A 56,152-nucleotide genomic window follows, 5' to 3' on the forward strand; every position below is an offset into this window, starting at 1 on the left:
GCACGATCGTGCCGGTCTCGACCACGGCCACCGCGGCCGCCGTGACCACGCCGTCGGCGGCGGAGATCTCGGCCGCGGACAGCTGATCATCGCGAGTCACCGGCACCTCGGGCGGGAGCCAGTCGGCGGGCAGGCCCGGCGGGACGACCAGCCGGCCGGCGCCGATGATCGTGCGGATCGTGTCCGGGACGTCCGGCACGCGGTGGACGACGGCTTTGTAGTCGGCAAGCCGCTCAACCAGCAGATCGAGATCAACGGGTGCGGCGCCACGCCGGTAGTCGCGCGGAACGCCGGGAGAAGCGGTCGAGGAGCCCAGCGCCTGCCGGATCCGGCCCAGGATCAGTTCCTTGCTGCTCATCGGCCTCGCCACCAATCCCGGAACGACTCCGGCGGCGGCGCGGGCAGGTCGCGACTGGCGGCCCACCCGTTCAGCGGCGGCGGCAGACCACGACCCCGCTTGCCGAGCAGCTTGGACAGCTTGGCCGCGCGTTGCGCACGCTCGTACAGCTTGGGCCGGTCCATCGTGTACGCCGCCGCGGCCATGGCCGCCTTCTCGGTGCGCGGGTGCGGCGCCTGGTTGCGCAGGTGCACGAGGATCGACGGGATGTCGATCTTCACCGGGCAGGCGTCGAAGCAGGCCCCGCAGAGCGACGACGCGTAGGGCAGCGACGCGTTGTCCTCGATCCCGGTGAGCTGCGGCGACAGGATCGCCCCGATCGGGCCGGGATAGACCGACCCGTACGCGTGCCCGCCCGTCCGCTCGTAGACCGGGCACACGTTGAGGCAGGCCGAGCAGCGGATGCAGTGCAGCGCCTGACGCCCCACCTCGTCGGCCAGCACAGCGGTGCGACCGTTGTCGAGCAGCACCAGGTGGAAGTTCTGCGGCCCGTCGCCGGGCGTCACCCCGGTCCACATCGACGTGTACGGGTTCATCCGCTCACCGGTCGACGCGCGCGGCAGCAACTGCAGGAAGACCTCGAGATCCTGCCACGACGGCACGACCTTCTCGATGCCCATGACTGTGATCAGCGTGTCCGGCAGGGTCAGGCACATCCGGCCGTTGCCCTCGGACTCGACCACGGCGAGCGTGCCGGTGTCGGCGATCCCGAAGTTCGCGCCCGAGACGGCGACCCGGGTGCTGAGGAACGTCTCGCGCAGATAGCGCCGGGCCGCCCCGGCCAGCTCGGGCGGGTCGTCGGTCAGCGCGGGGTCCACCCCCGGCATCTCGCGCAGGAAGATCTCCCGGATCTCCGAGCGGTTGCGATGGATGGCCGGCACCAGGATGTGCGACGGCTTGTCGTGCCCGAGCTGCACGATCAGTTCGGCCAGGTCGGTCTCGACCGGGGTGATCCCGGCGGCCTCGAGCGCCTCGTTGAGCGCGATCTCCTGGGTCGCCATCGACTTGATCTTGATGACCCGCTGCTCGCCGGTCTCCTTGATCAGGTCGGTGACGATCCGGTTGGCCTCGTTGGCGTCGGCCGCCCAGTGCACGACCCCGCCGGCCGCCGTGACCTTCTCCTCCAGCTGCTCCAGCAGCCGGGGCAGATTCGCCATCGTGTACGCCTTGAGCGCCGACCCGGCCGACCGGAGCTCCTCCCAGTCGGGCAGCTCGGCGATCACCCGTCCCGACTTGCCGCGGATCGTGGTCGTGGCGTGCTGCAGGTTGCGCCGCAGCTGAGGGTTGGCCAGGGCCGTCCGGGCGGCCGCCGGGAACGACTCGTCGCCGCGCAGATGTCCCACTCCGCGGGGGGCGTGGGCGGGCATCCCCAGAAAAGTCATGACGCCTCCGTCGACGCGAGGATCTCGGCCAGGTGCACGGTCCGCACGCCGGTGCGCAGCCGGGCCAGGCCACCGCCGATGTGCATCAGGCAGGACGCGTCGCCCGCCGTGCAGACGTCGGCCCCGGTGTCGAGCACGTGCCGCATCTTGTCGGCCAGCATCGCGGTCGAGGTGTCGGCGTTCTTCACCGCGAACGTGCCACCGAAACCGCAGCACTGCTCGGCGGCGGGCAGCTCGACCAGGTCGAGACCGCGTACCTGCCGCAGCAACCGCAACGGCTTGTCACCGACGCGCAGCACCCGCAGCGAGTGGCAGGTCGGGTGATAGGTGACGCGATGCGGATAGTAGGCCCCGACGTCCTCCACCTCGAGCACGTCGACCAGCAGCTCGGACAGCTCGTACGTCCGCCCGGCGACCGCCTCGGCCCGGGACGCCAGACCCACCTCGCCGGCCTGCCGGGCGACCATCGCGTGCTGGTGCCGGATCGAGCCGACGCAGCTGCCCGACGGTGCCACCACCACGTCGCAGGCCTCGAAGGTGCGCACGTAACGCCGTACGAGGGGAAGGGCTTGGTCTTGGTAGCCCGTGTTGACGTGCATCTGGCCGCAGCAGGTCTGCTCCAGGGGGAAGACCACCTCGTGACCGAGCCGTTCGAGCAACTGAACGGTCGCCTTGGCCGCCGCGGGAAACATCGTGTCGGCCAGGCAGGTGGCGAACAGAGCGATTCGCACCGGCTACCTCCTTACGGGGTCGTACCGGATTACCTGCTGAGTGTCGCGCAGAACCGACCGCAGCGCCGCCAGATCGCCGTCGATGACGCCGGCCGCCCGGGCCTGGACGAGCAGGTTGCCGAGCGCGGTGGCCTCGACCGGGCCGGCCAGCACGGGCAGCCCGCAGGCGTCCGCGGTGAGCTGGCAGAGCAGCTCGTTGCGGGCGCCGCCACCGACGATGTGGATGGCGTCGACGTGGCGCCCGGACAGCGCCTGGGCCTGCTCGATCGCCTTGCGGTGGGCCAGCGCCAGACTGTCCACAATGCATCGGGTCAGCAGCGCCGGGCTCGCGTCGGCCGGCAGGCCCGCCGCCGTGGCCACCCGCTCGGCCATGCCGCCGGGTGGCAGGAACCCCGGGTCGTCGATGTCGATGATCACCGGCTTCTCCCGCGAGGCCTGCCGCAGCAGCTCCCCGATGTCGGGCGAGCCCCACTCGCGCATGCACTCCTGCAGCGGCCACAACCCCATCACGTTGCGCAGGTATCGGATCGTGCCGTCGACCCCGCCCTCGTTGGTGAAGTTGGCCGCCCGCGACTCGGCGCTGAGCATCGGCCCGGGCAGCTCCAGACCGACCAGAGACCAGGTGCCACAAGAGATGTACGCGAAATGCTCGTCCGCCGCCGGCACGCCCACGACCGCGGACGCCGTGTCGTGCGACCCGACGGCTGTCACGGTCGTGCCGTCGTACTCGCCGATGACCGAGCCCGGCTGCCGGATGGGCGGCAGCAACGACGGTCGCAGTCCGAGTTCCGCCAGCACCGGCGCCGACCAGTCCCGGGTACGCACGTCGAGCAGCCCGGTCGTCGACGCGTTGGTGTACTCGGCACCGATCTCGCCGGTCAGCCAGTAGGCCAGCAGGTCGGGAATGAGCAGCACCTGCTGCGCCAGCTCGAACTGCGGCGTTCCCCGCGCGGCCGCCAGCTGATAGATCGTGTTGAACGGCAGCTTCTGCAGCCCGGTGATCTCGTAGAGCTTCTCGTCGCTCCCGTCCAGTCGCACCCCGTCGGTGCGCCCGTCGCGGTAGTGCACCGGATTGCCGAGCAGTGCGCCCGACGCGTCCAGCAAGCCGTAGTCGACCGCCCACGAGTCGATGCCGATGCTCGCGACCGGTCCGGCCTTCCGCAGGCCTTCGAGGACGCCCCGGTAGAGCCCGAGGATGTCCCAGTGCAGGGTGCCGCCGGCCCGCACCGGCTCGTTGGCGAACCGGTGCGTCTCGGTGAGCTCGATGCGGCCGTCTCCGAAGCGGCCGACCATGACGCGCCCACTGGACGCGCCGAGGTCGACCGCGGCGAAGGCGGTCATCTCAGGAAGGCCGCGGCCACGCCGGCGTCGACCGGGATGTGCAGGCCGGTCGTGTGGGTCAGGTCGCCGCCGGTCAGCGCGAACACCGCGTTGGCCACGTGCTCGGGCAGCACCTCACGCTTGAGCAGCGTGCGCTGGGCGTAGTACTCGCCCAGCTTCTCCTCCGGCACGCCGTAGACGGCGGCGCGCTTCGCACCCCAGCCACCCGCGAAGATGCCCGAGCCACGGACGACGCCGTCGGGGTTGATGCCGTTGACCCGTACGCCAAAACCGCCCAGCTCGGCGGCCAGCAGACGCACCTGGTGGGCCTGGTCGGCCTTGGTGGCGCCGTAGGCGACGTTGTTGGGCCCGGCGAAGATCGAGTTCTTGCTCGAGATGTAGATGATGTCGCCACCCATCCCCTGCGCGACCAGGACGCGGGCCGTCTCGCGGGACACCAGGAACGAGCCCTTGGCCATCACGTCGTGCTGCAGGTCCCAGTCCTGCTCGGTGGTCTCGAGCAGCGGCTTCGAGATGGACAGTCCGGCGTTGTTGACGACCAGGTCGACCCCGCCGAAGGCCAGGACCGCTTCCTGGACGGAGGCCGCGACGGCATCGGCACTGGTGACGTCGGCCTTTGTCGCCAGCGCGACGTCGCTGCCACCGATCTCGTTCGCGACATTCCGGGCGGCCTCCTCGTCGCGGTCGGCCACCACGACGCAGGCGCCCTCAGCGGCCAGCCGCAGGGCGATCGCGCGCCCGATGCCCGAGCCGCCACCGGTCACGTACGCGACGCGGGTGGCCAGCGGCTTCGGCTTGGGCATGCGCTGGAGCTTGGCCTCCTCGAGCGCCCAGTACTCGATGCGGAACTTCTCGGCCTCGTCGATCGGGGCGTACGTCGACACGGACTCGGCGCCGCGCATCACGTTGATGGCGTTGACATAGAACTCGCCGGCGACCCGGGCGGTCTGCTTGTTGGCGCCGAACGAGAACATGCCGACGCCGGGCACCAGCACGATCGCCGGGTCGGCGCCGCGGAGGGCCGGCGTGCCGGCGGTGGCGTGCCGGTCGTAGTAGGCGCGATAGTCCTGGCGGTAGGCCTCGTGCAGCTCCTTGGCCCGGGCGACGACCTCGTCGAGCGGGGCGTCGGGCGCGGTGTCGAGCACCATCGGCTTGACCTTGGTGCGCAGGAAGTGGTCGGGGCAGCTCGTGCCCTTCGCGGCCAGCTCACCGAGGCGCTCGCTGCCGACGAAGTCGAGGACGACGTCGCTGTCGGTGTAGTGGCCGACCTGCGCACGATCGGTGGAAGCGAGGCCCCGGAGGACCGGGAACAGTGCCGCCGCCCTTTTGTGCCGGTCACCGTCGCCGAGCTTCGCATGCTTCTGCGAGCCGAAGGGGTTCTTGCGGCCCTTCTCGGCCAGGTAAGCGGCGGCGGCTTCGATGATCTCGACCGAATTGCGCTCGCACTCCTGGCTGGTCGCGCCCCACGCGGTGATGCCGTGCCCGCCCAGGATGACGCCGATGGCCTGCGGGTTGGCCTTCTGCACGGCCGCGATGTCGAGGCCGAGCTGGAAACCGGGACGGCGCCACGGCACCCAGAGCACCCGGTCGCCGAAGATCTCCTTGGTCAGCGCCGGGCCGTCGGCCGCGGTGGCGATCGCGATGCCCGAGTCGGGGTGCAGGTGGTCGACGTGCGGCGCCTCGACGAGGCCGTGCATCGCGGTGTCGATCGACGGGGCCGCGCCGCCCCGGCCGTGCAGGCAGTAGTCGAACGCGGCGACCATCTCGTCCTCGCGCTCGACGCCCGGATAGGTGCCGGTCAATGCGCGGAGCCGGTCGAGGCGGAGCACGGCCAGACCCTTCTCGGTCAGGGTGCCGAGGTCGCCGCCGGAGCCCTTGACCCACAGCAAGTCGGCCGGCTCGCCGGTGACCGGGTCGGTCTCGGTGCCCTTGGCCGAGGTGTTCCCCCCGGCGTAGTTGGTGTTGCGCGGGTCGGCGCCGAGCCGATTGCTGCGCTCCAGAAGCTCACGCACTGCGGGGTTCGTCATGGTGTCCTTCGGCCAGGTGAAAACGTGCTCACGGCTAGGTGCACAAAATGGTGAAACGTTTCATACGTTGCCGACAGATTACGGGCCTGTGGCGCCCCCGGTCAAGAAGTCCTTGTCAATTGAAACGTTGCCTTGCGTCGCTTCGAAATCAGGCCCGTTGTGCGTGTCCATCGGACGAATCGACCGCTTCGCCGCCGTTCGGCCGACCCCAAAGGGGGTGAGTCGCTCAACGGCTCAAGATCTTTGGTCTGACCTGCAGTGATTCGCCCACGCTGCGGTGTGCAAGCAATCTTGGGCGTGCCAGTGTTGGCGCCGACATCAAGAACGACCCCGTTCCTCGTGACCGGCGGTGACGGCACGAGAAGGAGGAGTTAAGTGGCGAACATCGAGACTTCGCTCAAGGAAGCCATGACGATCGAGGGTGCCATCGGCGTGGCTCTCGTCGACTACACCAGCGGTCTGACCCTGGGCGTCATGGGCGGCGGCCTCAACATGGACATGAACATCGCCGCCGCCGGCAACACCGACGTGATCCGGGCCAAGGTGCGCACCCTCGAGATGCTCGGCCTGGCCGACAGCATCGAGGACGTGCTGATCACGCTCGACTCGCAGTACCACCTGATCCGGCTGCTCCAGGGCCGCGGCAACGAGGCGTTCTTCCTCTACCTGGCGCTGAACAAGAACCGGGCCAACCTCGGCCTCGCCCGTCACCAGCTGCGCAAGATCGAAGCGGAGCTCGACGTATGACGGCCGTCGACGAGACCGGGCTGGGCATCCGGAGCACCACCCAGCTGATCGGTGACGTCGTCAAGCAGTTCCGCGCCCAGGTGCCCGAGTGCATCGGCGCCGGCCTGGTCGACATGTCCACCGGCATGCTGCTCGCCGCGGATACCCTGGACGAGCACCCCAACGAGGTGCTCGACCTGATCGCGGCGGCCACGTTCGACCTGTTCCAGGGGCGCAACGTGACGATGATCGAAGAGATCTTCAAGGCCCGCTACGGCGTGCTCGACGACCGGCACTACTTCCAGGAGTTCCTGGCGCAGAGCGAGTCGTACGTGCACGTGTTCCTGCGCAGCACCAACCAGGACATCGTCGCCGTCGTGGTCGCCCGCAAGACCGCCAACACGGGCATGATCCTGACGCAGGCCCGCCTCGTCATGAAGCAGCTGGACGCCGGCCTCAGCTGATGTCCGTGCCACCGCTGACGGAGGCGCTGGGCATCCCCGGCGCCCACGCGGTGTCCCTGCTCGACCCGGACGGCTCCAAAGTGCTGTGGTGGGCGGGTGAGACCGCGCCGACCGAGCAGGAAGCAGCCGCCACCGTCACGCTCGCCGCGGCGTCGGCCGGTCTGGTGCTGCTCGGTGGGAACGGGGCCGACGAGCTCAGCGACATCCTCCTCACCAGTGCGGACGCCTTCCACGTCGTGCGCCTGGTGGGCGAAGAGGCGCCGCTCGTCGCCCACCTGACCCTGCGCCGGGCCGGCGCCAACCTGGCGATGGCCCGGCGGGAGTTCGGTTCGATCATCACGTCGTACGCCCGTCAGGTCGTCCGGCCCCAACCGTCGTCTACTTTCGACCCGACAGCCCGGGAGGTGGGCAACGGCACCGTCGACCTCAGCGCCTCGGTCACGCCCCCACCGGGTTTCCGGTCGGCGGGCTTCTCGCCGGGCTTCGCTCCCGCGGGTGCCGAACCGCTCGGCTCCGGCCCGGCGCACGGCTTCGGCCCGGCGGACGCCGATCGTCTCGGCTTCGGCGCGGCGGACACCGAATCGCTGGGCCTCGGCCCGGCGGAACCCGGTCCGGCCGGCTCGCCCGCCGGCCTGCCGCGGCGCAACCGTCTCGACCCGCCCGAGCCGGAAGAGGGCTCCGACCTGCTCAGCCTGCTGGGCCGGCCGTATGTGACCGACGACCACGTCCTCGACCGCGTCCTGGTCGGCCTCCGCCAACTCTGACCCCCTTGTGTGCCCGGCCTCCCACCCCCTGGAGAAAGCGTGCAACCCTCCGACCCCTATCAGGCTGTTCGAGCTGAGCTGGCCGCGCTGCGGCATCAGGTGACCGGGGTGCGCGGCTGCGTCGTCGCCGGCGTCGACGGCCTGCTGATCCTGCACGACACCGTGGCCGGCCCCGAGCCGCACGACATCGCGGCGCTGGCCGCGGGTGCCCACGGCATCAGCCGCACCTGCGGAGCGGCCCTGCAGCAGGGCGGCTTCCAAGAGGTGACGATCCGCAACCAGGGTGGCTACCTCGCGGTGTACGCGGTCGGCGATCTGGCGCTGCTCGCGGTGATCGGCGACAGCGGCCTCAACATCGCCCGCTTGCACTTGGAGGCGCGCCCGGTGACCGCCCGGCTGGCCGGCCTTCTGCGCATCCAGACCGTGGAGTCCTCCGGCTACTTCGGCTGAGACCCCGCACCACTCGTATTCGACCGGGCCGCTCGCTGGGGCCCGGTCTTATTCGTTGTCCACAGCGGGTCAGAGGGCGCGGGCGCGCTTCACGGTGGAGGCGCGCGCGACCAGCTCGGGCGTGAACTGCAGCTGGCGGTGGCGGTGGTCCGGGTTGGTGGCCTCGTCGAGGACCAGCTGGGCGGCGGCCCGGCCCAGCTCCTGACGGGGCTGGCGCACCGAGGTCAGCGGCACCGCGGCGGCCGCCGCGAACTCGATGTCGTCGAAACCGACGATGGCCAGGTCCTCGGGGACGCGCAGGCCGGCCCCGATGATTTGTTGCAGCAGGCCCAGGGCCAGCAGGTCGTTGGCGCAGAAGGCGGCGGTCGGGCGCCGCCGCGCGGGCAGGCCAGCCAGGCGCTCGCCGGCCGAGCGACCCTCGGCCACCGACAGCGTCTCGGTCGGCAGATAGATCAGGTCGTCCGGGTCGCGGCCGAGCGACTCCCAGATCTCGCGGGCCCCGACCAGGCGCTCGTGCACCTGGCCGAGCGACTCGGGACCGCCGATGAACGCAACCCGGGTGTGCCCCTGCTCGGCGAGGTGCTCGACGGCGATGCGGCCGCCCAGCACGTCGTCCACGGCCACCGAGCAACAGCTGTCGGCGTTGCGGATGCGGTCGACGATCACCATCGGGACACCGCGGCGGATCAGCTCGTCGAGGTGGGGGGCGGCCGGGTCGACCGGGGTGATCAGGATGCCCTGGACGCGTTGCTGCAACAGGCGGTCGAGGTGCACCTCTTCGCGGGCCAGGCGGCTGTTGCTGTTGCAGATGAACAGCGACAGGTCGGCGTCCTCGGCGGCCAGCTCGATGCCCTGCGCCACGTCGTGGAAGAACGGGTTGGTGCCGTCGAGCATCACGTAGGCCAGGGTGCGGCTCGTGCCGGCGCGCAGCTGGCGGGCCGACTCGTTGCGCACGAAGCCGAGCTCGGACATGGCCCGCTCGACCCGCTCGCGGGTGCGGGCACTGACCACTTCGGGCCGGTTCATCACGTTGGAGACGGTGCCCAGCGAGACGCCTGCGGCGGCCGCGACGTCCTTGACGGACGGCGTCCTGCCGTTCAGCACAGCAGCCTCCTCGAAGCGGTCGTTGAAACGTTGAAGCCGCATCCTACGGCACTCGACAGCCAAGCAACGGCAGTGTTTCCACAACGTTTCGGAGCAACGTCCAAGCAACGCTTGACAGGTGTGATCGGGGCCACCTACGTTGCTCGTACCTGAACTGAAACATTTCAAACTTACCCGACGGAGGTGGCCCGTGGCGGAGGCAAACGCCCGGCCCGAGGACCAGCCGCCCAGGCTAGAGGTCCACGACGTCTCGAAGTCGTTCGGCGCGGTCGCCGCCGTGCAGGGGGTCAGCTTCCCGCTCTTCGGCGGTGAGGCGCACGCGCTCGTCGGCGAGAACGGGGCGGGCAAGTCCACCATCGTCAAGATGCTGGCCGGTGTGCACCGTCCGGACACCGGCACACTGCGGGTCGACGGCGTCGACGTGGATTTCGCCGGACCGGCCGACGCCAAGGCGGCCGGCATCGCGGTCATCTATCAGGAGCCGACGCTCTTCCCCGATCTGTCGGTGGCCGAGAACATCGCGATCGGCAACCAGCCGCTGACCAAGCTGCGCCAGATCGACCGTAAGCAGATGTCCGCGAACGCCGAGCGGCTCTTCCGGCGGCTCGGCGTCCCGCTCGACCCGGACCGGCCGGCGAGGGGCCTGTCGATCGCCGATCAGCAACTGGTCGAGATCGCCAAGGCGCTGTCGTCCGAGGCCCGGGTGCTGATCATGGATGAGCCGACGGCGGCGTTGTCCGCGGTCGAGGTGGAGCGTTTGTTCGCGGTGGTGCGGTCGCTGCGCGACGAGGGCGCCGCGATCATGTTCATCTCGCACCGGTTCGAAGAGATCACCGCCCTGTGCGAGCGGGTGACGATCATGCGGGACGGCAAGCATGTGGCCACCGAGCTGGTCGCCGGCCTGAGCGTCGACGACATGATCCGGCGGATGGTCGGGCGCGACCTGAGCGCGCTCTTCCCCAAGCAGGACGTCGAGCCGGGCGAGGTGGTGCTCGAGGTCGAGGGCCTGTCCCGGGCGGGCGTCTTCAAGGACATCTCCTTCTCCGTCCGATCCGGTGAGATCGTCGCGCTGGCGGGACTGGTCGGCGCCGGTCGGTCCGAGGTCATGCAGGCGGTGTTCGGCGTCGACCCGTACGACTCGGGCACGGTCAGGGTGCAGGGCCGGCGCCTCCGGAAAGGCTCACCGCGGGCGGCGATGGCGGCCGGCATGGCGCTCGTCCCCGAGGACCGTCGTCAGCAGGGACTGGTGATGGAGCTGTCCATCGAGCGCAATGTGACGCTGCCCCGGGCCCGGAAGTTGTCGCGGCTGGGTCTGCTCTTCGGCGGTGCCGAGCGCGACCACGCGGCCACCTGGACCGGGAAGTTGCAGACCAAGCTGGGCCGGCTCAGCGACGCGGTCGGCACGCTCTCCGGTGGCAACCAGCAGAAGGTCGTGCTGGCCAAGTGGCTCTCCACCGGCCCGAGCCTGCTGATCGTCGACGAGCCCACCCGCGGTATCGACGTCGGCACCAAGGCCGAGGTGCACCGGCTGATGTCGTCGCTGGCCGCCGACGGTCTCGCCGTCGTCATGGTCTCGTCCGAGCTGCCCGAGGTGCTGGGCATGGCCGACCGCATCGTGGTGCTGCGCGAGGGCCGGGTCGCCGCCCAGCTCACCCGGGCCGAGGCCACCGAGGAGTCCGTCATGTACGCGGCCATGGGCCAGCACGCCATGGGAGACGCAGCATGACTGTCACGTCCGATCGGTCGGCCCCGACCGACGCGCCACTCGGCGCCCCGGCACCCAAGCGCTTCGGCGGCCTGCTGAAAACCCGCGAGCTGGGCATCGTGCTCGCGCTGGCCCTGCTGGTGGCGTACACCGCGATCGACAACCCCCGGTTCCTCTCCGGGCAGAGCATCCGCGACAACCTGCTCAACACGGCGATCCTGGCCGTCATGGCGACCGGCCAGGCCGTCGTGGTGATCACCCGGAACATCGACCTCAGCGTCGGCTCGGTCCTCGGCATCAGCGCCTTCGCGGTGGCCACGCTGATGAGCAACAACCAGGACCTGCCGATGATCGTCGCGCTGCTGGCCGGCCTGGCCGTCGGCGCGGTCGCCGGGCTGGTCAACGGCGTGCTGGTGCGTTACGGCAAGGTGCCCGCGCTGGTGGTCACGCTGGGCACGCTCTACATCTACCGCGGCATCACCTATTCGTGGGCCGGCGGCTCGCAGGTCAACGCGGACGAACTGCCCCGGCACTTCCTGACCTTCGCCAACGACAGCATCCTGGGCATTCCCTGGCTGGTGCTGATCGCCCTGGTCGTGGTGGCCGCCGGATCGGTGATGATGCGCAACTACCGGGTCGGCCGGGAGCTGTACGCGATGGGCTCCAGCCCCGCCGCGGCCGAGCTGGCCGGCATCAAGGTCGCCCGCAACCTGCTCGGCGCTTTCGTCCTGAGTGGAGCGCTGGCCGGGCTGGCCGGTGTGCTCTATGCGGCCCGGTTCGGCACGGTCGACGCCGCGGCCGGCACCGGCCTGGAGCTGAACGTGGTGGCGGCGGTCGTGGTCGGCGGGGTGGCGGTCTTCGGCGGCAGCGGCTCGGTGTGGGGTGCCGCCCTCGGCGCTCTGCTGCTCACGGTGATCGGCAGCGCCCTCGCGGTGCTCGACATCAACCAGTTCTGGCAGCAGGCCATCGTGGGTGCGCTGATCATCCTGGCCATCTGCGCCGACCGCCTGGTCGCCGTGCGGATCGCCCGCTCGCTGCGAAAGAGGGACGCGCATGTCTGACATCGACCTCGGCAAGCGGCCCTCGGCGAACCGGAGCGGCGCGCTGAAAAGCAGGCTGACCAGCTGGGACAGCATCATCCTGGTGCTCACCGGGCTGGTCCTGGTGATCGCCTCGATCTCGGTGGACAACTTCGGCACGAGCCGGAACTTCACCTTCATGGTGCTCGACCTGCTGCCGATCATCCTGATCGCGCTGCCGATGACGATGATCATCGTGACCGGCGAGATCGACCTGTCGGTGGCCAGCACCCTCGGCCTGACCAGCTCGATGATGGGCTGGCTGTGGAACCAGGGCCTGTCGATCGAGACGATCATCCCGATCTGTGTGCTGATCGGGGCGATCTGCGGTGTGGTCAACGGATTCCTGATCACCGGGCTGGGCCTGCCCTCGCTGGCCGTCACGATCGGCACGCTGGCGCTCTACCGCGGTCTCGCGTTCGTCGTGCTCGGCGACGGCGCGGTGGCCGACTTCCCGTGGAACTACACGGGCTGGGTCACCGGCACGATCGGGGGCGGGGCCGTGCCCAACGTGCTGATCCTGATCGTCGCGCTCGCGCTGATCTTCGGGATCGTGCAGCACGCCACCCCGTTCGGGCGCTCGCTCTACGCGATCGGGGCCAACGCCCAGGCCGCGCATTTCTCCGGCATCCGGGTGGCCCGGACCAAATTCTGGCTGTACGTGGTGAGTGGCGCCGTGGCCGGCCTGGTCGGTGTGCTGTGGACACTGCGCTACTCCAGCGCCCGGGCCGACAACGGCGCCGGCCTCGAACTCGCCGTGGTCGCCGCCGTCCTGCTGGGCGGGGTCTCGATCTTCGGCGGCAAGGGCAGCCTGCCCGGCGTGCTGGCCGGTGTCGTGCTGCTGACCGCACTGCAGAACGCGTTGCGCCTGGAGGACGTCTCCGGGCAGGCGCTGAACATCGTCACGGGCTCGCTGCTCGTGCTCTCCGTGCTGCTTCCCAACGTCACTACCGCCGTACGCGGGAATTGGCACCGCCGCAAGCTGCGGCAAGCCTCCGCGCGATAACGCCTGAAAGAGATTGGAGTACGCCGTGCTTCGCTCCCCCCGCACACTACTTTCCGTCACCTCGGCCGCACTTCTTGTCGCCGGCCTCACCGCCTGCGGCGGAACCACCAAGGACAGCGCGTCCAACACCGGTGGCGACAGCAACCAGGCGTCGGCGGCGGCCGACCCGAACGCGGCGATCAAGGAGGGCCTGAAGATCGCCTTCCTGCCGAAGCAGCTGAACAACCCGTACACGGACGTCGAAGTCGGTGGCGGCAAGGTCGCCGTCGAGGAGCTCAAGGGCGAGTACAAGCTGGTCGGCCCGAACGACGCGTCCGCCTCGTCCCAGGTGTCGTACATCAACACGCTGATCCAGCAGCAGCAGGATGTCATCGTGGTCGCGGCCAACGACCCGAACGCGGTCTGCCCGTCGCTCAACCAGGCCCGGGCCGCGAAGATCAAGGTCATCACCTTCGACTCGGACGCCAGCAAGGACTGCCGCGACGCGTTCATCAACCAGGCCACCACCCAGGGCATCGGTGAGTCGCTGGCCAAGATGGCGCTCGAGCAGGCCGGTGGCGAGGGCGAGATCGCGGTGCTCTCGGCCACCCCCAACGCCACGAACCAGAACTCCTGGATCGAGGTTATGAAGACCGAGCTCAAGAAGCCCGAGTACGCGAAGCTCAAGCTGGTCAAGGTGGCCTACGGCAACGACGACGACCAGAAGTCGTTCCAGGAGGCTCAGGGCCTGCTGCAGTCGTACCCGAACCTGAAGGCGATCGTCGCGCCGACCACCGTCGGCATCGCCGCGGCCGCGCGCTACATCAGCTCGTCCAGCTACAAGGGCAAGGTCGCGGTGACCGGTCTCGGCCTGCCCAACCAGATGCGCGAGTACGTCAAGGACGACACCGTGAAGAAGTTCGCGCTGTGGAACCCGGCCGACATCGGCTACCTGGCGGCGTTCGCGGGCGCGGCCATGGCCTCCGGCAAGGTCACCGGCGCCGAGGGCGAGAAGTTCACGGCCGGCAAGCTCGGCGAGTACACGATCGGTGCCGACGGCGAGATCGTGCTCGGCCCGCCGACCGAGTTCACCAAGGAAAACATCGACAAGTTCAACTTCTGATTGATTTGATCGACATGCCCCGCTACTGCTTCCAGCTCCAGGTCCGCCCCGAGCGGATGGCCGAGTACGTGGAGCGGCACCAGTCCGTGTGGCCCGAGATGCAGGACGCGCTTCGGGCCACCGGCTGGCGCAACTACTCCCTCTTCCTCCGCGGCGACGGGCTGCTGATCGGCTACGTCGAGGCGGACGATCTCGAGGCGTCCCAGGCGGCAATGGCGGCGCTGGACGTCAACACCAGGTGGCAAGCGGAAATGGCGGAGTTCTTCGCCCGCGGCGGACCCAACGACGAAGGGTTCCCGCTGCTGACCGAGGTGTTCCACCTTTCCGAGAGTTCTCAGGAGACCCCATGACCGACCTCGCCGCCGTCAAGCGCGCTCTGACGGCACAGCGCATCGAGACCCCGTCGTGGGCCTACGCCAACTCGGGCACCCGCTTCAAGGTCTTCACCCAGCCCGGGGTGCCCCGCAACCCCGAGGAGAAGATCGCCGACGCCGCCACGGTGCACCAGTTCACCGGCGTCGCGCCGGTGGTGGCGCTGCACATCCCGTGGGACAAGGTGGACGACTACGCCGCCCTCGGCGCCTACGCCCGCGACCTGGGCGTGGAGATCGGCGCGATCAACACCAACGTCTTCCAGGACGACGACTACAAACTGGGCTCGGTCACCAACCCCGACGCCGGGATCCGCCGCAAGGCCACCGATCACCTGCTCGAGGCGATCGACATCATGGGCCGGACCGGGTCACGCGACCTCAAGCTGTGGTTCTCCGACGGCATCAATTACCCCGGCCAGGACGACCTGCGCAACCGGCAGGACCGGCTGGCGGCGGCCCTGCGCGAGGCGTACGACCGGCTGACCGGCAACCAGCGGATGCTGCTGGAGTACAAGCTGTTCGAGCCGGCCTTCTACGCGACGGACGTGCCGGACTGGGGTACGTCGTACGCGCACTGCCTGGAGCTGGGCGAGCGGGCCACCGTCTGCATCGACACCGGTCACCACGCGCCCAGCACGAACATCGAGTTCATCGTCGCGTTCCTGCTGCGCCAGAAGAAGCTCGGCGCGTTCGACTTCAACAGCCGCTTCTACGCCGACGACGACCTGATGGTCGGGGCGGCCGACCCGTTCCAGCTGTTCCGGATCATGTACGAGATCGTCCGCGGCGGCGCCCTCGACCCGGCCTACGGCATCGCGTTCATGCTCGACCAGTGCCACAACATCGAGCGGAAGATCCCGGCGATCATCCGCTCGATCATGAACGTGCAGGAGGCCACGGCCAAGGCGCTGCTGGTCGACCGGGACACGCTGACCGCCGCCCAGCAGGCCGGCGACGTCCTGGAGGCGAACGCCGTCTTCATGGACGCCTACAACACCGACGTCCGCCCGCTGCTGGCCGAGGTCCGCACCGACGCCGGCCTGGACCCCGACCCGATCGCCGCCTACCGCCGCAGCGGCCACGACGAAAAGATCATCGCCGAGCGCGTCGGCGGCACCCAGGCCGGCTGGGGCGCCTGACCTCGTTTTCCGCACCTGGTCGCCCGGGCCAAGCATGGCCCGGCCCGGGCCGCTCCCGGCAACGAACGACGGCCACCGCGGCATGCTGTCGCCCGGTGGCCGTCGACCGCCGGCTCAGACGTCGAGGTCGACCACGACGGCGAAGTGGTCGGAGGGGTGCCGGCCGTTGACCGCCTGCGTGCCGGCCAGGAAAGCCCGCCGGGCAGCGAGATCCGCCCCCGGCCGGCCCGGCCGGGCCAGGATGTGGTCGATTCGGCGGTCGATCTGCTTGGTGGCCTCGAGCGGAGCCTCCAGCAGGGCCGAGCTCAGGGTCACGGCACCGGGATCGCCGCCGGCCAGTGACCAGGTGTCGGTCAGAACGGCGAGCAGGGGAGCCAGATCGGGCTGGCTCACGTCGGCGTTGAGGTCACCCAGCACCAGCACCGGCAGGTCGCCGTCGAGCCGGGGATCCGCGGCCAGCGCGGCCAGGGCCTCGCTCTGGGCCAGCTGATCGGCGGCGTAGGCCGGCTCCCACTCGAGGCACGAGACGATCACGTGCAGCGGGCCGCGCGGATGATCGAGGGTGGCCAGCAGCGCCGTCGGCGGCGGGCCGGGGCGCTGCCGGTGCGGCAGGTCGTGCACCTCGGTGGTCCGGATCGGCCACCGGCTGATCAGTCCCAGCCCGATCTCGATGCCGGCCTGCGACGGGTTCTCCGGCGGGTCCGGTGCGGGCGGCAGCGAGGTGGGTGCGAACACCGCCTGATGGTGACCCAGGCGGTCGGCGAGCACCTGTGGCTGGGTGATCCCGTCGCCGGACCAGGTCTCGACCAGACCCACGACGTCCGGCTGGACCTCCGCCAGCACATCGGCGATGGCCGGTTCGCGCTCGCGCCAGGCACCGCCGAACCGCCACCACACGTTCCACGTCATCGCCCGCATGAATCGACTCTACGAATTCCTCAGCCGCAGCGCCGCGCGGCCGATCCTGGGGGCCGACATTCAGCGACGGGGGGCCATGGATGGACCAGTACCTCAACACCGCGTACGACGTGACGACCGCCCTCTTCGGGCCGGAGTCCGGCATCCCGTGGTGGGCCTGGATGGCAGTCGTGGTGTTCCTGTTCTGGAAGGTGGCCGTCAAGGAGCCCAAGACCGCCACCGACCGCGACAACCAGATGCTCGGTGAGATGTTCGGCGACGACAAGGGCAAGAAGAAGAAGAAGTAGGTAGCCGGCGCCGGTTGCCCGGCGCCGGCCTGGGGACGGGGACGGGTCAAGCGGTGTGCGGGGGTGGCTCGGCGGCGCCGGTCATGATGGCCACCGCCTCGCTCATCGAGTGGCTCTTCGGGGTGATGACCGTGGCCCGGCGGCCCAGCCGCTGGATGTGGATCCGATCGGCGATCTCGAACACGTGCGGCATGTTGTGGCTGATCAGGATGACCGGCAGGCCACGGTCGCGGACGTCGCGGATCAGCTGGAGCACCCGGTTGCCCTCCTTGACCCCGAGCGCCGCGGTGGGCTCGTCGAGGATCACCACCTTGCTGCCGAACGCGGCCGACCGGGCCACCGCCACCGCCTGCCGCTGACCGCCGGAGAGTGATTCGACGGCCTGGCCGATGTTCTGCAGGGTGGCCACGCCGAGCTCGCTCATGTGCCGTTTGGCCTCCGAGCGCATGTGCCCGCGGTCGAGCATCCGGAAGATCGACCCCATCGGTCCGGCCTTGCGCTGCTCCCGGCCGAGGAACAGGTTGTCGGCGATGTCCAGCCCGGGCGCCACGGCCAGCGTCTGATAGACGGTCTCGATGCCCGCCGAGCGCGCGTCCATCGGCGTACGGAATTGGATCTGCCGCCCGTCGAGGTAGATCTCGCCGCTGTCCGGCACGAGGGCGCCCGACAAGGCCTTGATCAGGCTGGACTTGCCCGCGCCGTTGTCGCCGATGACCGCGAGGATCTCCCCGGGGTAGAGCTCGAGATCGCTGCCGTCGATCGCGACGACCCGGCCGTACTTCTTGACCAGTCCCTTCGCCTGCAGGACGGGTGTCCGGTCGGCCGCGTGCCGCGGGCTCGCCGGAGTGGTGTCGGTATCCGAGGTCACGGCTGCGCCTCCGGAGACGTGCCCTCCTGGCCCTCGCCTGCGAGGCCGTCGGGCGGTGCGGGTGATTGCCGCTCGGTGCAGTCGGTCATGTCTTAACCTTCCTGATCCACTGGTCGAGCGAGACGGCGATGAGCACCAGCAGGCCGATGGCGAAGCCCTGCCAGACCACCTCGACGCCGCCCAGCTGCAGGCCGTTGCGGAACACGCCGACGATCAGCGCGCCGACCAGCGTGCCCAGCACGGCCCCGCGGCCGCCGAAGAGGCTGGTGCCGCCGAGCACGACGGCGGTGATGGAGTCGAGGTTGTACTCGACGCCCACGTTGGGGCTGGCCGAGGCGAGCCGGCCGATCAGGATCCAGCCGCCGATCGCGTAGAGCAGCCCGGCCACCGTGTAGACCGAGAACAGCACCCGGCTCGTCCGGATGCCGGCCAGGCGGGCGGCCTCGGCGTCGTCCCCGGTGGCGTAGACGTGCTTGCCCCAGGCGGTGGACCGCAGCGCGTAGAAGAAGAACCCGAACAGCACCAACATGATGATCGAGCCGTACGTGAGCCGGAAGTTGCCGATCGGGATCGAGTCGCCGGTCCAGGTCATCAGCGACGGCATGTCCGAGCCGCGGATCGTCTCGCTGTTGCTGACCACCGAGTTGAGCGAGAAGAAGATGGTCAGCGTGCCCAGCGTGACGATGAAGGGTGGCAGCTTTATCCGGGTGACGAGGAAACCGTTGATCGCCCCCATCGCCGTGCCGCAGGCGAAGCCGAGCAGCAGCGCGATGATGCCCGGCACGCCGGCGTTGACGCAGAACGTGGCCATCAGGATCGACGAGAAGACGGCGATCGCGCCGGCCGACAGGTCGATGCCGGCGGTCAGGATGATCAGCGTCTGCCCGAGCGCGAGCGTGGCGATGACCGTGACCTGTTGCAGGACGAGCGAGAGGTTCGTCGCGGTGAAGAACCGCCCGTTGACGATCGAGAAGGCGATGATCGCGACGAGCAGCACGGCCAGCGGTCCGAGGATCGGGTTGGAGTGCAGGATGTGTTGGATGCGCAGGCCGAGCGAGTCACTCTTGCGTACGTCGAAGTCGGCGGTGGCAGTAGCCATGATTAGCCCCAGCAGTTCTGCTTGCCCCACGCCGAGTCCTTGGACTCGACGCCGGCCTGCGGGTCGTCGGTGATCAGGTCAGTTCCGGTGTCGACGAAGTCCTTGCCCTCGGTCGCCTGCGGGCGGGTGCCGTCCTTGGCGAACTGCGCGATGGCCTCGATGCCGAGCTGGGCCATCTTGAGCGGGAACTGCATCGAGGTGGCGCCGATGACGCCCTTGGAGACGTTGTCGACCCCCGGGCAGCCGCCGTCGATGGAGACGATGACCGTGTCCTGGTCGCGCCCGGCCGACTTGAGCGCCTGGTAGGCCCCGGCCGCCGCGGGCTCGTTGATCGTGTAGACCAGGTTGATCGTGGAGTCCTTCTGGAGCAGGTTCTCCATGGCGGTCCGACCGCCGTCCTCGGCGCCGTCGGTGACGTCGTGACCGGCGATCCGCGGATCGTTCTCGTCGCCGATCCGGTTGGGATCGGCCACGTCGATGCCGAAGCCGTCGAGGAAGCCCTGGTCCCGCTTGACGTCGACGGAGACCTGGTTGGCGTTGAGGTCGAGCATGGCGATCTTCGCCTCTTTGCCGTCCTTGGCGAACTTCGCCTTGGCCCACTGCCCGATCAGCTTGCCGGCCTGATAGTTGTCGGTGGCGAAGGTGGCGTCGGCCGCGTTGGGCGGGTCGACCGGTGTGTCCAGCGCGATGACCAGCATGTCCAGTTCATGCGCCTTGTCGATCGAGGGGACGATCGCCTTCGAGTCGTTCGGGGTGATCAGGAAGCCCTTGGCGCCGAACGACATCAGGTTCTCGATCGCCTGCACCTGAGCCTCGTTGTCGCCGTCCTGCTTGCCGGCGAAGCTCTGCAGCTCGACGCCCTGGGTCTTGGCCTCGCCCTGGGCGCCCTCTCTCATCTGGACGAAGAAGGGGTTGGTGTCGGTCTTGGTGATGAGACCGACGACGTCCTCGCCGGTGCCTCTGTTGCAGGCTGCGGCCGTACCGAGCAGCAGTGTCGCCACGCAGCTCGCGGCCAGCATTCTTCCGGCCCGAGACATGGTCGGATCGCGCATGTCTCCTCCAAACCGATTTAGCCGAAATTGAAAGACAACGTTGTCTGGCAGTAGACGCCCGCCTTCACTCCGTGTCAACAATGAGTTTCCAAGATGTTGCGGTCCGTGATCAACATCGACGGAGGTGGATGCATGACGCCTCAACGGCCGACCATGAACGACGTCGCCCGCACCGCCGGGGTGAGCCTCAAGACGGTGTCCCGGGTGGTCAACGGCGAGACGACGGTGGCCCCCGACCTGGCCGCCAAGGTGCGCGCGGCGGTCGAGTCGCTCGACTACCGCCCCCATCTGGGCGCCAGCATGCTGCGCCGCAACGACCGTCGCACGAGGACGATCGGCGTGCTGCTGGACGACGTGTCCCACCCCTTCTCGGCCGCCCTGCACCGGGCGGTGGAAGATCAGGCGCGAGCCCGCGGGATCCACGTGCTGACCGGCAGTCTCGATCAGGACCCCGTACGCGAACAGGCGCTCGCCACCGCGTTCGCCGAGCGCCAGACCGACGGCCTGATCCTGGCCCCCACCGGCGGCGACCTGGCCCATCTCCGGGCGCACACCGGCATGCCGGTGGTCTTCGTCGACCGCCTCCCGGCCGGTGTCATCGGCGACTCGGTGGTCTCGACCAACGTCTCCGGAGCGGCCGGCGCCATCCGCCATCTCGTCGCCCAGGGCCACCGCCGCATCGGATACCTGGGCGGACGCCGGCTGCTGTCGACGGCGGAAGAACGCCACCGCGGCTACCGGCGCGCGCTCGGCAGCCATCCCGGCCCGGCGGTGCACGATCTGCACGATCCGACCGCGGCCGAGAGGGCGGCCATCGCCATGCTGCGGGCGCCCGACCCACCGACGGCCTTGTTCACGACGCAGAGCATGGTGACCATAGGTGCCGTACGCGCGTTACGCCGCCTCGGCCGCGAGCGGTCCGTCGCCCTGATCGGCTTCGACGACTTCCCTTTGGCCGACCTGCTCGACCCTCCGGTCACGGTGGTCGCCCAGGACCCGTCCCGGATGGGCCGCACCGCCGCCGCGGCCCTCTTCGAACGCATCGACGGCTACGCCGGCCCACCCCGCGAGATCCGCATCCCCACCACCCTGATCCCCCGCGGCTCCGGCGAACTGCCGGCGATCCCCCTGGCAAACTGAACACGCCATCCCCCGCGAACTGAACATATGACCCTCCGCAAATCGAAAGCGTCACCGGGCGCAAATCGAAAGTCCTAACCCCCGCAGACTGAAAGACTTGCAGGTAGGATGAGGTGTGCCCACCCATCCGCTGATCCCCCGCCATGCCGCAGCGAAAGTGAACGCCGCGCTGGCCGACACCCGCGTCGTCCTGGTGAGCGGCGCACGCCAGGCCGGCAAGAGCACCCTCGTCCGCGTCGTCGCCGGTGACCGCTTCGCGGAGCGCCGAGACCTGGATCGCGAGCAGGACCGTACCGTAGCCATCGCCGACCCCACAGGCTTCGTCGACAGCTCCGAGTTACTGGTTATCGATGAGATCCAGCGCGCTCCGAAGCTCTTGCTGGCCATCAAGGTCTCCGTGGACGAGGACCCTCGCCCTGGGCGTTGCCTCCTGACCGGATCGTCTCAACTGTTCGGGATGATCGCCGCCCCGGACGCCCTTCCCGGCAGGATGGAGACCGTCGAGCTCTGGCCCTTGTCGCAAGGCGAGATCGACAACGAGCCCGACGGTTTCATTGATGCCGTGTTCGCCCTCGGCCCCCGCCTGCGGCACACTTCGACCGTCACCCGCGCCGACTATGCGGCCAGGATTGTCCGCGGCGGCCTTCCCGAAGCGGCGTTTCGCGACGATCCGCGGCGCCGCGAGCAGTTCTTCGACGCGTACGTCCAGGCGCTCATCGACCGTGATGTGCGACAGCTCTCCGACATCCAGCACAAAGGTCAGCTGCGCAAACTGGTGCGACTTCTGGCGGCCAGGTCAGCAACCATCGTCGCCGCCAATTCGCTCGAATCCGCCCTGGAATTGAGCCGGCCGACGATCACGCGATACCTACAGGTACTGGAAGAGATCTTCTTGATCAAACGGATCCCCGGATGGTCTCGCAATCTCGGCAGCCGAGCTACAGCCGCACCGAAACTGGTTTTCGTCGACTCAGGCATTCTGGCCAATGAGATGGCGGTCGAAGCCCGGGCTCTGCTCCGTCCAGGTGCGCCGTTCGGGCCGCTGCTTGAATCCTTCGTACTGTCGGAGTTGTCCCGCCAGCTGACCTGGTCCCAGCAGAGGGCTGAGCTCTCGCACTACCGAGATCGGGACAAGTTCGAGGTCGACGCCGTTCTGGAGAATCGGTCCGGGCAAGTCGTCGGCATCGAGGTGAAGGCCGCTTCGACGGTCAAGCCAGAGGATTTCCGCGGGCTTCAGCGCCTTCGCGACCGCCTCGGCGACGACTTCGTCGCGGGCATCGTCCTCTATACCGGAAACACCACCCTGCCGTTCGGCGACAGACTCCGCGTCATGCCGGTCAGCGCTCTGTGGCAGGTCGCCGCGCCCTGATGACAAGCGGCGTGGCACGACGCGACTCTGACGCCGGCTGATCAGGTGGCGGTGGGGCCGGCCGCGTGGGTGCAGAGGGCGGTCAGGGCCACGACCATCCAGTCGCGGTAGGCCTGTGTCGTCCAGCCTCGCTGCCGGGTCAGCAGGTGCCACTGCTGAACGGAGTTCAGGGTCCAGATCGTGTCCCGGATGCGGTCGGTGGCAGCTGGATCGGTGACCTGCAACCGGGTGGCCACGGCGACGGCCAACTGATGGGCTCCGGTCAAGCGCTCGGCGTCGAGGGTGGTGGCCAGGTGGGCCACCTCGGCGTCGGCGTCGGCCGCGGCGTAGGCCACCGCGGCTATCGGGCCGGCCCGCTCGGCGACCTCGGCGAAGGCGTCGGCCAGACGCTCGACCAGCTCGGGGAGCGTCGTGGCCTCGTGCACCCGGCGCATGACCGGGCGGGCGGCCAGCGGCACCTGCTCGTCGTCGCCGACGATCGCCGTGTCGACCGCCGCCTTGAGCAGCTGGGATTTGGTCCGGAATCCGGCGAAGACGGTCGGGGTGGAGACCCCGGCCTCGGCGGCGATCCGGGTCATCGACGTACGCCCGTAGCCCTGCTCGATGAAGAGCCGGCCCGCCGCCTCGAGCACCCGGGCCCGCACCAGCGACGCCTGCGCCTGGCGGCCGGAGGAGTCGTATGGCCGACGCCGGCGAGACACCTCCCCACTCATCGGCTTACCTTAGCCCCTATTGAATATTGAGCAAGTAAAACGAAAGGCAGTCCGATGGTTCTTCACCACCAAGAGGCCGGATCCGGACACCCCGTTCTGGTGATTCACGGCGGCGCCGAGGACGCGAGCATGATCGAGCCGCAGGCCCGGGCGCTGGCCGGGCAGGGCTGCCGCGTGGTCTGGTACGACCGGCGTGGCACCGGCCGCAACCGCACCGGCGACTGGCCCACCGACCGCGGTGACCAGCACGCCGACGACGCGGCCGAGCTGATCCGCCATCTGGGGCTGGCGCCGGCCACCGTCGTCGGCTTCAGCTCGGGCGGGGTCGTCGCTCTGGCGCTCGCCCAGCGCCATGCCGGCCTGCTGCGCGAGGTGATCGCCTGGGAGCCGGCCGCTCTCGGGATGCTGCCCGATGCCGACGCGACGCACGCCGCCATCATGGCCCCGGTCGAGGCGCACCTGAGCGCGTGTCCGGAGGACTGGGAAGGAGCCTGGCGGGTGGTGCTGACCGTGCTGTCCGAGGGGCGCGCCGACCTCGGCTCGCCGGAGGTGCGGGCCGCGCTGCGCAATGCCGAGCCGGCCGTTCGCGACGACGCCCGGCAGCTCACCCGGCGCGCGTTCGGACCGGGCGACCTGCCGGCCGGGCTGGTCACCCTGGCCGTCAGCGAGCGGCCCGACCCGATGCACCTCGACATCGCCGAGCGCCTGGCCGAGCTGATCGACCGGAAGCCCGTCCGCGTGCCCGGCGCCGACGACCATGAGGTCTACCTGAGCCGGCCGGACGTCCTGGCGACGTGGATCGGGGCCCGCCGCTCGTGACAGAGCGACGGGCCCCGGGAAACGCGGTTTACGGGAAGTTGGTCACTGTGGACGGCACGACGTTGCTGGCCTGGGCCGGCGCGCCGATGTTGTTGACCACGTGGTCGATGGTGCCGGCGGCCAGGGAGATCGTGAAGATGTTGTGGAACTTCACGCCGCCGTGGGTCGGGGCCTGGAAACCATTCGCCGAGTGGATGGCCGGGTTGTCCAGGAAGACGGCGTAGCTGCCCATCGCCCACGCCTCGTGACTCTGGACGCTGTCCGCCACCTTGTAGGCCGGGTAGCCGAGCACCCCGTCGCTGCGCCAGGCGGCGTTCGACGGCGGGTCGTACGGCTGCTCGTTCTGCAGGAAGTAGGTGCGGCCGCCGTTGCCGTTCCAGAGCACCTCGGTCTTCTGGTAGTGCTCGACGAACAGGCCGTACGCGGTCACGTTGTTGCCGTTGACGATCAGGCCGCTGTCGGCCGTGTTGACCGTCCAGCCGTAGGTGCCGGCGTTGCCGTGGTCGGCCCGCCAGGCCCAGATGTGGTCGATGATCACGTTGTTGCTGTTGACCAGCAGGCTGTTGGTGGCCTTGCCGGCGATGTAACCACCGATCCGGAAGAACACGTCCTGCACCGTCGACGGGTTGGCGGCGTGGTTGGCCGACGATCCCGCGGCGCCCATGACCAGCAGGTTGGGCGAGTTGGTGGTGCCCGCGTCGAACAGCACGCCGGCCACCTTCACACCGTCCACATCGGCCACCTGCATCGCGGTGACGCCGTTGTCCGGGATGACCGTGGCGTAGCCCAGGCCGAGGACCACGGTGTTGGCCCGGTTCACGTTGATCGTCTGGTTGATGTGGTAGATGCCGGGCTGGAAGATCAGGTTCAGGCCCTGCGCGAGCGCCTGGTTGATCCGCGCGGCGCTGTCACCGGGCTTGGCCACGTAGAACTGGCTGAGCGGGATCGACGAGCCCGGGGTGTTGCCGTTGACCCAGGTCGCGCCCGAGGTGTTGGTGCGCAGGTTGGGCACGAAGACCGCGTAGTCGCTGCCGCTCTGGTAGAGATACGGCTTCTCGCGGATCACCGGGGTCTGCCCGATGACCGTGTACGGCGGGTTCGGGTAGCTGGCCGCCGGAGCGCCCTGCACACCGACGAAGGTCTGGTTCCACACCGCGTTGGTGTTCGACCCGATCTGGCTGTCCCGGGTGAACCACTGCTGCTGCGAGTACTGACCCTCGCTGCCGCTGATCCGGGAGTCCGAGATGTAGCCGCCGGACGCCCACCCGTACCCGTTGGGGGCCAGGTTCAGGTTGCCGTGGATGTCCATCCGGCGGAACGGTGCGGCCTGCGAGACGGCCCAGCGATTGGTGCCGTTGACCGGGTAGACCGAGACGTTCTCGGTGCTGCGCCAGAAGTTCTGGGTCGCGTTGCCCTGGAACCAGCCGGCGTCGACGGTGATGTCACCGTTGATCCGCACGTCCTGCGGGTTCTGCCCCAGGCCGACAATCGAGGTGTAGAAGCCGACCTGGATGTTCAGCCCGTTGTAGGTGCCCGGCTTGAACGCCAGCACGTAACGCCCGGTGCCGAACTGGGCCGTCTCCTGCTGCGCGAAGATCTGGTCGGCCCGCGCCTGGATGCTGGCGCTGGACATCGACGGGTCGAAGACGACCACGTTGGTGCCCAGGCTGCCGCCCCCTGGGATCGGGTCGCCGGTGGGCGGCGGCGTGGTCGGGGGTGTGGTTGTCGTGCCGCCGTAGACCTTGAACTCCCAGAGCGAGTAGCCGTAGCCGGTGGTGCGCTGGGTGCCGTACATGCGCACGTACCGGCCGGTGCCGTTGACGGTCAGGGACTGGTTGCCCCCGGCCGACGTGGTGGTCGAATAGATGCTGGTCCAGGAGCTCGCGTTGTCCGAGACCTGGATCTGGAACGCCTTGGCCGCGGCGGTCTCCCAGTTCAGCTCGACGCGGCTGATCGCCTGCGAGCTGCCCAGGTCGACCTGCAGCCATTGCGGGTCGCTGAACGCGGACGCCCAGCGGGTGCCGGCGTTGCCGTCGACGGCCTCGGCCGCCGCGTAGGCACCGGCCGCCTCGGTGGACGACGCCGTGGCCGGCTTGCCCTGCGAGAGCAGGGTCTCGGCGGCACTGGCACCGACCGCGGTGGCCGCGGCGTAACCCGCGACGACGGTGGCGACCAGGCCGCTGATCGCGGCGAGGCGCCAGGGGGAGCGTCTCCGCTCGGGTGCGGAGGAGATGGGGATGGTCATTGCTTCTCCTTGGGCGGGGATGCGCAAGGGGGACTCTTGCGCCCTAGGGAAGGGTGAACTCTCCTCAGGTACGAGGGAGAGCGCTCCCCCGGGACCGACGCTAAGCACGCGTTCATCAGCTGTCCATAGATGAACACGGTTCCGGAACTTCGAAGGACTTGTGGCTGACACAAAGTTCCGTCCCGGCGCCGTCCGCCTTCGGGGATAAACCCAGGTCGATGCCGTACGGGGGTCGTCCGGCCCACCGCGGGCGGACCCGATAACAGAGACTTCGGAACCGGTTCCGGCGCGGATCGATAAAAACGGCATGCACGCCAATTCGGCCGATCTTGGCCCGGAGAGCGCTTCCCGGGGGAGGGCTTCTTAGTCTGGAACGATGCGTCTGGTCCTCACGAGCGACACCCATCTGCCCAAGCGCGCCCGCGACCTGCCGGCGCCACTCTGGGCGGCGATCGAGGCCGCCGACGTGGTGGTGCATGCCGGGGACTGGGTCGACGAGACCACGCTGGACGCTTTCGAGGCGCGCTCGCGGCGGCTGATCGCCTGTTACGGCAACAACGACGGGGCCGGGCTCCGGGCCCGGCTTCCCGAGATCGCGTACGCGGACCTGGACGGCCTGCGGCTGGCGGTGATCCACGAGACGGGGGCGTCCACCGGTCGCACCGAGCGGTGCGCGGCCTGGTTTCCCGAGGTCGATTTGCTGGTCTTCGGGCACTCGCACATTCCGTGGGACACGACCGCGGCATCGGGCCTGCGGCTGCTCAACCCGGGCTCACCGACCGACCGGCGGCGCCAGCCCTTCGCCACCTATCAGACAGCGGTCGTCGAGTCCGGCCGGTTGACCGAGGTGACGCTGCACGAGCTGGCACGACGGGGTTAGGCGCGGTCCGGCGCGGCACGACGGGGTTAGGCGCGGCGCGGTCCGGCGCGGCGCGGTCCGGCGCGGCGCGGTGCGGTCCGGCGCGGCCGGGTCAAGCGCTGCGGGATCAGGCGCGACGGGGTTGGAGGTCGTCGGCCAGTTCAAGCGCTGCTCGTCGTGGGTCGCCCGACCACCGGCTCGCGAAACCGTCCCGCAGGCGCCAGCCCTTCCGGGTCAGGGCGTGCCGGCGGGCCAGGTGCGCCTCGGGACCGCCGGGATGCGGTCCACAGAAGACGCCGGTCGGGCTCTCGGACGGGCCGATGCAGAGGTCGATCGTCCAGCGGCCCACCTCGTACCCGGATCTCGTCTCGACGCCGAGGCGCCTCAACTCGGTGCCGAGCTCGTGCACCCACCCGGTCGATGGTTTGCCGCCGGGCGTCTCGGGGGCTGATTCGGCGTACGCGAAGAAGTCGCCGATCAAGCCGTCGGCCCGGTCGACGGCGGTCACCACGACGAGCCGCCGCCGGGCCCGGGTGACCATGACGTTGAACAGGTTGGGGTCGGCGACAAAACGACGGCGCGCCGGGGAATCGCCCGGCTGCAGGCCCAGCGAGACGATCACCACCTCGGCCTCGCTGCCCTGGAAGGCGTGCACGGTGCCGGTGCGCAGCCCGAGCTCCTCGATCCGCTCGACCGGGTAGGCCTCGACCAGCGCCGCCTCGAGCGCGTCGGCCTGCGGGCGGAACGGTGAGATCACCCCGATGCCGCGGGTGCCCGCCGCCGCTTCCTCCTCGACGATCTTGAGCACGGCCGGCAGCTCGTCGGGCACCCGCACGATGTCGATGGCGTCGGCCCCCTCGGTGGCCGGGGTGCGCGTGAGCACATCGAGCCGGTCGCCGTAGAAACGCCGTGCGGCGAACCCGATCAGATGCGGCACGCTGCGGTGATGCTCGGCCAGCCAGGTCGCCGGGGCGGCCCCCGCGGCCAGGTCGAAGGCGCTGACCCGGCGTACGTCGAGCCGCTCGTCCGCCCCGTGCCGGTGGAGCACCTCGGCCACGTCGACGTCGCTCACGAACGAGACGAAGCGCAGCTGCCGCGGATCGCCGACCACCATCGCCCGCCGGGCCCGCGCGAGCACCGGCGCGGCCCGGATCTGGTCCACATGGGACGCCTCGTCCAGCACCACCAGGTCGAACATCCCGGGCGCGGCGGGCAGCAGGTCCTCGACGTCGGCCACCGTGCCGATCCAGAGCGGGAGAGCGCGTACCAAGGGCTCGGCCTCCAGCCCGGCCAGCAGCTCGCGGCGCCGGTTGCGCCCGGCCCGCAAGGCGGCGGCCAGATCGGCGGCGCCTCGGCGCGCGGCACGGTCCCACCGTTTCCGGCTGCGGGCGGCCCGGCGCATGGCCCCGCCGACGGTCGTGGCCAGCGTCGTCTCGGCGTCGTGCAGGGCCTGCCACTGCGGCTCGAGGTCGGTGCCGCCGGTCGCGGCGAGGTGGGCGGCGGCACGCTGCGCGGTAGCCGCGGCCAGGGCGTCGGTCACCCTCTCGGGCGGTACGTCCGGCCGGATGCCCAGCCGGCGCCGGGTCCACCATCCCGCGAGCCCGCCGCGGGCCAGCCGGTGCCGCAGTTTCCCGAGGTCGGCGTCGTGCTCGAAGACGCCGGGCGCATCCGCCGCCAGCGCGGTCAGGCGAGGTTGCCACTCGGGCAGCTCGGCCGCCCGCACCTCCAGGTCGAGCGCGGCGGTGAGGCCGGCCCGGATATCGCGTACGGCGTCGTGCGCTCGCCGGACAGTCTCGGCGTCCGCCCGCAGCTCCTCGTCGGTCGCCCCCGCCTCGAGCCCGGCCGTCAGCTCGGCGGCCAGGCTCTCCCGGCGGGCGGCGTCGCCGAAGAGCACCGGAACCGGCCCCGGATAGCGCTCCAGCAGCCCGGCGAGCACCTCGGCCGCATGCGGCGACTGGGTCGCCACCAGCACGGACCCGCCCCGGTGCACAACTTCGAGCGCGGCCGCGACGACGGTGTGGCTCTTGCCGTTGCCCGGCGGCCCGGAGACCACGGTGATCGTGTCGGTCCGCACCCGGGCCACCACCTCGGCCTGGGCCGCACTCAACGGCATCGGCGACAACACGGGCTCACCCCGGCCGACCGCGCGGTTGGTTCCACCGTCTCCGGCGTCGCGGTACCCCCGGCCCGAGCGGTCGTTTCCGCCGTCTCCGGCTTCGCGGCGTGCGTTTCCACTCCCGCGCGCCTCGTCTCCGCCGGCATAGACGGCGGCGAGAGCGGTGCCGGTGAGATCTCGCGCGGCCCAGCTGCGCAGGCTGTCGGCCAGCCCGGCTCCGAACACGTCCCGTACGACAAAGAGCGCAGCCTCCGGCACGAGCACGACCCGGTCGCTCGGCGCGCGCCGGTCACTCGCCACCGCGTCCACCGGCAGCCCCGTCGCCTCGGCCGCCGACCACAGCCAGGCCTTGCTGCCGGTAGCCTCCAGCCACCCCGGGCCGGCCACCCCCGGCGCCGCCTCCAGGGCAGCGGCCAGACCCCGGTCCTCGATCAGCGACGTGATCTCGACGTCCCCGGCCGGCACGACCCGATAGCCCAGCAACCCCCGCTCGAGCTGGACCGGCTGGCTGAGCAACGGCACCCGGATCTTCCGCTGCTTCCCCTCGACCTCGGTGCGCCCGACCAGGAAGCCCCACCCCCGCCGCAGCGGCCGCTCGTCGCGATGAAGCGCCCCGACCGCCGCGAGCCGTTCGACCTCTTTCCGCCGAGGCGCCCGCTCCGCGTCGTCGAGCCACACGATCGGCTGCCCGCCGCGTCCGACATCCAGCACGCGGTCGGCCCCTGCCGGCGCAAGCTCGGCCAGCACGGCAAGAACAGTCGGCGGCAGCATCGCGCCCGAGGTTACCGCCCTAACGCAGGTTGATCGGGCCGGCGTCGATCGGGATGCGGAACAGGGAGTACGGGTATTGGCGGCGGTCTTCGTCGTGCTGGTATTTGGCCTGGCGGTGCAGCTGGTTGGCGGTCACGTAGAGGTAGCCGTCGGCCACCGACATGGTGTCCGGCCAGAGCAGGCGGGGGTCGTGGGCCAGCGTCTCGACGGTGCCGTCGGGCAGGCGGCGCAGGACGGCGTTGTGCTCCCAGTCGGTCATGTAGAGGCGGCCCTGGTCATCGGTCTCGAGCCCGTCCGAGGCGCCGCCCTTGTCACCCTCGTCGACGACCGTGGCCGCCACGTCGGCGTCGCTCAGGCCCCGGTCGAACAGGGCCTCGGCCGAGACGCTGTGCCAGCGGCGCGACACCAGCGGGCAGTAGTAGACGCGCGAGCCGTCGGCGGCGATGGCGATGCCGTCGGAACCCATCTTCACCGGCTGCCGCGGGCCGTCCTTCGGGCGTTCGAAGAAGGGTTTGCCCTCGGCCATCGGCAGCATCTCGGCCGGGACCAGCGCCTTGGTCGACGGGTGGTCGTGCAGGCGGCGCCAGGCCTCACCGGTGTGCAGGTCGACCACGATCAGGCCGTTGGGGCCCTGGTCGGACGAGTCGGTGATGAAGGCGGCGTTGCGGCGCAGGTCGAACCGGACGTCGTTGAGATAGGTCGTCGGGAGGGCGACGTCCTGGTCGAAGACGATGGTCCGGACGACCTGGTCGGTGGTCAGATCCACGCAGACCAGCTTGGGCCCGCCGTGCTCGGTGGGCTGGAAGAGGGGGCTGCCGGTGTCCAGGATCCACAGGCGGTCGGCCGGGTCGACGACGATGCTCTGCACCGAGACCAGGGCGTCCGGGTCGGCGTCGCCGCGGGGCGAGTTCCAGTCGAGGTCGGGGAAGGGCACCACCTCGCCGTCCTTGATCTCGGCCACGGTGAAGCGGACGTCGTCCCCCCACTTGGGGAAGTTGACGAAGACCCGCCCGGTGCGGGAGACGCTCACCCCGGTGGGCATGGGCCCGTCGTCGAAGGTGTGCACGGTTTCCAGGGTGCCGGCGGCTTGATCTTGTGGTTGTTCGCTCACCCCGGGGCGCATACCCCGGGGTGAGGCGACGTAACGGACCGGCTCAGCCGAGGTCGACGCTGGGGTAGAGCGGGAAGCCGGCCAGCAGCTCGTGGGCCTGCTTGTGGACCCGGTCGGAGACGGCGGGGTCCAGCTGGAACTTGGCCTTGGAGCCCTCGGCGGGGGTGGTGCCGGCCAGCACCGTGTGGATCAGCTCGGCGATCTGGTCCATCTCGGCGGTGCCGAGACCGCGGCTGGTCAGGGCCGGGGTGCCGATCCGGATGCCGGAGGTGTACCAGGCGCCGTTCGGGTCGTTCGGGATGGCGTTTCGGTTGGTGACGACGCCGCTGTCGAGCAGCGCCTGCTCGGCCTGCCGGCCGGTCAGACCGAACGGGTGCACGTCGATCAGCACCAGGTGGTTCTCGGTGCCACCGCTGACCAGCTGGACGCCGCGCTTGCTCAGACCCTCGGCGAGGGCCTGGCTGTTGGTGACGATCTGCTGGGCGTACGTCTGGAACTCGGGCCGCCGGGCCTCGGCGAACGCGATCGCCTTGGCCGCCATCACGTGCGGCAGCGGGCCGCCGAGCACCATCGGGCAGCCGCGGTCGACCTGAGCGGAAAGCTCCGGCTGGCAGAAGACGGCGCCGCCGCGCGGGCCACGCAGGCTCTTGTGGGTCGTCGTGGTGACGATGTGCGCGTGCGGGATCGGGTTGAAGTCGCCGGTGAAGACGCCGCCCGCGACCAGGCCGGCGAAGTGCGCCATGTCGACCATGAAGGTGGCGCCCACCTCGTCGGCGATCTCGCGCATCTTGGCGAAGTTCACCTTGCGGGGGTAAGCCGAGTAGCCGCCGACGATCACCGCGGGCTTGAACTCGCGGGCCGTCTCCCGCAGGGCGGCGTAGTCGATCTGCCCGGTCGCCGGGTCGACGCCATAGCTGCGCTGGTCGAACATCTTGCCGGAGATGTTCGGCCGGAAGCCGTGCGTGAGGTGACCGCCGGCGTCCAGCGACATGCCGAGCAGCCGCTGGTTGCCGAAGGCCTGCCGCAGCTCGGCCCATTCGGCGTCGGTCAGGTCGTTGATCTGCCGCTTTTCGAACTTCTGGAGGTAGGGCACCTCGACCCGGTCGGCCAGGATCGCCCAGTACGCGACCAGGTTGGCGTCGATCCCGGAGTGCGGCTGCACGTAGGCGTAGGGCGCCCCGAAGAGGGCCTTGGCGTGCTCGACGGCGATCGACTCGACGGTGTCGACGTTCTGGCAGCCGGCGTAGAAGCGGCGGCCGATCGTGCCCTCCGCGTACTTGTCGGAGAGCCAGTTGCCCATCGCCAGCAGCACGGCCGGCGAGGCGTAGTTCTCACTGGCGATCAGCTTGAGCGACTCGCGCTGGTCGGTGAGCTCCTTGGCGATCGCGTCGGCGATGCGCGGCTCGACCGACCGGACCACCTCGAGGGCGGAGCGGAAGGCGAGAGATTCGACGTTTACCTCAGGCATGGGACCTCCCTATCACGGTGAAGAGGCCCAGGCGCACGGCAGGTTCGTCATTCAGACGAGGCCGCTCCCCGATGGTTGACCATCTTGACGCGCCAGTCACGGCCCGCCGACGAGCATACCGGTCTGATTCTCCCCGCCGAAACCGTTGATCACTAGGCTGAGCCGGATGAACGGCGTACAGATCCTGCTCATCATCGGGCTGGGCATCGCGGTGTCGGCGCTGGCCCGCAAGCGAGGCGTCGAACCCGGCATGATCATCGTGGTGCTGGCCGCGGGTGCGTCCTTCATCCCCGGGGTGCCCCGGCTCGAGCTGGAGAGCGAGCTGATCCTCGCCATCGTCATCCCGCCGCTGCTCTACTCGGCCACCCGGGGAGCGTCGTTCGCGAGCTTCGGAGCCAACCTGCGGTCGATCTGGACGCTCGGGGTCGTCCTGGTGGTCATCACCACCGGGGCCCTCGGCCTGCTGTCGTCGTGGCTGCTGCCGACGATCGGGCTGACCGCTGCCTTCGTGCTGGGCGCCGTGCTCGCCCCGCCGGACACGATCACCACGGTCTCGCACGGCGAGGAGATCGGGCTTCCCCAGCGCGCGACGTCGATCCTGACCGGCGAGAGCCTGGTCAACGACGCGACCGCGCTCACCCTGTTCAGCATCGCGGTGGCCGCCGTGAACGGCGAGCACACCACCTGGCAGGGCGGGGTCGGCGAGTTCTTCCGCAACGCGTCGATCGGGGTCGGCATCGGCGCGCTGTACGCCGTGATCGCACTCTGGATCCGCAAGCGGCTGGGCAACCCGACGCTGGAGACCGCGCTGGTCATGCTGGTGCCGTTCACCGCGTTCCTGACCGCCGAGGAGGTGCACGCCTCGGGCATCCTGGCGGTGGTCGTGGCCGCCTTCTCGCTCAGCGTCAACCTCACGCTCGACCCCAAGCACCAGTACCCGGGCGCCTACCGGGCGCGGCTGCAGGAGGGAGAGGTCTGGCCGGTCATCGACTTCCTGCTGGAGACGTTCGTCTTCGCGTACATCGGTCTGCAGTTGAAGTGGGTCCTGGAGGAACTGGCCGAGTCGGACGATCCCGGGCTGGGCCGCACGCTCGTCGCGGCCGGAGTGCTGCTGGTCGCGGCCATCGCGATCCGGCTGATCGGGGTCGAGGTGCTGTTCGGCCGCTGGACCGTGCGCGAGCGGCAAGTCGAGCGCCGGGCCGAGCAGGATGAGCGCTACCGCACCCGGCTGCAGCAGATGCGCGAGCGCCACCGGCAGCGCCGCGGCGAGGACCCGTTGCCCGCACCGACCCGCAACGAGCGGCTGCTGGTCGGCTGGACCGGCATGCGCGGCATCCTGACCCTGGCCGCCGCGGCCTCGATCCCCGAGCACACGGCGTCGGGCGAGGAGTTCCCGGGCCGCGCCGCGATCCAGGCGATCGCGCTGTTCGTCACGCTGGGCACGCTGCTCCTGCAGGGCACGACGGTGGCCTGGCTGGCCCGCAAGCTCAAGTTCGACCTGAGCGCCGAACGGGCCGCGACCGACGCCCAGCGCCGGCGCGGCCGCGAGATCGCCGCCGAGGTCGCCGCGCGGCCGTCGGACGACATCGACGCGAGCTTCGACGGCCAGCGCCTCGCGCTCGGCAAGGCCGTCCGCGACCACGAGCTGAGCGAGGAGATCGCCCGCGAGCTGATCGAAGACCTCGACCTGCGCCAGGCGGCCCGCCACACCACCCCCTCGACCGGCCCGGCCTGACCGGGCACAGACAGCGAACGCAAAGCCGTTCCACAAGAACCGCTTCTACGGTGACTCCAAGCGTGCGGCAAACACGATGGAGGAGTGAACTCCGATGGCACAGGATCCGAGACCGACGTACGAGGGACGGCACCTGCCCCGGCCCGACGAGGAGGTCGTCGACCAGGGCCTCGGCTTCGACCTGGGCACCCTGGCCGGCCGGCGGCACCTGCTGCGCGGGTTCGGTCTCGGCGCCGCCGTGCTCGGGCTCGCGGCCTGCGGCAACTCGTCCTCGGATCCGGCGGCACCGGCGGCCTCGTCGTCGTCCGGCACGGGCGAGATCCCCGGCGAGACGGCCGGCCCCTACCCCGGAGACGGCTCGAACGGACCCGACATCCTCGAGCAGAGCGGGGTGGTCCGCAGCGACATCCGGTCGAGCTTCGGCACCGCGAGCGGCACGGCCCAGGGCGTCCCGATGACCCTCGAGCTGACGATCCTCGACATGGCGAACGACGACGCGCCGTTCAAGGACGCCGCGGTCTACGTGTGGCACTGCGACCGCGACGGCAATTACTCGATGTACTCCGAGGGGGTCACCGACCAGAACTACCTGCGCGGTGTCCAGATCGCCGACGACTCGGGGAAGGTGAAGTTCACGAGCATCTTCCCGGCCTGCTACTCCGGCCGGTGGCCCCACATCCACTTCGAGGTCTATCCGAGCCGGGCCGACCTCACCGATTCGGCCAAGGCCATCGCCACCTCGCAGGTCGCCCTGCCCAAGGACGTCTGCGACAAGGTGTACGCGACCACCGGCTACTCGGCCTCGGTCAGCAACCTGAGCCAGGTCAGCCTGTCGTCCGACAACGTCTTCGGCGACGACGAGGCCGCCCTGCAGACCGGCGCGGCCTCGGGTGACGTCGCCGGCGGCTTCACCGTGACGCTGACCGCGAAGGTCGACACGACGACCACTCCGACCGGCGGCGCGGCCCCGGGTGGCGGCGGTTCCGGTGGTGCCCCTCCGGCCAACTGAGTTCCGTAACCAGTTTTACTTGCCTGTAACACTTGCATCGACAAGACTGATTGCGTCGGACGCACCCCGCCGCCGATCCCCCACCGGATCACCTCGGCCGTTCCCCGGACCGATACCGGCGCGGCGGCGAGGGTGTTGTCCTTTCTTCATGCGCTTGCGACCCTGAGGCTGAGCCACAGGGCGAGCACTCCGGCCAGCAGCGCGAGCGGCACGGTGAGCAGGCCCAGGCGCAGGAAGTCGCGCGGGCCCGGCGCCGCGTCGTGCGCGTGCAGGATCTGCCGCCACAGCAGGGTGGCCAGCGAGCCCACATAGGTCAGGTTGGGGCCGACGTTCACGCCGATCAGCATCGCCAGCAGGAGTCCCGGCCGCGACTCGACAACCGGCAACAGCACCAGCGTGGCCGGCAGGTTGTTGAGCACGTTGGCCAGCGCGGCGGCCAGGAAGGCGACGGCCAGCAGACCGAGCAGATCGGCGTGGTCGGGCACGATGGTGTGGAGCAGCCGTTCCAGGCCGTGCTGCTGAACGGCCAGCACCACGACGCCGAGGGCCAGCACGAATGCGCAGAACGCGGGATTGGCCTCCCGGAGCAGGGTGCCGACCGGAACGCGGCGGGGCACGGCCAGGAAGACCGCCCCGGCCACCGCGACCCACGCCGGATCAATTCCGAGGGGATGCACCACCGCGAAGCCGGCCAGGGTCACGGCCAGCACGGTCAGGGCGTACCGCGGTGCCGGGCCGTTACCCGGCTCGGCGCTGGGCTTCTCGCGTACCCGCAGGTCACCGGCGAAATAGACGCGGAACACGAGGAACTCCACGACGATGACGGCGATCCAGGGCAGCGTCATCAGCGCGGTGAACCCGAAGAAGGTGAGCCCGCTGGCCGCGAACGCGAGCAGGTTGGTCAGGTTCGAGACGGGCAGCAGCAGCGAGGCCGAGTTGGCCAGGTGCGCGGTGGCGAAGGCCGGCGGGCGGGGCCGGGCGCCGACCCGGGCCGCCGTGGCCAGGATGACCGGGGTGAGCAGCACGACGGTGGCGTCCAGGCTGAGGAACGCGGTGGTGAGGGCGGCCGCCACGAAGACCGCCACCAGCAAGCGTGCCGGGCGGCCCCCGCTGATCCGGGCCGCGACCGCCCCGGCGTACCGGAAGACGCCGTGCTCGGCCGCCAGGTGGGCCAGGACCAGAACGGCGGCCAGGAACCCGACCGTCGGGCCGAGCTCGCGGAATTCGCTGAGTGCGTCGTCCCAGGTCACGATCCCGGCCGCGATCACCAGGCCGGCCGCGGGCACGGCGGCGACCGCCTCGGGCAGACCGCGCGGCCGGACGACGGCGAAGGCCAGCACGGCCGCCAGCAGCACCGCCGAAATGATCAAGGACACCGCGGCAGGTTACGAGCCGGACGACTCCCATGCCTCGTCGAAAAGCTCCTGAGCACCTGAGACGTTGAGCACCCGGGCCACCGAGCGCTGGGCGTTCACCACGCCGAAGCCGGCACCCCGGGCGATGGCCGCGTTGTAGCCGTCGATCAGCGCACCGAGCGCCTCGGAGTCCATGAAGGTGACCGCGGCCAGGTCGACGACGACCCGCTCGGCCGCACCGAGGGCGTCCAGGATCATCGCCCGCAGGTCGTCCCGGGAGTTGATGTCCAGCTCGCCGCTGGGGCGCAGGATCTTCGCGGTCGGTCCGGCCGCGCGCTCCCGGCCGATCTGATAGAAGTCCGCCACGGGGGCATTTCTATCAGGACATCGGTGGTTCAGCTCGGGAAGCTGGCCCAGACGTGCTTGGTCGCCTCGGTCCGATACCACCCGACGTCGATCGCGAACGTCTTGGTGAGCTGCAGTCCGAGCCCGCCGGCGCCCAGCGGACGGTCCGCGTCCACCTCTGGGAGCGTTCCCAGATCGTGATCCGCCACGTCGATGATCAGATGGTCGTCCTCGCGCAGCAGCCGCACCTCGGTCGGCGGGAGGCCGTGCCGCAGCGCATTGGTGGCCAGCTCGGTGGCGACCACGGCCATCTTGTCGAAGAGGTCGTCGACCTCAGCGGTGTGCGTCTCGATCGCCTCGCGCAGCGCGGCCCGCAAGGTGCGAAGCTCACCGAAGGTGCCGAGTCGCCAACAGTGCAGCTCAGCGGCCGACGGATGAGGGACCGAGGAGCGCAGAGCAGACATGGTCTTCATCTTTCCCGGTCGGAAGTGTTTGACACAGGCCCGTGCGGGTCACCACAACAACCGTACGGACTAATCCCTCGCACGGTCGATCCAGGGTTCTCGATCTTCCCGGCCGCCCGCCACAAGATCCGCTACGTATATTTGCTATCACGCAAAGTGACTCATACTTTCGGCTAGTCTTCCTTGGCCTTGTCGGCTAGGTTAGTCATATCCGAACGGCCTACTGTGCGCGGCCGACGGAATCGTATCGATCACCGTCGACCAGTTAGACAGGGACACCCGACCGACCGGGTCACGCTGCGAGCAGCGCGACCGGGCTCTCCGGACAGGTGCCAGGGAGGACCACCGTATGACGATCACCGAGACCACCACGAGCACGATCGAGGCGCCGACGACCGAGGTCGTCGCCCTTCCGGCCGCTGCCACCGCGCCGGTCGACAGCGCCGCCGAGCTGCTGAACGCCATGGCTGCGATGCCGGCCGGTCACCCGTCCCGCGTCTCGCTGCGGGACCGCGCGATCGAGGCCTGGCTGCCGCTGGCCCGCCACCTCGCGCACCGCTACTCCGGCCGCGGCGAGCCCACCGACGACCTGGTTCAGACCGCGACCGTCGGCCTCATCAAGGCCGTCGACAAGTTCGACCCCGAGCGCGGCGTCGACTTCGCCGGCTACGCGATCCCGACCATCATCGGCGAGATCAAGCGCCACTTCCGCGACCGCACCTGGTCGGTCCGCGTGCCCCGCCGCCTGCAGGAGCTGCGCCTCGCGATCACCGAGGCCAACGCCACGCTGACTCACAGCCTCGGCCGCTCCCCGACCGTCGCCGACGTCGCGACCCACCTCGGAGTCAGCGAGGAAGACGTGCTGGAGGGCCTCGAGGGCGCCCGCGCCTACAACGCCACCAGCCTGTCGACCCCGATCTCGGCCGACGGCACCACCGAGCTGGGCGACACCCTCGGCGGCGAGGACTACGAGTACGAGCTGGCCGAGACCCGCGTCGCCCTCGGCCCGGCCCTGGCCACCCTGGACGAGCGCGAGCAGAAGATCCTGACGCTGCGCTTCTACGGCAACCTGACCCAGTCGCAGATCGCCGACCAGATCGGCATCTCGCAGATGCACGTCAGCCGGCTCCTGACCAAGGCGCTCACCAAGCTGCGTGGCCAGCTGGCCGCCGACACCCTGTAAGACACCAAGTTCTTCGTGGCCGGTCCGGTTCGGGCCGGCCACGAGTGTTTCCACCGCCAGACCTATCTGGGCCAGTAAGTCGGTGGGTCGTGCCGGGGATCGACAACTGAGAACCGCTTGTGGGTCAGGTCGATACCGATGATCGCCACCAGGCGCTGCCCCTCGGCGTCAGCCAACACCGCAACGACGTCGGGCATAGCCGCCACCAATGACGCGACGGCGACAGCCAGCCCGCGAAGACCTGGATGGCGCTGCTTGTATGACACGCGGTGCATGCCGGCCCGCTTCACCTCGCGGCACTCGTCAGGATCGGACATCTGCGCGGCGTCGTTGGTAACCACCACGTCGTACCCCGCGCGCTTGGCGTCCTGATAGAGCACCAGGTCCTTCTTGCCCGCCCACTTGATCAGATGGACATGGTCGACATCGTGACCGTGCAAGACATGGCGCAACAAGTCGACCGAGGGCCGAGGGACGTCCTCGTCCAACAAGATCCGCATCAGGCTGCCGTACGCTCCGCCGCTTGGTCGACGTAGTCGGCAAAAGAAGCAGCATCTCGGGCCGCTGCTGCGGTGACGCCTGGGTAGTACTCCTTGACCGCCTCTGGCGGCACTCCGTCTCGTACCAAACCGGCAACGAGGTCGAAGGCGACGCGAGTCCCTGCCACCACTGGATAGCCCCGTCGCACCGAGGGATTCACGGAGATCCGCTGTCGGGGATGGGTGAGGTTGGGAATCTCCACCTCACCCAGCGGGAACGAGCGCAACATGTCGCCCAGGTTGATCACGGTGAGCTGCTGACCAGGCTTCTCGACAAGATCGACAGCCCCATCCCCAGCGTCCTGGACGAGGGCGATGCTTCGACGGCCTTGTTTGACCAGGCGATACCGGGAGAGGTGGTCGGTCTCGCCGATCTCTCTCAGCTTGTCCAGAGCACGCCTGATGGTCTGCAGCGGTCGCTCTTCCCGTAGGTAGACAAAGGTGCGTAAGGCGATGAGGTCGCGGAACGAATAGAGCATTGGCCTGGTTGCTGAAACCTCGGGAACGAGCAGACCCTGCCGACGCCAATAGTCCAACTGGCCACGCGTCGCACCGGACAGCGCGGACGCGATGCGTGGTTCGTAGGCCATGACGTCAGCGTGTCACATCGACTGCCGTTCGTGAAAGCACGGAGCCAGTTGTCGTGCGCCAAGGTGAGCGAGCCTGGTCCATTTCGCGGCGGATCAGGCCAGGGGCGTGATTGTCGCGTAACCGGGGGCCAGGCGGAATGGGGGGCGGACGGTGGTGCCGGTGCCGGGGAGCAGGATCAGGTTGCCGGTGGACTTCTGGACTGCGGCCAGGTCGGGGTAGCCGTCGCGGTCGAAGTCGCCGAGGCCGATCAGGTCGCGCAGGTCGGTGGCGGAGGCGCCCAGCGGGACTCGTGCGCCGGTGAAGCCGCCGCGGCGGCCGGGCCACAGGTAGAGCCGGCCGTCCGTCGAGCGGGCGGCCAGGTCGGGGTGGCCGTCACGGTTGAAGTCGCCGGCGCCGGCCAGTTCGGTGCGGCCGGCCCAGCCGCTGCCGACGAGCTGGGCCCGGCCGAGCTTGGGGCCGGGCTGACCGGCGTACAGGTAAAGGTTGTTGCCCTTCGAGACGGCCAGCAGGTCCGGACGGCCGTCGCCGGTGAGGTCGCCGATCGGGGTGATTTCGCGTAGGGCCTGCCAGCCGCGGGTGAGGAGCCGGCGCTGGCCGAGGCCGGTGGCCGTGCCGGGGTGGAACCACAGGTCGCCGTTGGTCTGCCGGGCGATCACGTCCTCGCGGCCGTCGCGGTTGAGGTCGCCGGGGCGGATGACGGCGTTCATCGTGCGGAAGCCGATGCCGAGCGTGCGGCGCTGGTTGTTGTCGACCACCGAGCCGTTGCCGAGGAATGCCGTCAGGACGCCGGTGGACGACCGGCCGAGCACGTCGGACCAGCCGTTGCCCGAGGTGTCGCCCGTCCGGGTCCGGGGCAGGGGCGCGAAGTCGACGTAGTTGTTGTCGATATTGATGGTGACGCCGCCGTACGTCTCCCGGTGACCGCCGCGGTATTGCTTCATGCGCCTCTGGCCGGGCCAGGCAGTCGCCGGCAGGGCCCGGTCGGCCGTCGTGACCCGCAGATCCCACCGGGCGAAGTCGACGTAGTCGGGACGGGTGTATCCCGGTGTCGGGTACGCCGCGACCTGGTGAGCCACCCCGGAAGAGGCACTCGAGTAGAAGCCCGAGAAGTAGCCGTTGTCGTGCAGCCGGGCGGTCCACCCGTTCATGAAGGCCAGCACGCCCTGGCGGCACCTGACGTCGTCCGTCCGATACGCCTCCATGTCATAGATGATCACCGTCTCACGGGCCAGACCGAGCGCGGCCGCCTGCGCGACGGCGTCCGAGGCGGCCACCCGGCCCTGCGTGTCGGCGCGCGCGTTGTCGATCAGCCGGCGACCGCCGCCGATCGTCGTGCAGGTCGCCTGCGGTCCCACATAGAGCGGCAGCAACTTCCAGCCGGCCTCCACCTGCTGCCTGACCCAGGCCGCGGTGAGCTGCGGCTGGGCGCAGCCGCGGTTGACGCCACCGATGTAGACACCGATGGCCTTGTACGGCGAACTGGCCCGCCACGCCCTCATCGAGGCGCCGGTCGGAGCCGTGCAGGCGTCGAACGCGTACCCGGTGAAGGTGCCGGGCTGCGCGGTCGACCAGGCGGCCGCGTCGGCTCGTTGCAGAGCGAACGCCGAGGCGCTCACGACCACGGCCGCGATCAGCGCGCCCAGCGCGATCTTGCGGCGCGCGAGTGACAGGACCGCCATGACTCCCTTTCCGGCGTCGGACGAACGAGGAACGGACGAACGGACGACGAGCGAACGAGCACAGAGCCAAGCAAGCGGCCGCTCAGCTCACCTCGGCTGAACGGGCGCTCCCCGTCGCCCGCGCGTTCACCCGGCTCACGACCAGCAGTGCCGCCGCGAGCGCGAGCGCGCCCAGTTCCATCCCCGCTCCGACCAGCGGCGTCGACTCGTAACCCCAGCCGGCGGCGATGGCCCGGCCACCCAGGTAGGCGCCCGCGGCATTCCCCAGGTTGAACGCGGACACGGCGGCCGACGACACGATCAGGTTTTGCGCGTCACCGTCGGCCGCGGTGATCACCCGGGTGGTCAGACCCGGAGCGGTGGCGTAGGCGACGACACCGAGCGCGAAGAGCGTCACCGCCGCCGGCAGCCGCGAGTGGGCGGTCCAGGAGAAGAGGACCAGGACGATCAGCATCGCGACCGACGCGGTGACGACGGTCGTCATCAGCCGGCGGTCGGCCGCCCGGGCCCCGATCACGTTGCCCAGCACCAGCCCCAGGCCGAAGAGCACGAGCAGCCACGGCAGCGCGCCCGGACCGAACCCGGCGACCTCGGTCATCAGCGGTGCCACGTACGTGAAAGGGGCGTAGACAGCGCCGAACGCGAGCGCGGTCATGCCCAGGGCGAGCCAGACGGTGACGTTGCGGAAGGCACCCCACTGGCCGCCGGCGGCCGCGCCGGAACCGGTCACCGGGACGAACGCGGCCGTCGAGAGCGCGGCGAGGACGCCGAGCAGCGCCATCGCCCAGAAGGTGGCGCGCCAGCCGTACTGCTGGCCGAGCAACGTGCCGAGGGGGACGCCGGCCACGGTGGCCAGGGTGATGCCGCTCAGCATGGCGGCGATCGCGCTGCTGCGGCGGTCGGGCCGGACGAGACCGCCCGCGACGATGGTGGCGATGCCGATGAACGCGCCGTGACAGAGAGCGGCGACCACCCGGCCGGTCATCATCACGGCGAAGCTGGGCGCGACGGCCGACATCAGGTTGCCGGCGACGAAGAAGCCGAGCAGGGCGATCAGCACCGGCTTCCGCGCCCGGCGAGCGACCGCGGCCGTGACGAGCGGCCCGCCGATCACCACACTCAGGGCGTACGCGGAGATCAGCAGGCCGGCGGTGGGGATCGACACCGACAGATCGGTGGCGATCTCGGGCAGCAGACCGGTGATGACGAATTCGGTCATGCCGAGGGCGAAGGTGCCGGCGGCCAGGGCGGTGAGCGCGGGTGCTGATCGCGGTGCCATCGGGACACTCTGGCAGAGGGTAGCGTCGGCCGGGTGGAGCCCGCTTTTGTGCTGCATGACCATCGCAAACCCCGGCCGCACTTCGACCTGCGGCTGGAGGAAGACGGCGTGTTGCGTTCGTGGGCCGTGCCGCGCGGGCTGCCCACCGATCCGGCTCGCAACCGGCTGGCCGTCGCCGTGCCCGACCACGACCTCGACCACCTCACCTACACCGACTCGGACAAGTCGATCGCGGACATCGGCTGGTGGCAGGAAGAGGACCGCAACGACAAGCGGATGGTCTTCACCCTGCACGGGCGGGACGGGTCGCACCGGTATGCGCTGATCCACACCGATGGGGTCAATTGGTTACTGCACCGGACCAAAGAACAACCGCGGTAGTGACTCCACCCGTCGGGCCCGCACCGGCCCGGCTACCGTTGACGCGATGCCACCTTCAGCCGATCTTCCCGGATTCCTGCACGGCGTGGCCCCGATTCTCGATCGCTGGGGTTATCTCGCCGTCGCGGGTGTGATCGGCGTCGAGAGCTTCGGGGTGCCCGCGCCGGGTCAGACCATCATGGTGGCCGCGGCCGTCTATGCCGGGGCCGGCCGGATGAACATCTTCGCGGTCGCGGCCATCGCGTTCGTCGCCGCGGTGATCGGCGACAACATCGGCTACTGGATCGGGGTGCGCGGCGGCCGCAAAGTCGCCGTGCGCTGGGGGAAATACGTGTTCCTCACACCCGAGCGGCTGGCCCGGGCCGAGGGATTCTTCGCCCGCCGCGGGGGCCGGGTCGTCATGGTGGCCCGCTTCATCGACGGGCTGCGCCAGTTCAACGGCGTGATCGCCGGCATCACCGCGATGCCGTGGCGCACGTTCCTGATCTACAACGCCATCGGCGCCGCGCTGTGGGTAGGCTTCTGGACGACCATCGCGTACCTGCTCGGCACGCATCTCGTCGAGATCATCGAGCACGCCCACCGCTACAAGTGGTGGGCCATCGCCGCCGCGGTGCTGGCGGTGACCGGCTACGTGACGCTGCATGTGCGGCACATCCGCCGCCGCCGCGCTCAGAAGGCCGAAGCCGCGGCGGCCCAGGACACATCCTCCTGAAGGTTGCTCACCTCCGGCCGGGGTAGGGCAATGGGGAGGGAAGGAGAAGTTGTGACAAGCAAGCAGCTCGATCGCCGCCGTGAGCAATCCGCGGCCGCACACACCGCCGCCGAGCGCGCCCAGACGACCGTCACCGAGCTGGAGAACAGGCTGCGCACCAACGCCGACCTGACCCGCCAGCAGACGCAGGCACTGCGTAACGCCGAGGCCGAGGCCAAGCGGCTCAAGCGATCACTCAAGACGCAGGCGCGCGACAAGGACCGCCTCCGCAAGGCGCACCGCAAGGCCGTACAGCGGGCCGGGAAGGCTCAGGGCAAGGCGTCGGCGCTGGAGGAGAAATACGGCAAGAGCCTGCTCAACGACCTGATCAGCCGGGAGAAGGAACGGGACCGCGCGGCGGCCTCACCGCCGGGACCGGCCGCCACACCGGTGAGCCCCACGCTGCCGGCCGTCGTCCCGCCGCCGCCGACCGACGAGACGACTCCGGCCGAGACGGAGGACACGACTCCGCCCGAGTCGGCTCAGACCGACGAGACGGCGGCCGAGACGGCCCAGACCGAGGACACGGCGGCGCCGGCCGCGTCGAGCACGGCCCGGGCGACCGCGGCCCGGCGGACAGCCGCGAGGGCCGCGTCGTCGGCCGCAGCTCCCCGCACCCGCGCTCCGCGTAAGACGGCCGCGGCGGCCGAGACGCCGGTGCCGGCCACCACCGGCCGGCGCGGCGCGCCACGCAAGCACACTCCCTGATTCCGTACGGTTCGAGCTCAGCACGAGGGCGGCCCACCTGCACAGCAGAGGGGCCGCCCTCGCGTGACCTGTGGAGGTTATAGGTGACCGACATCGACCCTGGCCGGTTCGACATGACCACTGTGCGGGCCGTGCTCTTCGACATGGACGGCACCCTGGTCGACTCGGACGGCGCGGTGCTGCGGTCGTGGTTGTCCTGGGCCGCCGAGTACGGTGTCGACGGCCAGGAGGCGTACGAGATGGCGCACGGCAGTCCGAGCGCGACCACCGTCCGCAAGCTCCTGCCGCACCTCGACGAGGCTACTCAGGTCGTCGCGTCGGCCCGTCAGCTCGAGCTGCAGTACGACGACCTCTCCGACGTGTCCGCGACTCCGGGCGCCGCCGAGCTGCTCGTGCGGCTCACCCGCCGAGGCATCCCGTGGGCCGTGGTGACCAGCGCCGACACCCGGCTGGCCAAGGCCCGGCTGAGCGCGGCCGGCATCGTCGCGCCGGTGCTGGTGACCACCGACGACATCGCGGCCGGCAAGCCCGACCCCGAGGGTTACCTGCGCGCCGCGGAGCTGCTCGGCGTCGACCCGGCCGACTGCCTGGTGGTCGAGGACGCCGAGGTCGGCCTGGCCGCCGGACGCGCCGCCGGGGCCCGCACGGCCGCCCTGCGCGGACTCGACGGAGACCTGCGACTGGAAACGCTCGCCGATCTGGCCGCGCTGCTCGGCTGACAGCGGGTCGATCAGGGCGCGGGCGGCAGGTCGTCGAGGAAGTCACCGGTCGGGACGAAGAACAGCGATCCGGTCCGGGCCGTCGAGAAGTCCAGGATGCGGTCGTACGTGCCGAAGGGCTCGCCGAGGAACATGCGGCGCAGCATCAGCTCGGGCACATCGGGCGTGGCGGCGTAGGCGATGTAATAGGTGCCGAACTCGCCGTCCTTGATCGAGCCGAACGGCATGTTGTCGCGCAGGATCTTGAGCTCGTTGCCGTCCGCGTCCTCGACGACGTTGAGGGCGAGGTGCGAGTTGGGCGCCTTGTCCTCGTCCGGGATCTCGACGTTGTCGAGCTTCCGGCGGCCGATGGCGGCCTCCTGGTCCTCGACCTTCAACGCGTTCCAGGCCTCGAGGTCGTGGACGTATTTCTGCACCATCACGTAGCTGCCGCCGGCGAACGCCTCGTCCTCGTCACCGATCACCACGGCGTGCCGGGCCTTGGCCCCCGACGGGTTCTCGGTGCCGTCGACGAAGCCCAGCAGGTCGCGCTCGTCGAAGTATTTGAAGCCGTGTGTCTCGTCGACGATGTCGCCGGCGCCGCGCAACCGGTCACCGATCTTGCTCGCCAGCTCGAAGCAGACGTCCATCTGGCCGGCCCGGATGTGGAAGAGCAGGTCGCCCGGGGTCGACGGCGCGGTGTGCTTGGGACCCTTCCAGGCGCGGAAGCGGTGCAACTCGGCCGGGCGCGGGCCGGCGAAGAGGCGGTCCCACACCTCGGCGCCGATGCCGGTGACGCAGGAGAGCTGGGCCGCGGGCAGCCGGAAGCCGACCGTGCGCTGCAACGCGCTGAGGTCTTCGAGCAGGTCACGCACGGTCTGCTCGCCGCCCGGACGGACGGTGGCCACGAGGAAGATCGCGGCGTCGGTGAGCGGAGCCAGGACGGCCTGGGATTCGACGGTCGGGCCGACGGAGCGGGGCGCGGTCATGGGGCGCAGTTTATGGGCCGGGCCGCGATAATGGACCGATGAGTGATCGGGCTGACGCCACCGGCCGTTTCGCCTTCGCCGGCCGCACGTGCCTGGTCACCGGGGCCGCCGCCGGCATCGGGGCGGCTCTGGCCCACGAGCTGGCCCGGCGGCGCGCGGTGCTGGCGCTGGTCGACCGGGATGCCGAGGGCCTGGCCCGGGTGGCCGCCGCGGCTCGCGAGCTCGGCGCGCGCGAGGTGACGACGTACGAGATCGACCTCAGCGACGGCGGTGACCGGCTGGACCTGGCGGCCGAGGTGGCCGCCCGCCACGGCGGGGTCGATCTGCTGGCCAACAACGCCGGCGTCACGCTGATGGGCAGCTTCGAGGAGAACTCGATGGCCGACCTCGAATGGCTGCTCGAGGTCAACCTGCTCGCCGTCGTGCGGCTGACCAAGGCGTTCCTGCCGCAGCTGCTGGCCCGCCCCGGCTCGCACGTGGTCAACGTGTCGAGCCTGTTCGGATTGATCGCCCCGGCCGGTCAGGTGGCCTATGCGACGAGCAAGTTCGCCGTCCGCGGGTTCACCGACGCGCTGCGGCACGAGATCGAGCCGATGGGGGTCGGGGTCACCGTGGTGCATCCCGGCGGCATCCGCACCAACATCGCGGCCAACGCCCGGATCAGCGGCGGTGACCCGGAGGGCAAGCAGGCCGAGCAGGCGCGGCGCTTCGCCGAGCGGGCGCTGACCATGCCGGCCGAGGAAGCGGCCAGGCAGATCCTGGCGGCGGTGCACCACCGGCGGCCGCGACTGGTGATCGGCGGCGTCGCCAAGGGGGCCGACCTGCTGGCCCGGCTGGCCCCGATCCGCTACTGGCGGATCAGCCAGGCCGTCGCCGCCCGCCGCAAGATCGTCTGAATTCAGAAGGCGGCGAACCGGCGCCGGTCCTGGCCGTTGATCGTGGTGAAGTCGCCCCCGGCCTCGATCGTGCCGGCCACGTGATTGACGCTCAGCACCCGGACCCCGATCACTCCGTTCGCCGTCGGCGCCCACCCGGTGAGCTGCCCCTTCGACGTCACCGCGGCGAGCTTGAACCGCCCCCGGGCACCGTCCACACAGCCACCCTTGACGCCGTTGCGCTCGGTCAGGCAGGCGCTGTCGAAGTGCCCGCCGACATACGTGATGCCCCCGGTGGTGGCGATGGCCGAGGCGTCCCCGTCGAAGACCCGCTGCCAGCGCATCGTCCCGATCCAGTTGTAGGCGATCGCCCGGCCGCCCACTCCCGCGGTGGCCACGTGCACCCCGGCCGGGTCGAGCGAGATCGCCCGCACCTCGGCCGGCACCCGCGGCCGGAACGCCGGCTCGACGACCCCGCTGGTGCCGTCGACCCCGGCCAGCCGCAGGGTGCCCTTGACGGCGTTCACGGTGTGGAAGCCGCCACCGAGGTAGACCCGCCGGCCGGTGACCGCGAGCGCGTGCACCGTGTCGTCGGCGGCCGGGCGCCAGCGCGCGTCCAGCTTGCCGGTGGTCAGCGAGAAGGCGGCCAGGTTGCTGCGTTTCTGGCCGGAGACGTCGGTGAAGCTGCCGGCCAGATAGAGCCGGTCGTTGCCGGTGGCGAGCGCGTAGGCCGTACCGGAAAGGGTGTGCTGGAAGGAGCGGACGACGCCGGTCGTGGGGTGCAGCCGGGCCAGGGAGTCACGGGCCTCGCCGTCGACCCGGTGGAAGTCGCCGGCCGCGTAGACGCTGTCCGGCGTGGCGGCCAGGGCGCGCACCACGCCGTCGGCGCTCGGCGACCAGTCGAGCATCTGGCCGGTGCGGGAGTCGAAGGCGGCCATCCGCTCGCGCGGATAGACGCGGCCGCCGGCCGTGGCCGTGGTGAACGAGCCTCCGACATAGGTGGTCGCGCCGCGGTGGGCGATGGCGTAGACGCCACCGTTGAAGGTGGGTGCACCGGGGCGTGGCGGCGGGGCCACCGCCGTCGCCGCGGACGCCGGCCAGACCAGAGCTACCAGGGCAACCAGGGGGAACAGAAGTCGAGGCACAAAGTGCCTAACCGTCGTGCGTCCGGGAAAGTCTCGGGATCGTCTCCTCTTCGAACACCTCGTGCTCCAGCTCACGCTCTTCGTCGGCCGCCGGAGGCTGGGTGCGGAGCCCGAGCATGGCCAGCCACTCGATCAGCTGACGGTGCACGGCGTCCGGCCCGATGATGTCGGTCTCGGCGATCGGCCAGCGCGCCGGGTGCACCAGCACGGCGTCGGTCTGCCAGCCGCCGAGGCCGCCGTGCGAGCCGACCAGCTCCTCGAACGCCGCCACCTCCTCGGTGACCGGGTCGACGCAGCTGATCAGCACCAGGTCGCCGATGTGCGCGGACTCCTGGTGGCGCAGCAGGTCGTGCCGGGCCCGCGGACCGTACGGCAGCAGCGGGTCGACCCCCTCGACCACGCCGTCCCGCAGGCGGTGGCTGCCCGAGCCGCCCAGCGCGACCGGCCCGTCCGGGGTGTGCACGATGACCAGCCCGATGCCGGGGTGCGCGGCCAGACCGTGGATGAGCCGCGGGTAGGCCCGGTCGATCGCGACCCGGTCGAGCCGCTCGGTGAAGCGGGTCAGGTAGATGAGCGCCAGGTTGCCCGACGACACGACCATCAGCGGGGCCAGCGGCGGCTCCGGGAAGTCGGGCTCCTGGGTCGCCTCGCTCTCGGCCGGTGACTCCGGGGCGTCGGCGTGGTCGGGGGCCGCGAAACGCTCGACCACCTCGTCCAGGGTCTCGCCGAAGCGCTGCTTGAACGTGGCACCCTGGCTCTGCCCGTGATCGGAGAGCACCACCAGGTGATAGCGCCGGGCCGCCTCGGGGGCCAGCCGCTCGAGCACGCCGAGCATGCGGTCGAGGCTCTCGAGCTGGCGCATCGACTCGGGGCGGGCCGGGCCCGCGTGATGCGCGACCTCGTCGTAGTCGACCAGGTCGCAGTAGATGGCCGGAGCGCCGCGGGCCATCTGCTCGGCGATCAGCGACACGTTGACGTCGCGCAGCAGCATCGAGGCCGGGCGCAGGGCCAGGAAGGCGCCGGAGCGGCTCACCCTCGGTTGCAGGTTGCGGCGGCGCTGCAGGCGGGCCTGATGCAGCTCGGTGAAAACCTCGCCGACGCCGAGGACGAGGGCCCGGGTGAAGCCGTACGGGGAGGCCATGAACGCCGCCCAGCCGCGCGCCGACCGGCCGGGCAGTGCCGCGTGGCTCACCGTGAGCAGGCTGACCGCGGCATCGCCGCTGAACGCGTTGCCGATGCTCACCCCGCCGTCGCGCAGCAGGCCTCGGCCGTCGCTGAGCCGGGGCTCGAGCACCGCCGCGTCGCGCGGCCGGTTGGTCACCATGAGCTTGCCGGTGTCCTTCTCGAACCACCGGAACGCCGGGATCTGGCGGGACGCGCCGTGCAGGATGCCGGCCTGGGAGGCGGGCGTGGTCGACGGCAGGCCGGTGTGCCAGCCGCGCATGCTGTGGCTGCCCGAGCGCAGCCAGTGGCCCAGCGTGGGCAGGTTGCCGGCGCGGACCGCCCAGCGCAGCACGGGCTCGGAGAGACCGTCGAGCTGCACCATCAGCAGACCCGGCTCGGTGCCCTGGCGGGGACGGCGGAGCGTCAGCAGCGGACCGCCCGAGAGCCGGGCCTGGCGCCGGCGCACGCCGCGCATGAGCCGCTTCGCCTCCCGGAGGAACGTGTCGTCGGTGCCGCTGTCGGCCATCCAGTCGACGATCGCGGCGAACACGACGGCCAGGATCGCGGTGAGCACCAGCGAGGGCAGGCCGCTGATCCGGTCGGCCGGGTCGATCTCGAGCGCCACCACGATGACCACGACCTGGACCATCACGCCGAGCAGCATCGCTCCCCAGCCGCCGAGGGCCACGACGCCGGCCAGCAGGAACGGGCGCAGCACGGCGCCCACGGCAGCCACCAGCACGACCAGGCCGAGCGTGTCGACGACGTCGTTGCTCTCGACGCCCGGCATCAGCCAGAGCGTGAGGGTGAGCACGACGAAGGTCACCAGCGCGCTGCGCAGCACGGCCCGGAGCCGGTTGAGGATCCGGCGCCAGCTCAGCACGACACGCAGCTCGGCGCGCCAGTTACGGACAGACGGGGCTGCGGAGGGTTCGTGGGGGCTGATGGCCACCGGGAAACGATCGCACAACCATGGCCGTCGGTGACCGGCCGTGCCCGGAATCACCCTGGCCCGGCCGCCGACACGGACGAGTGATCACCTGGGCCGGGTTGTCTCTTCCGGATAGCTTCGGAGCGGTGCGCGCCCGATTCGTCTTGATCATCCTTATCCTGCTCGGCCTCACCGCCGGCCTCACCGCCTGTGGGACCGAGGAGGAACCCGCCCCGGCGCCCGCCGCCCCCAAGGTCGTGGGCTACTTCGCCGGCTGGGGCGTCTACGCCCGCGACTTCCAGGTGAAGGACCTGGACGCCGGCGGGGCAGCGAGCCGGCTGACCCACCTGCTGTACGCGTTCGGCAAGGTCACCGGGGGCAAGTGCACCGTGGCCGACCGCTGGGCCGACTACGAGAAGCCGATCGACGCGGCGAGCAGCGTGGACGGCGTCGCCGACGCCGGAGCCGAACTGCGCGGCAACATCGGGCAGCTCCGCAAGCTCAAGAAGAAGCACCCCGGCCTGCGGGTGCTGTGGTCGTTCGGCGGCTGGACCGGTTCGGCCGGCTTCACCGAGGCGGCCCGCGACCCGGACGCGTTCGCCGCCTCGTGCCACGACCTGCTCACCGATCCCCGCTGGACGGGCGTCTTCGACGGCATCGACGTGGACTGGGAATACCCGAACGCCTGTGGCCTGAAGTGCGACAAGAGCGGGCCCGACGCGCTGGCCCGGATGCTCGGCTCGCTGCGCTCGGCGTTCGGTCCGGACGCGGTGATCACCGCCGCAGTGCCGGCCGACGTGTCCAAGCTGACCGCGACCGACTACCGGGCGGCGGCGGGCTCGGCCGACTGGCTGAGCGCCATGACGTACGACTATTCCGGCGCCGGTGGGGACGACCCGGCGAAGGCCCAGAAGACCGCGCCGCACTCGCCACTCACCACCTACCCGGGCATCGCGCGCGAGACCGCGAACACCTCGGCCACCGTGGACGAGCTGCTCGGCCTGGGCGTACCCGCCTCGAAGGTCCTGCTCGGGATCGGCTTCTACGGCCGGGGCTGGACCGGGGTCTCGGCCGCCGAGCCGGGCGGTGACGCGAGCGGCCCGGCCGCCGGCCGCTACGAGAAGGGCCTGGAGGACTACCAGGTACTGATCCGGCGCTGTCCGCCGACCGGCGTCGTGGCCGGCACCGCGTACGCGTTCTGCGGCTCCCAGTGGTGGTCGTACGACACCCCCGGCACGATCAGAACCAAGATGGCCTACGCCCGGAGCAAGGCGCTGGGCGGCGCGTTCGTCTGGGAGCTCTCGGGCGACACCCCGCAGTCCGACCTGCTGACCGCGGTCGCCGACGGCCTGTCCTGAGCTCTCAGCCGACCTGCACCCAGACGTTGTCGAGGGCGCCGTTGAACTGGTCGTTGTCGGCGAACGCACCCTTGCCGCCGATGCTCATCGGGCGGTTGTTGGTCACCGACAGCCCGGCCGGCAGCAGGGTGCGCCCGCGCAGCTGGTTGTCGACGAAGACGGCCAGCACCGGGCCGGACCGCGAGCAGCGGATGCGGTGCCAGCGGCCGTCGGCCACGGTGACCGAGCTGGTGGCCATCAGGATGCGGCGCAGCCGGTCGCCGACCAGCACACAGCTCGGCCGGCCGGCGGCGCCGTCGATCTGCAGCTTCCACTGGCTGCTCGTGGTCGAGTAGCCCTTCTGGATGACGTTCTGGCCCTTGCTGGTCTGGGTCGGGCTCAGATAGACGTCGGCGCCGAAGGAGATGTCGCGGCGACCCGGGTTGAGGTCGGGCGTGGAGGGAGTCTGCAACGCCACGTGCGGGCAGACCCGGGTCTGGCAGCGGGGCGGGAAGAGCAGGGCCGAACCCTGCCCGTGCACGACGTGCCGCACGACGCCGCCGTGTCCCGAGATGACCCGCAGCGTGTGGCCACGGCCGGACAGGTCGGCGATCGGGGCGGCCCGCCCGTTGAATCCGTAGCGGGCCATCAGCTCGGCCGGAGTGTCGGCCACCGCGGCCCGCCGTGAGTCTGCCGGCCGGCTCTGCGCCGGCGCGGAGGCCACCGGGCCCACGACGACAGCGGCGGAGACGGCCCAGGCCGCCCCGCCCAACCACCAAGATCTCATGCCTGAATTATGGCTTGCGAACGATTTGTCGGTCGGGCCGGACCTCCCGCCGACCCCCCGATCCGGGGATCTGGGTCAGCTCGACGCGGAGGTGCTCTCCAGCGGGATGGACGTGCCCCGGATGAGACCCAGCTGGACCCCCTGCCGGGGCAGCACCGCGTCGAGCAGCCAGTCGGCCGCCACCCGGACACGGTTGCCGGGCATCGAGAGCAGGTGGTAGCCGCGGGTCACCGCCTTGGCCGGGAGCCCCTTCAGCGGTACGCCGAGCGGGTTGGCCGCCGCGTCGAAGCCGCCCAGGTCGACGACGAAGCCGAGGTCGTAGTGCTTGTAGGGGCGGCGGCGGCCCTGGCCGTAGGAGGCCGCGATGTTCTTGGCCACGGCGGCACCCTGACGGGTGGCGTGCTGGGCGGTCATGCCGGTGAGCTCGCCGGGCCGGGTCAGATCGGGCACGGCGGCCGCGTCGCCGATGGCGAACACATCCGGGTGGCCGGGCACGTTGAGGAACTCGTCGACCACCAGCCGGCCATTGGTCAGCGGCAGGCCCAGGCTCTCGACCACCGGGTCGGGGCGCACGCCGACGCACCAGATGAGCGAACGGGTGGGCACGAAGTCACCGGTGGACAGATGGACACCGGCCTCGGTGGCCTCCTTGACGCTCGTCCGCAGAAGGACCTCGACCCCCCGCGAGCGCAAGACCTCGTCCGAGGCGTCGGCCAGCCGCTCGTCGAGCGACGGCAGCACCCGGCCCGCGGTGTCGAGCAGGAGCCAGCGCACCTTGTCGCGCAGCTCGGGCCGCTCGGCCGTCAGCGCCTCGGTGAACAGCACGCCCTGGGCAGCCACCTCGGTGCCGGTGTAACCCGCGCCGACCACCACGAAGGTGCACCGGGCACGCTGCTCGTCCTCGGTGGACGCGTTGGCCGCCAGCTCGATCTGGCGGATGATGTGGTCTCGCAGATAGAGCGCCTCGGGGATGCCGCGGAACCCGTGCGCATACATCGTCACGCCGGGCACGGGCAGCAGTTTGTTGACGCTGCCGGCCGCGATGACGAGCCGGTGATAGCCCATCGAAGCCGTGCCGCCGTCGGGGTCGCGGTAGGAGATCGTGCGGCCGGTCAGGTCGAAGCCGTCGACCTGACCCAGGATCTGACGGACGCCCGGGAGGGCGGCCTGCAGCGAGACGGTGACCCGGCGCGGCTCGAGGATGCCGGTCGCCACCTCGGGCAGCAGTGGCAGGTAGAGGAAGTGGTCGGTCGGATTGACCAGGACGATCTCGGCCCCGCCACGGGAGAGCTTGGCCAGGGTGTGGGCCGCGGTGAACCCGGCGAAGCCGGCTCCGACGATCACGATGCGCGGGCGTGCCATGGGCGATCCTTCCCTTGGGCCGTCCCTGCGGGGGCGCCGTCGACGCTACCGAAAACCGCCCTACCTGCGATGTGAGCGGCGTGACAATCCGGCGCCGTCCCGCGATTGACCGTTCGGCCAGTGCAGAAATCGACCGAACGGTTGTCGTCCGGCAAGAACTGTTACCGCGTCTGGTAGAGCGCCGGTCGGTGCCCACACGGGGAGGTATCGCACGGTGTTGTCGCTGGTCGGTGCCCACACGGGGTGGCATCGCCCGGCATCGCGGGGGTGGAGGGGGCAGACGTGACCGGCAGCGCGCTGCTTGAGCCGCCTGGGTACGCTCACGTCTCCCTCGACACCTCGAACGGACACCTTCGAATGGACGCCCGCGAGGCCGACTATGCGCATTTCGTCCGAAGCCGGACGCACGCATTGTTGCGCTCGGCGTACCTCTTGACCGGCGATCAGCACCTCGCCGAGGATCTCGTGCAGGAGGCGCTCGCGCGCACCCACCGGGCCTGGTCGCGCCTGGAGCGCCCGGAGAACGCCGAGGCGTACGCACGCAAGGTCATGTACCACGCGCAGGTGTCGCTGTGGCGCCGTCCCAAGGTGGCCGAGGTCCTGCCGGCCGACTTCGAGCCCGACCGGCGCCCGGGCGCCGACGACCCGGCCGACGCCGCCGTCGAGCGCCTGGTGCTGCGCCGGGCCCTGCTGACGCTCAGCGCCCGGCAGCGGGCCGTGATCGTGCTGCGCTTCTTCGAGGATCACACCGAGGTCGAGGCCGCGCAGATGCTCGGCGTCTCGGTCAGCACCGTCAAGACCCAGACCGGTCGTGCCCTCGACCGGCTCCGCACCCTGCTGCCCGACCTGCGGGTGCTCACCGAGGTGCCGGAGGGCGGCCGATGAGCGCCGAGCACGACCGGCTCCGCACGTCGCTGCACGACCTGGCCGACGTCGCCGAACCCACCGACATGTACGACCGGGCCGTGCACCGTTCCCGCCGGATAGCCCGGCGCGAGGCCCTGGTCGGCACCGCGGCCGCCGTGCTCGTCCTGGTGGTGCTGGGCAGCGGGCTGTGGCGCCTTCCGCAGCACAAGCAGGCCGAGGTCCCGGCCGCCGCGGCCGGCTCGACACCGGCCGTGGCCGGCGCCTCGGCCGCCGCCTCCTCGTCGTCGGCCCCGGCCGCCTCGGGCGCCACGGCCGCCGCCGAGCCGCCCGAGGAGCAGGCCGTCCCGGTCCGCCCGCCGCAGGGCTACGAACCGCGTCCGGGCAAGACCCGCACCGCCAAACCCAAGTCGCGGGCGCTGGCCGACCTGACCGGTCACGTCTTCTACGCCGAGCGCGACACCAACCCCGACGTGGTCCGCTTCTCGCCGGCGACCGGCGACAGCGAGGTTGTGCTGCCGGACGCACCCTCCTCGGTCGGCATCTCGCCCGACGGCCTCCGCATCGCCTACGTGTCCGACGGCAAGCTGCTGGTCAGTGCGGCCGGGCGCGAGGCGGAGCAGATGGCCGTGGACGTGGTCGCGACCGAGCAGGCCCCGGTCTGGTCCCCCCAGGGCGACCGGCTGCTGTTCGCGGCCGAGGCGCCGGGCGTGCTCGACGTCGAGACCGGCGAGGTCACCCCGCTGCCCTCCGGCCTCGCCGCCGGGCAGCACTTCCGCTGGTCGGGCGACGGCAGCACGCTGGTCTACGCGACCTCGTACTGCGGCCTCAAGCTGGCCACCGACAACGCCGACACGAGCGTCAGCGTGCCGGTGCTGGGCGCCACCCAGACCAAGGACAACCCGGACGGCCTGGCCGCCTGCAAGCCGACGAGCGTCGACGAGACGGGCCGGCGGGTCACGGTTCCCCTGCAGACCACGGGTGAGACCACGACCGGCACCGACACGGCCGACGCGATCGTCGACACGTCCACCGGCGAGCTGGAGGATCTGCCCGTCCGCGGGACGGTGGTCGGCGCGGTCTTCGACGCCGAGGGCAACCTGCTGGTGCGGACCGACGACGACGGCAAGCGGGTGCTGTCGCTCTTCGGGCCCGACAACACCCTGCAGGTGCAGGCCAAGGAACCCGCGTCCGTGCGCGACTTCGACCTGCTGGCCTACACCCGCTGAAGGCCCGGCGCATCCCGGCCGGGAGTGCGACGATGATGGCGATGGCCGTGCAGCAGGAGACCGCCCGGCCCACGACCGGGGTGCCGCCGTGGTGGCGGCGCAAGCCCGCCGTGGCCGGCATCG

The 56,152-nt window shown here is 70.5% G+C and carries 54 protein-coding genes and 1 riboswitch (2 of these 55 cut by a window edge); of the genes, 27 read left to right on the forward strand and 27 right to left on the reverse strand.

Going from position 1 to position 56,152, the window contains the following annotated elements; all coding sequences use genetic code 11:
• The 5 genes in view from NAG42_RS07035 to NAG42_RS07055 are tightly spaced (at most 3 nt apart) and all read right to left on the reverse strand, a layout consistent with a single transcriptional unit that may run on beyond the window.
• A protein-coding gene (locus NAG42_RS07035) for a LutC/YkgG family protein (RefSeq protein ID WP_250028897.1) crosses the window boundary here: on the reverse strand, window positions 1-358 show its 5' portion. Its footprint begins 239 nt before the window's first position; only the first 358 of its 597 coding nucleotides appear in the window; the start codon lies at window positions 356-358; its stop codon lies off the left edge, out of view.
• Window positions 355-1,779, reverse strand: a complete 1,425-nt coding sequence (locus NAG42_RS07040) for a LutB/LldF family L-lactate oxidation iron-sulfur protein (protein WP_250028899.1) — start codon at window positions 1,777-1,779, stop codon at window positions 355-357. The genes NAG42_RS07035 and NAG42_RS07040 overlap by 4 nt, the downstream gene beginning before the upstream one ends.
• Entirely contained in the window at window positions 1,776-2,510 is a 735-nt protein-coding gene (locus NAG42_RS07045) for a (Fe-S)-binding protein (RefSeq protein WP_250028901.1), read from the reverse strand. Before NAG42_RS07045 ends, NAG42_RS07040 begins: the two co-directional genes overlap by 4 nt.
• 3 nt (window positions 2,511-2,513) lie before the next feature.
• Window positions 2,514-3,851 carry a rhamnulokinase gene (locus tag NAG42_RS07050; RefSeq protein WP_250028903.1) on the reverse strand — a complete coding sequence of 446 codons (1,338 nt, stop codon included), beginning with the start codon at window positions 3,849-3,851 and terminating at the stop codon, window positions 2,514-2,516.
• The gene (locus tag NAG42_RS07055; protein WP_250028905.1) at window positions 3,848-5,863 is read right to left on the reverse strand and encodes a bifunctional aldolase/short-chain dehydrogenase; all 2,016 of its coding nucleotides are present in this window, start codon (window positions 5,861-5,863) and stop codon (window positions 3,848-3,850) included. The genes NAG42_RS07050 and NAG42_RS07055 overlap by 4 nt, the downstream gene beginning before the upstream one ends.
• Before the next feature lie 390 nt (window positions 5,864-6,253).
• Here NAG42_RS07055 and NAG42_RS07060 point away from each other — a divergent pair, with 390 nt between their 5' ends.
• The 4 genes from NAG42_RS07060 to NAG42_RS07075 are packed head-to-tail and all read left to right on the forward strand — an operon-like array spanning window position 6,254 to window position 8,282.
• A complete protein-coding gene (locus NAG42_RS07060; RefSeq protein ID WP_250028907.1) occupies window positions 6,254-6,625 on the forward strand; it encodes a hypothetical protein in 372 nt (123 codons plus the stop codon).
• On the forward strand, window positions 6,622-7,068 hold the full coding sequence (locus NAG42_RS07065; protein ID WP_250028909.1) for a hypothetical protein: 447 nt from the start codon (window positions 6,622-6,624) through the stop codon (window positions 7,066-7,068). The genes NAG42_RS07060 and NAG42_RS07065 overlap by 4 nt, the downstream gene beginning before the upstream one ends.
• A 5-nt stretch (window positions 7,069-7,073) precedes the next feature.
• Window positions 7,074-7,832: a hypothetical protein gene (locus NAG42_RS07070; RefSeq protein WP_250028911.1), complete on the forward strand. Its 759-nt coding sequence runs from the start codon at window positions 7,074-7,076 to the stop codon at window positions 7,830-7,832.
• A gap of 39 nt (window positions 7,833-7,871) precedes the next feature.
• Window positions 7,872-8,282, forward strand: a complete 411-nt coding sequence (locus tag NAG42_RS07075) for a roadblock/LC7 domain-containing protein (protein WP_250028913.1) — start codon at window positions 7,872-7,874, stop codon at window positions 8,280-8,282.
• 69 nt (window positions 8,283-8,351) lie between these two features.
• Here NAG42_RS07075 and NAG42_RS07080 read toward each other — a convergent pair whose 3' ends face one another.
• Window positions 8,352-9,428, reverse strand: a complete 1,077-nt coding sequence (locus NAG42_RS07080; RefSeq protein WP_250028915.1) for a LacI family DNA-binding transcriptional regulator — start codon at window positions 9,426-9,428, stop codon at window positions 8,352-8,354.
• 148 nt (window positions 9,429-9,576) lie between these two features.
• Between NAG42_RS07080 and NAG42_RS07085 the strand changes: the two genes are divergently transcribed.
• Genes NAG42_RS07085 through rhaI form a run of 6 tightly spaced genes read left to right on the forward strand, consistent with a single transcriptional unit; the run spans window position 9,577 to window position 15,791 of the window.
• The gene (locus NAG42_RS07085; protein ID WP_250028917.1) at window positions 9,577-11,112 is read left to right on the forward strand and encodes a sugar ABC transporter ATP-binding protein; all 1,536 of its coding nucleotides are present in this window, start codon (window positions 9,577-9,579) and stop codon (window positions 11,110-11,112) included.
• Complete coding sequence (locus NAG42_RS07090) at window positions 11,109-12,152, forward strand: ABC transporter permease (protein ID WP_250028919.1); 1,044 nt, start codon at window positions 11,109-11,111, stop codon at window positions 12,150-12,152. Before NAG42_RS07085 ends, NAG42_RS07090 begins: the two co-directional genes overlap by 4 nt.
• Entirely contained in the window at window positions 12,145-13,176 is a 1,032-nt protein-coding gene (locus tag NAG42_RS07095) for an ABC transporter permease (RefSeq protein WP_250028921.1), read from the forward strand. Before NAG42_RS07090 ends, NAG42_RS07095 begins: the two co-directional genes overlap by 8 nt.
• 25 nt (window positions 13,177-13,201) lie before the next feature.
• Complete coding sequence (gene rhaS / locus NAG42_RS07100) at window positions 13,202-14,278, forward strand: rhamnose ABC transporter substrate-binding protein (RefSeq protein ID WP_250028923.1); 1,077 nt, start codon at window positions 13,202-13,204, stop codon at window positions 14,276-14,278.
• A gap of 14 nt (window positions 14,279-14,292) precedes the next feature.
• A complete protein-coding gene (locus tag NAG42_RS07105) occupies window positions 14,293-14,628 on the forward strand; it encodes an L-rhamnose mutarotase (protein WP_250028925.1) in 336 nt (111 codons plus the stop codon).
• Complete coding sequence (gene rhaI, locus NAG42_RS07110; RefSeq protein WP_250028927.1) at window positions 14,625-15,791, forward strand: L-rhamnose isomerase; 1,167 nt, start codon at window positions 14,625-14,627, stop codon at window positions 15,789-15,791. The genes NAG42_RS07105 and rhaI overlap by 4 nt, the downstream gene beginning before the upstream one ends.
• Before the next feature lie 114 nt (window positions 15,792-15,905).
• On the opposite strand, the gene NAG42_RS07115 is transcribed toward rhaI, so the two are convergent.
• Window positions 15,906-16,709 carry an endonuclease/exonuclease/phosphatase family protein gene (locus NAG42_RS07115; protein WP_250028928.1) on the reverse strand — a complete coding sequence of 268 codons (804 nt, stop codon included), beginning with the start codon at window positions 16,707-16,709 and terminating at the stop codon, window positions 15,906-15,908.
• A gap of 80 nt (window positions 16,710-16,789) precedes the next feature.
• Between NAG42_RS07115 and NAG42_RS07120 the strand changes: the two genes are divergently transcribed.
• Window positions 16,790-16,996, forward strand: a complete 207-nt coding sequence (locus NAG42_RS07120) for a hypothetical protein (RefSeq protein ID WP_250028930.1) — start codon at window positions 16,790-16,792, stop codon at window positions 16,994-16,996.
• 46 nt (window positions 16,997-17,042) lie between these two features.
• On the opposite strand, the gene NAG42_RS07125 is transcribed toward NAG42_RS07120, so the two are convergent.
• The 3 genes from NAG42_RS07125 to NAG42_RS07135 all read right to left on the reverse strand — a co-directional run bounded on the left by NAG42_RS07125 (window position 17,043) and on the right by NAG42_RS07135 (window position 20,015).
• Window positions 17,043-17,864, reverse strand: coding sequence for an ATP-binding cassette domain-containing protein (locus tag NAG42_RS07125; RefSeq protein ID WP_250028932.1), 822 nt, complete (start codon window positions 17,862-17,864; stop codon window positions 17,043-17,045).
• 85 nt (window positions 17,865-17,949) lie between these two features.
• Window positions 17,950-18,963 carry an ABC transporter permease gene (locus tag NAG42_RS07130; RefSeq protein ID WP_250028934.1) on the reverse strand — a complete coding sequence of 338 codons (1,014 nt, stop codon included), beginning with the start codon at window positions 18,961-18,963 and terminating at the stop codon, window positions 17,950-17,952.
• Between the two features lie 2 nt (window positions 18,964-18,965).
• Window positions 18,966-20,015 carry a sugar ABC transporter substrate-binding protein gene (locus NAG42_RS07135; RefSeq protein WP_250028935.1) on the reverse strand — a complete coding sequence of 350 codons (1,050 nt, stop codon included), beginning with the start codon at window positions 20,013-20,015 and terminating at the stop codon, window positions 18,966-18,968.
• Window positions 20,016-20,147: 132 nt separating this feature from the next.
• On the opposite strand from NAG42_RS07135, the gene NAG42_RS07140 reads away from it, so the two are divergent.
• Complete coding sequence (locus NAG42_RS07140; RefSeq protein WP_250028938.1) at window positions 20,148-21,155, forward strand: LacI family DNA-binding transcriptional regulator; 1,008 nt, start codon at window positions 20,148-20,150, stop codon at window positions 21,153-21,155.
• A gap of 115 nt (window positions 21,156-21,270) precedes the next feature.
• Window positions 21,271-22,524: an ATP-binding protein gene (locus NAG42_RS07145; RefSeq protein ID WP_250028940.1), complete on the forward strand. Its 1,254-nt coding sequence runs from the start codon at window positions 21,271-21,273 to the stop codon at window positions 22,522-22,524.
• Window positions 22,525-22,565: 41 nt separating this feature from the next.
• Here NAG42_RS07145 and NAG42_RS07150 read toward each other — a convergent pair whose 3' ends face one another.
• Window positions 22,566-23,237 (reverse strand): TetR/AcrR family transcriptional regulator, encoded by a 672-nt coding sequence (locus tag NAG42_RS07150; RefSeq protein WP_250028941.1) that lies wholly within the window; start codon window positions 23,235-23,237, stop codon window positions 22,566-22,568.
• A 54-nt stretch (window positions 23,238-23,291) separates the two neighbouring features.
• Between NAG42_RS07150 and NAG42_RS07155 the strand changes: the two genes are divergently transcribed.
• Window positions 23,292-24,056, forward strand: coding sequence for an alpha/beta fold hydrolase (locus NAG42_RS07155; protein ID WP_284044942.1), 765 nt, complete (start codon window positions 23,292-23,294; stop codon window positions 24,054-24,056).
• A 28-nt stretch (window positions 24,057-24,084) separates the two neighbouring features.
• On the opposite strand, the gene NAG42_RS07160 is transcribed toward NAG42_RS07155, so the two are convergent.
• Complete coding sequence (locus NAG42_RS07160; RefSeq protein WP_250028943.1) at window positions 24,085-26,301, reverse strand: discoidin domain-containing protein; 2,217 nt, start codon at window positions 26,299-26,301, stop codon at window positions 24,085-24,087.
• A gap of 376 nt (window positions 26,302-26,677) precedes the next feature.
• On the opposite strand from NAG42_RS07160, the gene NAG42_RS07165 reads away from it, so the two are divergent.
• Window positions 26,678-27,181, forward strand: coding sequence for a metallophosphoesterase family protein (locus NAG42_RS07165; protein ID WP_250028944.1), 504 nt, complete (start codon window positions 26,678-26,680; stop codon window positions 27,179-27,181).
• A 106-nt stretch (window positions 27,182-27,287) separates the two neighbouring features.
• Here NAG42_RS07165 and NAG42_RS43980 read toward each other — a convergent pair whose 3' ends face one another.
• The 3 genes from NAG42_RS43980 to NAG42_RS07180 all read right to left on the reverse strand — a co-directional run bounded on the left by NAG42_RS43980 (window position 27,288) and on the right by NAG42_RS07180 (window position 32,626).
• Window positions 27,288-30,047, reverse strand: a complete 2,760-nt coding sequence (locus tag NAG42_RS43980) for a DEAD/DEAH box helicase (protein WP_284044943.1) — start codon at window positions 30,045-30,047, stop codon at window positions 27,288-27,290.
• A gap of 19 nt (window positions 30,048-30,066) precedes the next feature.
• Window positions 30,067-31,113 carry an L-dopachrome tautomerase-related protein gene (locus tag NAG42_RS07175; RefSeq protein WP_250028945.1) on the reverse strand — a complete coding sequence of 349 codons (1,047 nt, stop codon included), beginning with the start codon at window positions 31,111-31,113 and terminating at the stop codon, window positions 30,067-30,069.
• A gap of 88 nt (window positions 31,114-31,201) precedes the next feature.
• Complete coding sequence (locus NAG42_RS07180) at window positions 31,202-32,626, reverse strand: glycine hydroxymethyltransferase (protein ID WP_250028946.1); 1,425 nt, start codon at window positions 32,624-32,626, stop codon at window positions 31,202-31,204.
• An 18-nt stretch (window positions 32,627-32,644) separates the two neighbouring features.
• Window positions 32,645-32,736: riboswitch (ZMP/ZTP riboswitch) on the reverse strand.
• Between the two features lie 56 nt (window positions 32,737-32,792).
• On the opposite strand from NAG42_RS07180, the gene NAG42_RS07185 reads away from it, so the two are divergent.
• Window positions 32,793-34,361: a cation:proton antiporter gene (locus NAG42_RS07185; RefSeq protein ID WP_250028947.1), complete on the forward strand. Its 1,569-nt coding sequence runs from the start codon at window positions 32,793-32,795 to the stop codon at window positions 34,359-34,361.
• Between the two features lie 94 nt (window positions 34,362-34,455).
• Window positions 34,456-35,370 carry an intradiol ring-cleavage dioxygenase gene (locus NAG42_RS07190; RefSeq protein ID WP_250028949.1) on the forward strand — a complete coding sequence of 305 codons (915 nt, stop codon included), beginning with the start codon at window positions 34,456-34,458 and terminating at the stop codon, window positions 35,368-35,370.
• A 146-nt stretch (window positions 35,371-35,516) separates the two neighbouring features.
• Here the strand turns inward: NAG42_RS07190 and NAG42_RS07195 are convergent, their stop codons facing one another.
• Genes NAG42_RS07195 through NAG42_RS07205 form a run of 3 tightly spaced genes read right to left on the reverse strand, consistent with a single transcriptional unit; the run spans window position 35,517 to window position 37,534 of the window.
• Window positions 35,517-36,746, reverse strand: coding sequence for an SLC13 family permease (locus NAG42_RS07195; RefSeq protein WP_250028951.1), 1,230 nt, complete (start codon window positions 36,744-36,746; stop codon window positions 35,517-35,519).
• 9 nt (window positions 36,747-36,755) lie between these two features.
• Window positions 36,756-37,091, reverse strand: a complete 336-nt coding sequence (locus NAG42_RS07200; protein ID WP_250028952.1) for an STAS domain-containing protein — start codon at window positions 37,089-37,091, stop codon at window positions 36,756-36,758.
• 29 nt (window positions 37,092-37,120) lie between these two features.
• Window positions 37,121-37,534: an ATP-binding protein gene (locus NAG42_RS07205; protein WP_250028954.1), complete on the reverse strand. Its 414-nt coding sequence runs from the start codon at window positions 37,532-37,534 to the stop codon at window positions 37,121-37,123.
• Window positions 37,535-37,883: 349 nt separating this feature from the next.
• Between NAG42_RS07205 and NAG42_RS07210 the strand changes: the two genes are divergently transcribed.
• A complete protein-coding gene (locus tag NAG42_RS07210) occupies window positions 37,884-38,717 on the forward strand; it encodes an RNA polymerase sigma factor SigF (RefSeq protein WP_438872372.1) in 834 nt (277 codons plus the stop codon).
• A gap of 62 nt (window positions 38,718-38,779) precedes the next feature.
• On the opposite strand, the gene NAG42_RS07215 is transcribed toward NAG42_RS07210, so the two are convergent.
• The 4 genes from NAG42_RS07215 to NAG42_RS07230 all read right to left on the reverse strand — a co-directional run bounded on the left by NAG42_RS07215 (window position 38,780) and on the right by NAG42_RS07230 (window position 42,805).
• A complete protein-coding gene (locus NAG42_RS07215) occupies window positions 38,780-39,217 on the reverse strand; it encodes a DUF5615 family PIN-like protein (protein WP_250028956.1) in 438 nt (145 codons plus the stop codon).
• Window positions 39,217-39,846, reverse strand: coding sequence for a DUF433 domain-containing protein (locus NAG42_RS07220; RefSeq protein ID WP_250028957.1), 630 nt, complete (start codon window positions 39,844-39,846; stop codon window positions 39,217-39,219). Before NAG42_RS07220 ends, NAG42_RS07215 begins: the two co-directional genes overlap by 1 nt.
• 93 nt (window positions 39,847-39,939) lie before the next feature.
• Complete coding sequence (locus tag NAG42_RS07225; protein WP_250028959.1) at window positions 39,940-41,526, reverse strand: glycoside hydrolase domain-containing protein; 1,587 nt, start codon at window positions 41,524-41,526, stop codon at window positions 39,940-39,942.
• Window positions 41,527-41,608: 82 nt separating this feature from the next.
• Entirely contained in the window at window positions 41,609-42,805 is a 1,197-nt protein-coding gene (locus NAG42_RS07230; protein WP_250028961.1) for an MFS transporter, read from the reverse strand.
• Between the two features lie 33 nt (window positions 42,806-42,838).
• Between NAG42_RS07230 and NAG42_RS07235 the strand changes: the two genes are divergently transcribed.
• From NAG42_RS07235 to NAG42_RS07250, 4 genes are all read left to right on the forward strand, one after another.
• Complete coding sequence (locus NAG42_RS07235; protein ID WP_250028963.1) at window positions 42,839-43,186, forward strand: DNA polymerase ligase N-terminal domain-containing protein; 348 nt, start codon at window positions 42,839-42,841, stop codon at window positions 43,184-43,186.
• 46 nt (window positions 43,187-43,232) lie between these two features.
• Window positions 43,233-43,901, forward strand: a complete 669-nt coding sequence (locus NAG42_RS07240; protein WP_250028964.1) for a DedA family protein — start codon at window positions 43,233-43,235, stop codon at window positions 43,899-43,901.
• Between the two features lie 51 nt (window positions 43,902-43,952).
• Window positions 43,953-44,648, forward strand: a complete 696-nt coding sequence (locus NAG42_RS07245; protein ID WP_250028966.1) for a hypothetical protein — start codon at window positions 43,953-43,955, stop codon at window positions 44,646-44,648.
• A gap of 83 nt (window positions 44,649-44,731) precedes the next feature.
• Window positions 44,732-45,367, forward strand: coding sequence for an HAD-IA family hydrolase (locus NAG42_RS07250; RefSeq protein ID WP_250028968.1), 636 nt, complete (start codon window positions 44,732-44,734; stop codon window positions 45,365-45,367).
• Between the two features lie 11 nt (window positions 45,368-45,378).
• Here the strand turns inward: NAG42_RS07250 and NAG42_RS07255 are convergent, their stop codons facing one another.
• Complete coding sequence (locus NAG42_RS07255; RefSeq protein ID WP_250028969.1) at window positions 45,379-46,335, reverse strand: Dyp-type peroxidase; 957 nt, start codon at window positions 46,333-46,335, stop codon at window positions 45,379-45,381.
• A gap of 38 nt (window positions 46,336-46,373) precedes the next feature.
• On the opposite strand from NAG42_RS07255, the gene NAG42_RS07260 reads away from it, so the two are divergent.
• The gene (locus NAG42_RS07260; RefSeq protein WP_250028971.1) at window positions 46,374-47,231 is read left to right on the forward strand and encodes an SDR family NAD(P)-dependent oxidoreductase; all 858 of its coding nucleotides are present in this window, start codon (window positions 46,374-46,376) and stop codon (window positions 47,229-47,231) included.
• A gap of 2 nt (window positions 47,232-47,233) precedes the next feature.
• On the opposite strand, the gene NAG42_RS07265 is transcribed toward NAG42_RS07260, so the two are convergent.
• Window positions 47,234-48,355, reverse strand: a complete 1,122-nt coding sequence (locus NAG42_RS07265) for a hypothetical protein (protein ID WP_250028973.1) — start codon at window positions 48,353-48,355, stop codon at window positions 47,234-47,236.
• A gap of 7 nt (window positions 48,356-48,362) precedes the next feature.
• The gene (locus NAG42_RS07270; protein ID WP_250028974.1) at window positions 48,363-50,471 is read right to left on the reverse strand and encodes an alkaline phosphatase family protein; all 2,109 of its coding nucleotides are present in this window, start codon (window positions 50,469-50,471) and stop codon (window positions 48,363-48,365) included.
• A 125-nt stretch (window positions 50,472-50,596) separates the two neighbouring features.
• On the opposite strand from NAG42_RS07270, the gene NAG42_RS07275 reads away from it, so the two are divergent.
• Window positions 50,597-51,808, forward strand: a complete 1,212-nt coding sequence (locus NAG42_RS07275; RefSeq protein ID WP_250028975.1) for a glycoside hydrolase family 18 protein — start codon at window positions 50,597-50,599, stop codon at window positions 51,806-51,808.
• 4 nt (window positions 51,809-51,812) lie between these two features.
• On the opposite strand, the gene NAG42_RS07280 is transcribed toward NAG42_RS07275, so the two are convergent.
• Both NAG42_RS07280 and NAG42_RS07285 read right to left on the reverse strand, forming a co-directional pair.
• Window positions 51,813-52,574 (reverse strand): LamG-like jellyroll fold domain-containing protein, encoded by a 762-nt coding sequence (locus NAG42_RS07280; RefSeq protein ID WP_250028976.1) that lies wholly within the window; start codon window positions 52,572-52,574, stop codon window positions 51,813-51,815.
• 75 nt (window positions 52,575-52,649) lie between these two features.
• Complete coding sequence (locus NAG42_RS07285) at window positions 52,650-53,936, reverse strand: NAD(P)/FAD-dependent oxidoreductase (protein ID WP_250028977.1); 1,287 nt, start codon at window positions 53,934-53,936, stop codon at window positions 52,650-52,652.
• Window positions 53,937-54,293: 357 nt separating this feature from the next.
• Here NAG42_RS07285 and NAG42_RS07290 point away from each other — a divergent pair, with 357 nt between their 5' ends.
• The 3 genes in view from NAG42_RS07290 to NAG42_RS07300 are tightly spaced (at most 41 nt apart) and all read left to right on the forward strand, a layout consistent with a single transcriptional unit that may run on beyond the window.
• A complete protein-coding gene (locus NAG42_RS07290) occupies window positions 54,294-54,821 on the forward strand; it encodes a SigE family RNA polymerase sigma factor (protein ID WP_250028978.1) in 528 nt (175 codons plus the stop codon).
• Complete coding sequence (locus tag NAG42_RS07295; RefSeq protein WP_250028979.1) at window positions 54,818-56,029, forward strand: TolB family protein; 1,212 nt, start codon at window positions 54,818-54,820, stop codon at window positions 56,027-56,029. The genes NAG42_RS07290 and NAG42_RS07295 overlap by 4 nt, the downstream gene beginning before the upstream one ends.
• Window positions 56,030-56,070: 41 nt before the next feature.
• Window positions 56,071-56,152 carry the 5' portion of a lysylphosphatidylglycerol synthase transmembrane domain-containing protein gene (locus NAG42_RS07300; RefSeq protein WP_250028981.1) on the forward strand. The gene runs 944 nt beyond the window's last position, so the window shows 82 of its 1,026 coding nt (coding positions 1-82); it begins with the start codon at window positions 56,071-56,073; the stop codon falls past the right edge of the window.

Source organism: Paractinoplanes maris (assembly GCF_023544465.1).
GTDB classification, from domain to species: domain Bacteria; phylum Actinomycetota; class Actinomycetes; order Mycobacteriales; family Micromonosporaceae; genus Actinoplanes; species Actinoplanes maris.

Bases quoted from the DNA above. Each gene is read 5' to 3' on its own strand.
- NAG42_RS07285 (WP_250028977.1), bottom strand. From the start codon at position 53,936: ATGGCACGCCCGCGCATCGTGATCGTCGGAGCCGGCTTCGCCGGGTTC.
- NAG42_RS07185 (WP_250028947.1), top strand. From the start codon at position 32,793: ATGAACGGCGTACAGATCCTGCTCATCATCGGGCTGGGCATCGCGGTG.
- NAG42_RS07180 (WP_250028946.1), bottom strand. From the start codon at position 32,626: ATGCCTGAGGTAAACGTCGAATCTCTCGCCTTCCGCTCCGCCCTCGAG.
- NAG42_RS07160 (WP_250028943.1), bottom strand. From the start codon at position 26,301: ATGACCATCCCCATCTCCTCCGCACCCGAGCGGAGACGCTCCCCCTGG.
- NAG42_RS07215 (WP_250028956.1), bottom strand. From the start codon at position 39,217: ATGCGGATCTTGTTGGACGAGGACGTCCCTCGGCCCTCGGTCGACTTG.
- NAG42_RS07140 (WP_250028938.1), top strand. From the start codon at position 20,148: ATGACGCCTCAACGGCCGACCATGAACGACGTCGCCCGCACCGCCGGG.
- NAG42_RS07165 (WP_250028944.1), top strand. From the start codon at position 26,678: ATGCGTCTGGTCCTCACGAGCGACACCCATCTGCCCAAGCGCGCCCGC.
- NAG42_RS07150 (WP_250028941.1), bottom strand. From the start codon at position 23,237: ATGAGTGGGGAGGTGTCTCGCCGGCGTCGGCCATACGACTCCTCCGGC.
- NAG42_RS07230 (WP_250028961.1), bottom strand. From the start codon at position 42,805: ATGGCACCGCGATCAGCACCCGCGCTCACCGCCCTGGCCGCCGGCACC.
- NAG42_RS07090 (WP_250028919.1), top strand. From the start codon at position 11,109: ATGACTGTCACGTCCGATCGGTCGGCCCCGACCGACGCGCCACTCGGC.
- NAG42_RS07220 (WP_250028957.1), bottom strand. From the start codon at position 39,846: ATGGCCTACGAACCACGCATCGCGTCCGCGCTGTCCGGTGCGACGCGT.
- NAG42_RS07105 (WP_250028925.1), top strand. From the start codon at position 14,293: ATGCCCCGCTACTGCTTCCAGCTCCAGGTCCGCCCCGAGCGGATGGCC.
- rhaI (WP_250028927.1), top strand. From the start codon at position 14,625: ATGACCGACCTCGCCGCCGTCAAGCGCGCTCTGACGGCACAGCGCATC.
- NAG42_RS07120 (WP_250028930.1), top strand. From the start codon at position 16,790: ATGGACCAGTACCTCAACACCGCGTACGACGTGACGACCGCCCTCTTC.
- NAG42_RS07080 (WP_250028915.1), bottom strand. From the start codon at position 9,428: ATGCGGCTTCAACGTTTCAACGACCGCTTCGAGGAGGCTGCTGTGCTG.
- NAG42_RS43980 (WP_284044943.1), bottom strand. From the start codon at position 30,047: ATGCTGCCGCCGACTGTTCTTGCCGTGCTGGCCGAGCTTGCGCCGGCA.
- NAG42_RS07095 (WP_250028921.1), top strand. From the start codon at position 12,145: ATGTCTGACATCGACCTCGGCAAGCGGCCCTCGGCGAACCGGAGCGGC.
- NAG42_RS07210 (WP_438872372.1), top strand. From the start codon at position 37,884: ATGACGATCACCGAGACCACCACGAGCACGATCGAGGCGCCGACGACC.
- NAG42_RS07255 (WP_250028969.1), bottom strand. From the start codon at position 46,335: ATGACCGCGCCCCGCTCCGTCGGCCCGACCGTCGAATCCCAGGCCGTC.
- NAG42_RS07130 (WP_250028934.1), bottom strand. From the start codon at position 18,963: ATGGCTACTGCCACCGCCGACTTCGACGTACGCAAGAGTGACTCGCTC.
- NAG42_RS07295 (WP_250028979.1), top strand. From the start codon at position 54,818: ATGAGCGCCGAGCACGACCGGCTCCGCACGTCGCTGCACGACCTGGCC.
- NAG42_RS07260 (WP_250028971.1), top strand. From the start codon at position 46,374: ATGAGTGATCGGGCTGACGCCACCGGCCGTTTCGCCTTCGCCGGCCGC.
- NAG42_RS07290 (WP_250028978.1), top strand. From the start codon at position 54,294: ATGGACGCCCGCGAGGCCGACTATGCGCATTTCGTCCGAAGCCGGACG.
- NAG42_RS07050 (WP_250028903.1), bottom strand. From the start codon at position 3,851: ATGACCGCCTTCGCCGCGGTCGACCTCGGCGCGTCCAGTGGGCGCGTC.
- NAG42_RS07155 (WP_284044942.1), top strand. From the start codon at position 23,292: ATGGTTCTTCACCACCAAGAGGCCGGATCCGGACACCCCGTTCTGGTG.
- NAG42_RS07190 (WP_250028949.1), top strand. From the start codon at position 34,456: ATGGCACAGGATCCGAGACCGACGTACGAGGGACGGCACCTGCCCCGG.
- NAG42_RS07115 (WP_250028928.1), bottom strand. From the start codon at position 16,709: ATGCGGGCGATGACGTGGAACGTGTGGTGGCGGTTCGGCGGTGCCTGG.
- NAG42_RS07065 (WP_250028909.1), top strand. From the start codon at position 6,622: ATGACGGCCGTCGACGAGACCGGGCTGGGCATCCGGAGCACCACCCAG.
- NAG42_RS07225 (WP_250028959.1), bottom strand. From the start codon at position 41,526: ATGGCGGTCCTGTCACTCGCGCGCCGCAAGATCGCGCTGGGCGCGCTG.
- NAG42_RS07205 (WP_250028954.1), bottom strand. From the start codon at position 37,534: ATGTCTGCTCTGCGCTCCTCGGTCCCTCATCCGTCGGCCGCTGAGCTG.
- NAG42_RS07280 (WP_250028976.1), bottom strand. From the start codon at position 52,574: ATGAGATCTTGGTGGTTGGGCGGGGCGGCCTGGGCCGTCTCCGCCGCT.
- NAG42_RS07135 (WP_250028935.1), bottom strand. From the start codon at position 20,015: ATGCGCGATCCGACCATGTCTCGGGCCGGAAGAATGCTGGCCGCGAGC.
- NAG42_RS07040 (WP_250028899.1), bottom strand. From the start codon at position 1,779: ATGACTTTTCTGGGGATGCCCGCCCACGCCCCCCGCGGAGTGGGACAT.
- NAG42_RS07240 (WP_250028964.1), top strand. From the start codon at position 43,233: ATGCCACCTTCAGCCGATCTTCCCGGATTCCTGCACGGCGTGGCCCCG.